At 70.5% G+C, this 57,671-nt stretch carries 48 protein-coding genes (1 of these 48 only partly in view); 29 read left to right on the forward strand and 19 right to left on the reverse strand.

Annotated elements, in window-relative coordinates:
* The 3 genes from drmD to ACFYZQ_RS28180 form a co-directional block, all read right to left on the reverse strand.
* On the reverse strand, nt 1-1,676 hold the 5' portion of the coding sequence (drmD, locus tag ACFYZQ_RS28170; protein WP_389153354.1) for a DISARM system SNF2-like helicase DrmD. Its footprint begins 1,570 nt before the window's first position; the window shows 1,676 of its 3,246 coding nt (coding positions 1-1,676); it begins with the start codon at nt 1,674-1,676; its stop codon lies off the left edge, out of view.
* Between the two features lie 133 nt (nt 1,677-1,809).
* Nucleotides 1,810-3,072, reverse strand: coding sequence for a protein kinase (locus ACFYZQ_RS28175; protein ID WP_389153357.1), 1,263 nt, complete (start codon nt 3,070-3,072; stop codon nt 1,810-1,812).
* A gap of 202 nt (nt 3,073-3,274) precedes the next feature.
* Complete coding sequence (locus tag ACFYZQ_RS28180) at nt 3,275-4,216, reverse strand: serine/threonine-protein kinase (protein ID WP_389153360.1); 942 nt, start codon at nt 4,214-4,216, stop codon at nt 3,275-3,277.
* A 142-nt stretch (nt 4,217-4,358) separates the two neighbouring features.
* On the opposite strand from ACFYZQ_RS28180, the gene ACFYZQ_RS28185 reads away from it, so the two are divergent.
* The 4 genes from ACFYZQ_RS28185 (at nt 4,359) to ACFYZQ_RS28200 (ending at nt 8,719) form a co-directional block, all read left to right on the forward strand.
* Nucleotides 4,359-6,389 carry an N-6 DNA methylase gene (locus ACFYZQ_RS28185; protein WP_389153364.1) on the forward strand — a complete coding sequence of 677 codons (2,031 nt, stop codon included), beginning with the start codon at nt 4,359-4,361 and terminating at the stop codon, nt 6,387-6,389.
* A 145-nt stretch (nt 6,390-6,534) separates the two neighbouring features.
* Nucleotides 6,535-7,602: a Rieske 2Fe-2S domain-containing protein gene (locus ACFYZQ_RS28190; protein WP_389153367.1), complete on the forward strand. Its 1,068-nt coding sequence runs from the start codon at nt 6,535-6,537 to the stop codon at nt 7,600-7,602.
* Nucleotides 7,599-7,787 carry a hypothetical protein gene (locus ACFYZQ_RS28195; protein ID WP_389153370.1) on the forward strand — a complete coding sequence of 63 codons (189 nt, stop codon included), beginning with the start codon at nt 7,599-7,601 and terminating at the stop codon, nt 7,785-7,787. The genes ACFYZQ_RS28190 and ACFYZQ_RS28195 overlap by 4 nt, the downstream gene beginning before the upstream one ends.
* Nucleotides 7,784-8,719: a PDR/VanB family oxidoreductase gene (locus ACFYZQ_RS28200; RefSeq protein ID WP_389153373.1), complete on the forward strand. Its 936-nt coding sequence runs from the start codon at nt 7,784-7,786 to the stop codon at nt 8,717-8,719. Before ACFYZQ_RS28195 ends, ACFYZQ_RS28200 begins: the two co-directional genes overlap by 4 nt.
* A 15-nt stretch (nt 8,720-8,734) precedes the next feature.
* Here the strand turns inward: ACFYZQ_RS28200 and ACFYZQ_RS28205 are convergent, their stop codons facing one another.
* From ACFYZQ_RS28205 to ACFYZQ_RS28220, 4 genes are read right to left on the reverse strand one after another with little or no spacing between them, the layout of a single operon-like run.
* Nucleotides 8,735-9,550 carry an ABC transporter permease gene (locus tag ACFYZQ_RS28205; RefSeq protein WP_389153374.1) on the reverse strand — a complete coding sequence of 272 codons (816 nt, stop codon included), beginning with the start codon at nt 9,548-9,550 and terminating at the stop codon, nt 8,735-8,737.
* A gap of 16 nt (nt 9,551-9,566) precedes the next feature.
* Nucleotides 9,567-10,457, reverse strand: a complete 891-nt coding sequence (locus ACFYZQ_RS28210) for an ABC transporter permease (RefSeq protein ID WP_389153377.1) — start codon at nt 10,455-10,457, stop codon at nt 9,567-9,569.
* A 3-nt stretch (nt 10,458-10,460) separates the two neighbouring features.
* Complete coding sequence (locus tag ACFYZQ_RS28215) at nt 10,461-11,657, reverse strand: ABC transporter substrate-binding protein (protein WP_389153380.1); 1,197 nt, start codon at nt 11,655-11,657, stop codon at nt 10,461-10,463.
* Nucleotides 11,658-11,683: 26 nt separating this feature from the next.
* Entirely contained in the window at nt 11,684-12,721 is a 1,038-nt protein-coding gene (locus ACFYZQ_RS28220) for an ABC transporter ATP-binding protein (RefSeq protein WP_389153383.1), read from the reverse strand.
* 102 nt (nt 12,722-12,823) lie between these two features.
* On the opposite strand from ACFYZQ_RS28220, the gene ACFYZQ_RS28225 reads away from it, so the two are divergent.
* The gene (locus ACFYZQ_RS28225; protein ID WP_389153386.1) at nt 12,824-13,570 is read left to right on the forward strand and encodes a FadR/GntR family transcriptional regulator; all 747 of its coding nucleotides are present in this window, start codon (nt 12,824-12,826) and stop codon (nt 13,568-13,570) included.
* Nucleotides 13,571-13,604: 34 nt separating this feature from the next.
* The gene (locus ACFYZQ_RS28230) at nt 13,605-14,387 is read left to right on the forward strand and encodes a cache domain-containing protein (protein WP_389153389.1); all 783 of its coding nucleotides are present in this window, start codon (nt 13,605-13,607) and stop codon (nt 14,385-14,387) included.
* 57 nt (nt 14,388-14,444) lie between these two features.
* Here the strand turns inward: ACFYZQ_RS28230 and ACFYZQ_RS28235 are convergent, their stop codons facing one another.
* The gene (locus tag ACFYZQ_RS28235) at nt 14,445-15,107 is read right to left on the reverse strand and encodes a hypothetical protein (protein WP_389153392.1); all 663 of its coding nucleotides are present in this window, start codon (nt 15,105-15,107) and stop codon (nt 14,445-14,447) included.
* Between the two features lie 235 nt (nt 15,108-15,342).
* On the opposite strand from ACFYZQ_RS28235, the gene ACFYZQ_RS28240 reads away from it, so the two are divergent.
* The 3 genes from ACFYZQ_RS28240 (at nt 15,343) to ACFYZQ_RS28250 (ending at nt 16,938) form a co-directional block, all read left to right on the forward strand.
* Nucleotides 15,343-15,999 (forward strand): helix-turn-helix domain-containing protein, encoded by a 657-nt coding sequence (locus ACFYZQ_RS28240; RefSeq protein WP_389153395.1) that lies wholly within the window; start codon nt 15,343-15,345, stop codon nt 15,997-15,999.
* Between the two features lie 32 nt (nt 16,000-16,031).
* Nucleotides 16,032-16,571 (forward strand): toxin-antitoxin system, toxin component, encoded by a 540-nt coding sequence (locus ACFYZQ_RS28245; RefSeq protein ID WP_389153883.1) that lies wholly within the window; start codon nt 16,032-16,034, stop codon nt 16,569-16,571.
* A 139-nt stretch (nt 16,572-16,710) separates the two neighbouring features.
* Nucleotides 16,711-16,938, forward strand: coding sequence for a hypothetical protein (locus tag ACFYZQ_RS28250; protein WP_389153398.1), 228 nt, complete (start codon nt 16,711-16,713; stop codon nt 16,936-16,938).
* A 65-nt stretch (nt 16,939-17,003) separates the two neighbouring features.
* Here ACFYZQ_RS28250 and ACFYZQ_RS28255 read toward each other — a convergent pair whose 3' ends face one another.
* A complete protein-coding gene (locus ACFYZQ_RS28255; protein ID WP_389153401.1) occupies nt 17,004-17,684 on the reverse strand; it encodes a 4'-phosphopantetheinyl transferase in 681 nt (226 codons plus the stop codon).
* On the reverse strand, nt 17,632-18,540 hold the full coding sequence (locus ACFYZQ_RS28260; RefSeq protein ID WP_389153404.1) for a metallophosphoesterase family protein: 909 nt from the start codon (nt 18,538-18,540) through the stop codon (nt 17,632-17,634). The genes ACFYZQ_RS28255 and ACFYZQ_RS28260 overlap by 53 nt, the downstream gene beginning before the upstream one ends.
* A gap of 302 nt (nt 18,541-18,842) precedes the next feature.
* Between ACFYZQ_RS28260 and ACFYZQ_RS28265 the strand changes: the two genes are divergently transcribed.
* Together ACFYZQ_RS28265 and ACFYZQ_RS28270 are read left to right on the forward strand one after the other, a co-directional pair.
* Nucleotides 18,843-19,988, forward strand: coding sequence for an ATP-grasp domain-containing protein (locus ACFYZQ_RS28265; protein WP_389153407.1), 1,146 nt, complete (start codon nt 18,843-18,845; stop codon nt 19,986-19,988).
* 175 nt (nt 19,989-20,163) lie between these two features.
* Nucleotides 20,164-21,852 (forward strand): carbohydrate binding domain-containing protein, encoded by a 1,689-nt coding sequence (locus ACFYZQ_RS28270; protein ID WP_389153410.1) that lies wholly within the window; start codon nt 20,164-20,166, stop codon nt 21,850-21,852.
* A 49-nt stretch (nt 21,853-21,901) separates the two neighbouring features.
* Here the strand turns inward: ACFYZQ_RS28270 and ACFYZQ_RS28275 are convergent, their stop codons facing one another.
* Genes ACFYZQ_RS28275 through ACFYZQ_RS28290 form a run of 4 tightly spaced genes read right to left on the reverse strand, consistent with a single transcriptional unit; the run spans nt 21,902 to nt 28,361 of the window.
* Nucleotides 21,902-23,152 carry an alpha-L-fucosidase gene (locus tag ACFYZQ_RS28275; RefSeq protein ID WP_389153413.1) on the reverse strand — a complete coding sequence of 417 codons (1,251 nt, stop codon included), beginning with the start codon at nt 23,150-23,152 and terminating at the stop codon, nt 21,902-21,904.
* Nucleotides 23,153-23,160: 8 nt separating this feature from the next.
* Nucleotides 23,161-26,208 carry an alpha-mannosidase gene (locus ACFYZQ_RS28280; protein WP_389153416.1) on the reverse strand — a complete coding sequence of 1,016 codons (3,048 nt, stop codon included), beginning with the start codon at nt 26,206-26,208 and terminating at the stop codon, nt 23,161-23,163.
* A 54-nt stretch (nt 26,209-26,262) separates the two neighbouring features.
* Nucleotides 26,263-27,600: a 6-phospho-beta-glucosidase gene (locus ACFYZQ_RS28285; protein WP_389153419.1), complete on the reverse strand. Its 1,338-nt coding sequence runs from the start codon at nt 27,598-27,600 to the stop codon at nt 26,263-26,265.
* The gene (locus tag ACFYZQ_RS28290) at nt 27,597-28,361 is read right to left on the reverse strand and encodes a DeoR/GlpR family DNA-binding transcription regulator (protein WP_389153422.1); all 765 of its coding nucleotides are present in this window, start codon (nt 28,359-28,361) and stop codon (nt 27,597-27,599) included. The genes ACFYZQ_RS28285 and ACFYZQ_RS28290 overlap by 4 nt, the downstream gene beginning before the upstream one ends.
* Nucleotides 28,362-28,489: 128 nt before the next feature.
* Here ACFYZQ_RS28290 and ACFYZQ_RS28295 point away from each other — a divergent pair, with 128 nt between their 5' ends.
* The 7 genes from ACFYZQ_RS28295 to ACFYZQ_RS28325 are packed head-to-tail and all read left to right on the forward strand — an operon-like array spanning nt 28,490 to nt 39,203.
* Nucleotides 28,490-29,509, forward strand: a complete 1,020-nt coding sequence (locus ACFYZQ_RS28295; RefSeq protein WP_389153424.1) for a carbohydrate kinase family protein — start codon at nt 28,490-28,492, stop codon at nt 29,507-29,509.
* A gap of 51 nt (nt 29,510-29,560) precedes the next feature.
* Nucleotides 29,561-30,847, forward strand: coding sequence for an ABC transporter substrate-binding protein (locus ACFYZQ_RS28300; protein ID WP_389153427.1), 1,287 nt, complete (start codon nt 29,561-29,563; stop codon nt 30,845-30,847).
* Nucleotides 30,847-31,809 (forward strand): carbohydrate ABC transporter permease, encoded by a 963-nt coding sequence (locus tag ACFYZQ_RS28305; protein WP_389153430.1) that lies wholly within the window; start codon nt 30,847-30,849, stop codon nt 31,807-31,809. Before ACFYZQ_RS28300 ends, ACFYZQ_RS28305 begins: the two co-directional genes overlap by 1 nt.
* A gap of 13 nt (nt 31,810-31,822) precedes the next feature.
* Nucleotides 31,823-32,686, forward strand: a complete 864-nt coding sequence (locus tag ACFYZQ_RS28310) for a carbohydrate ABC transporter permease (RefSeq protein ID WP_389153433.1) — start codon at nt 31,823-31,825, stop codon at nt 32,684-32,686.
* Nucleotides 32,683-35,622 carry a glycoside hydrolase family 2 TIM barrel-domain containing protein gene (locus ACFYZQ_RS28315; RefSeq protein WP_389153436.1) on the forward strand — a complete coding sequence of 980 codons (2,940 nt, stop codon included), beginning with the start codon at nt 32,683-32,685 and terminating at the stop codon, nt 35,620-35,622. The genes ACFYZQ_RS28310 and ACFYZQ_RS28315 overlap by 4 nt, the downstream gene beginning before the upstream one ends.
* A 33-nt stretch (nt 35,623-35,655) precedes the next feature.
* Complete coding sequence (locus ACFYZQ_RS28320; RefSeq protein ID WP_389153439.1) at nt 35,656-37,506, forward strand: LamG-like jellyroll fold domain-containing protein; 1,851 nt, start codon at nt 35,656-35,658, stop codon at nt 37,504-37,506.
* A gap of 29 nt (nt 37,507-37,535) precedes the next feature.
* Nucleotides 37,536-39,203 (forward strand): PHP domain-containing protein, encoded by a 1,668-nt coding sequence (locus tag ACFYZQ_RS28325; RefSeq protein WP_389153442.1) that lies wholly within the window; start codon nt 37,536-37,538, stop codon nt 39,201-39,203.
* Nucleotides 39,204-39,314: 111 nt separating this feature from the next.
* Here the strand turns inward: ACFYZQ_RS28325 and ACFYZQ_RS28330 are convergent, their stop codons facing one another.
* Genes ACFYZQ_RS28330 through ACFYZQ_RS28345 form a run of 4 tightly spaced genes read right to left on the reverse strand, consistent with a single transcriptional unit; the run spans nt 39,315 to nt 43,110 of the window.
* Nucleotides 39,315-39,770, reverse strand: a complete 456-nt coding sequence (locus ACFYZQ_RS28330; protein WP_389153445.1) for a MaoC family dehydratase — start codon at nt 39,768-39,770, stop codon at nt 39,315-39,317.
* A gap of 14 nt (nt 39,771-39,784) precedes the next feature.
* Nucleotides 39,785-41,293 carry a long-chain fatty acid--CoA ligase gene (locus ACFYZQ_RS28335; protein ID WP_389153448.1) on the reverse strand — a complete coding sequence of 503 codons (1,509 nt, stop codon included), beginning with the start codon at nt 41,291-41,293 and terminating at the stop codon, nt 39,785-39,787.
* Nucleotides 41,294-41,305: 12 nt separating this feature from the next.
* Entirely contained in the window at nt 41,306-42,181 is an 876-nt protein-coding gene (locus ACFYZQ_RS28340; RefSeq protein WP_389153886.1) for an amidohydrolase family protein, read from the reverse strand.
* Nucleotides 42,182-42,192: 11 nt separating this feature from the next.
* Nucleotides 42,193-43,110, reverse strand: coding sequence for an SDR family NAD(P)-dependent oxidoreductase (locus ACFYZQ_RS28345; protein ID WP_389153451.1), 918 nt, complete (start codon nt 43,108-43,110; stop codon nt 42,193-42,195).
* A 267-nt stretch (nt 43,111-43,377) separates the two neighbouring features.
* Between ACFYZQ_RS28345 and ACFYZQ_RS28350 the strand changes: the two genes are divergently transcribed.
* From ACFYZQ_RS28350 to ACFYZQ_RS28365, 4 genes are all read left to right on the forward strand, one after another.
* Nucleotides 43,378-43,803: a MarR family winged helix-turn-helix transcriptional regulator gene (locus ACFYZQ_RS28350; RefSeq protein ID WP_389153455.1), complete on the forward strand. Its 426-nt coding sequence runs from the start codon at nt 43,378-43,380 to the stop codon at nt 43,801-43,803.
* Nucleotides 43,804-43,831: 28 nt separating this feature from the next.
* Nucleotides 43,832-44,587 (forward strand): IclR family transcriptional regulator, encoded by a 756-nt coding sequence (locus tag ACFYZQ_RS28355; RefSeq protein ID WP_389153458.1) that lies wholly within the window; start codon nt 43,832-43,834, stop codon nt 44,585-44,587.
* 137 nt (nt 44,588-44,724) lie between these two features.
* On the forward strand, nt 44,725-45,987 hold the full coding sequence (locus ACFYZQ_RS28360; RefSeq protein ID WP_389153461.1) for an Ig-like domain-containing protein: 1,263 nt from the start codon (nt 44,725-44,727) through the stop codon (nt 45,985-45,987).
* Nucleotides 45,988-46,158: 171 nt separating this feature from the next.
* Nucleotides 46,159-47,562, forward strand: coding sequence for a glycoside hydrolase family 16 protein (locus ACFYZQ_RS28365; protein ID WP_389153463.1), 1,404 nt, complete (start codon nt 46,159-46,161; stop codon nt 47,560-47,562).
* Nucleotides 47,563-47,634: 72 nt separating this feature from the next.
* On the opposite strand, the gene ACFYZQ_RS28370 is transcribed toward ACFYZQ_RS28365, so the two are convergent.
* Entirely contained in the window at nt 47,635-48,555 is a 921-nt protein-coding gene (locus ACFYZQ_RS28370) for an AraC family transcriptional regulator (protein WP_389153466.1), read from the reverse strand.
* Between the two features lie 157 nt (nt 48,556-48,712).
* Between ACFYZQ_RS28370 and tkt the strand changes: the two genes are divergently transcribed.
* The 7 genes from tkt to ACFYZQ_RS28405 are packed head-to-tail and all read left to right on the forward strand — an operon-like array spanning nt 48,713 to nt 57,613.
* Nucleotides 48,713-50,788, forward strand: coding sequence for a transketolase (gene tkt, locus ACFYZQ_RS28375; protein ID WP_389153469.1), 2,076 nt, complete (start codon nt 48,713-48,715; stop codon nt 50,786-50,788).
* 19 nt (nt 50,789-50,807) lie between these two features.
* Nucleotides 50,808-51,950, forward strand: coding sequence for a transaldolase (tal, locus tag ACFYZQ_RS28380; protein ID WP_389153472.1), 1,143 nt, complete (start codon nt 50,808-50,810; stop codon nt 51,948-51,950).
* Entirely contained in the window at nt 51,950-53,536 is a 1,587-nt protein-coding gene (gene zwf, locus ACFYZQ_RS28385; RefSeq protein ID WP_389153475.1) for a glucose-6-phosphate dehydrogenase, read from the forward strand. Before tal ends, zwf begins: the two co-directional genes overlap by 1 nt.
* Nucleotides 53,533-54,462: a glucose-6-phosphate dehydrogenase assembly protein OpcA gene (gene opcA / locus ACFYZQ_RS28390; protein WP_389153478.1), complete on the forward strand. Its 930-nt coding sequence runs from the start codon at nt 53,533-53,535 to the stop codon at nt 54,460-54,462. Before zwf ends, opcA begins: the two co-directional genes overlap by 4 nt.
* Nucleotides 54,455-56,113 carry a glucose-6-phosphate isomerase gene (gene pgi / locus ACFYZQ_RS28395; protein ID WP_389153481.1) on the forward strand — a complete coding sequence of 553 codons (1,659 nt, stop codon included), beginning with the start codon at nt 54,455-54,457 and terminating at the stop codon, nt 56,111-56,113. Before opcA ends, pgi begins: the two co-directional genes overlap by 8 nt.
* A gap of 18 nt (nt 56,114-56,131) precedes the next feature.
* Nucleotides 56,132-57,013, forward strand: coding sequence for a phosphogluconate dehydrogenase (NAD(+)-dependent, decarboxylating) (gnd, locus tag ACFYZQ_RS28400; protein WP_389153484.1), 882 nt, complete (start codon nt 56,132-56,134; stop codon nt 57,011-57,013).
* A 6-nt stretch (nt 57,014-57,019) separates the two neighbouring features.
* Entirely contained in the window at nt 57,020-57,613 is a 594-nt protein-coding gene (locus ACFYZQ_RS28405) for a histidine phosphatase family protein (RefSeq protein ID WP_389153487.1), read from the forward strand.
* The last annotated feature ends 58 nt before the right edge of the window (nt 57,614-57,671 follow it).

Raw genomic sequence — 57,671 nt, forward strand, 5'->3', positions numbered from 1 at the left:
AGGAGGTCGTACAGCCACTCCTGGGTGTCGCGGTACTCGGTGAACACCACGACCCGTTCGTTGGTCCACCTCTTGCCGTCGGGGCAGCAGACGGCCTTGAGTTCGCGGATCAGCGTCTCCGCCTTGGAGTCCGGTGCCGCCTCGTGCGTGAGGGCCCAGCGCTCCATCTCCTGGAGCAGGTCCAGTTCCCGGCCGTCCTCCGCCGGCGTCAGCGACGTGGAGCGGGTCAGCGCGTCGTCCTCGGCGTCGACCAGGCCGGTGTCGTCGAGATCGGCGACCAGGTCGGCGAACTCCTCGAGCCACTCGGGGACCTCGGCGGCTGCCGTACGGCCCCGCACAGGGGCGGTGTCCTCCAGGTGGGACAGGTAGACCTGCACCGTGTGCAGGAACGCCGCCGGCGAGGAGAACAGGCGCTTCTTGAGCAGGAGGGTCACCAGGTCGGCGGCGCGGCGTCCGCCGCGGGCCGTGGGGGTGAGTTTCTTGCGGCGCAGTTCGGCGAACTCCCCGAGGAGGCCGTGGATCTCGCGCTCCTGCGAGGTGTAGTCGACGGGGAGTTCGAGGGTCTTGCGGGTGCGGAAGCGGAGTGTCACACCGTCGCGCTCGGTGATGGTCGACTTCAGGCGTCGTACGACGGTGTCCTTGAGCGCTTCCTTGTCGGGATCGACACCGCGCGCGAAACGCTGGTCATCGATGAGTTCCAGCAGCGCCGTGTAGGACTCGGGGTAGCCGTTGTGCGGGGTGGCGGAAAGGAAGAGGCGGTGCTCGAAGTGGGGGACGAGGCGCCGGATCAGTTTGGTCTGCTGGGAGTCGACGGCGTACACCTGCTTGGGCGCGGCGGGCGCCACGTGGTGTGCTTCGTCGAGGACGAGCAGGTCGAAGAAGCGCTTGTGCTCGCCGTCGGGGCTCTCCTCGGGGGCGCCGATGACCTCGTCGAGGAGGCGCTGGGCCTTCTGGCCGCGCAGCCAGGGCAGGGAGAGGATGGTGAGCGGGTGGACGCGGAAGGGGTTCGCCGCCGTGCCGTGGGTACGGCGCAGGCGGGCGCAGTGTTCGGAGTCGACGATGGTGAACTCCAGGCCGAACTTCTCGGCCATCTCGTCGCGCCACTTGAGGGTGAGGCCGGCCGGGCAGACCACCATGGTGCGGCGGGCCCGGCCGCGCAGCAGGAGTTCCTGCACGACGAGGCCTGCCTCGATGGTCTTGCCGAGGCCGACGTCGTCGGCGAGGAGCAGGTTGACGCGGGGTGCGCCGACGGCGCGGGAGACCGGCTCCAGCTGGTACGGCTCCACGGCGACGCCGGAGCGGAAGGGGGCCTGGAGGGTCTTCGCGTCGGCGGAGGCGACGGCCGACCAGCGCACGGCGTCGAGGAAGGCGGCGAGGCGGTTCGGGGAGTCGTAGGTGCCGGTGGAGGCGTCGGGGAGGGAGCCGGCGGGCAGCACACGGCGGCCGGGCTCGACCTCCCAGATGACCGAGAGGGTGTCGCCGAAGCGGCCGTCGGCGACGGACTGGAGGTGGACCAGGGTGGCCGGGCGGCGGTTCTCGACGCCGTCGGGGGTGGCCGGAGACGGCTCGACGCGGGCGACCACCCAGGACTGGCCACGCACCTCGACCAGGTTGCCCTCTTCGGGGAGCGCCTCCGCCCCCGTCCGCTCGGTCTCGCGCTGAGCTGCTGGTGTCATGGGCGCTGTTCCCCTCGGTGTCTCCTGCCGCCGTCCGTAGACAGTGTCCTGTCTCCCCTCCGGACGGTGCGACGGCAGGCTAACACGAGGCATTATCTGTGAACAGAGATTACAAAACTTTGGGGGCGGGGTCTCAGCTCATCCGGCGCAGCCGCTCCAGCAGTGCCCGGCTGCGTCCGCGTCCGGCTCCGGAAGCGGGCAGGACGGTGTCCTCCTCGTCGGCCAGGCGGCGCAGCAGCTCTTCGGCGGCATGGCGTTCTCCGGTGCGGACCAGCAGTACGGCGATCTCGTAGCGGGTGTCGAGCACGGCGGGGTGGCCGGGGCCGAGCAGGCTGCGCTGTTCGGCGAGGACCGACTTCAGCTCGTCAAGGGCCTGGCGGGTGCGCCCGAGAGCGCCCACGCACAGCGCGGCTCCCGCGCGTGCGGCGAGGATGCCCGCGCGGTCCAGGCCGGGGGCGGCCAGCAGGTCCTGGTACTCCTCGAGGGCACGGGCGGGGTGGCCGGCACGGCGCAGGGCCTCGATCTCGGCCAGGCGCGGGTGGGCGGGCGCGGCCTCCGTGACGGGGGCCGGCCGGGGTGCCCACGCGGAGAGCAGGGCGGCCACCTCCGCGGCGGAGGCGGGCCGGTCCTCGGGCTTCTTCTCCAGCAGCCGCTCGACCAGCGTCCGCAGGCCGTCCGGTACGTCGGGGCGGCGGTCGGCGAGCGGTGGGACGGGCTCGTTGGCGTGCCGGTGGTACAGCATGAACGGACTGCCGTCGGTGAAGGGCGGTGTTCCGGCGAGCAGTTCGTACAGGACGCAGCCCAGCGAGTAGAGGTCGCCGGCGGGCACGGTCCGGCCGACGGCTTGTTCGGGTGCCATGTAGACGACCGTGCCGGGGGTGGCGTTGGAGGCGGTGAAGCGGGTCTCGCCGGGCTCGGGCTCCAGGGCCGCGGCGACCCCGAAGTCCAGGACCCTGATCTCCCCGTCGGGGGTGATCATCAGGTTGGACGGTTTGAGGTCGCGGTGCACGACGCCCTGGCCGTGGGCGTAGGACAGCACCTCTGCCGTGCGGCGGGCGATGTCCGCCGCCTGCTCGACACCGAGCGGACCGTCGTTCTTGAGGACGGCGTCCAGCGCGCGGCCCGGGACGAGGTCCATGACCAGGTACAGCTCGCCCTCGTGGCTGCCGTGGTCGTGGACGGCCGGGACGCCGGGGTGACGCAGGCGGCTGGTCAGGCGGGTCTCGCGGAGGAAACGGCGTTCCAGGGTGCTGAGTTCGGCGCCGCGACCGCGGGTCGCGAGCACCTTGACGGCCACTTCCCGGTGGTGGTCGCGGTCGTGGGCCGCCCAGACGACCCCCATGCCGCCCCGGCCCAGTTCGTGCGTGAGCTCGTACCGTCCAAGGCTTCGCCGCATCGCGCCCCGTCCCCAGTCCCGGCGCCTGCAGCGCCCGCCGCCTCCCGGCGGCCGGGAACGTCACGGCACCCGGCCGACGAGGCCATTGTGTCACTGGTCACGGCACTCCTGTGCCCCGTGAGGCGAGAAAGGTGGTCCCTGCAACCGTGGGCCCGGCCGCGGCAGGGACGCGCCGAGGGGCCCGCGGTGGCACCGGCGCGACTCACAGGGGCAGCGGGCCCTGCGGGACCAGGAACGGGCGGCGGGGGTCCTCGGGCACGGTCCGCCTGGCGGCCAGCTCGGGTCGCGGATCCGGCAGGTGGGGCGCGAGGGCCGCGTAGACCTCGGCGGCGGAGGAGGGGCGGTCGTCCGGGTGTTTGGCGAGCAGGGCCGTGAGCAGGGCCTGGAGGTCGCCGGGCACGTCCACTCCGCGGTCGGCGACGAGGGGCGGGGGTGAGGTGAGATGGCGGGAGGCCAGCAGCGCCGGCTGGTGGGTGGGAAAAGGTGCCTCACCCGTCAGCATGTGGTGCAGCAGGCAGCCCACGGCGTACAGGTCGCTGCGGCCGTCGAGCCGGTCCTGCCCCGACAGCAGTTCGGGAGAGGCGCACAGCAGGTTGCCGACGCCCTCACCGGTCGTCGTCAGCCGCGGGTCGGTGTCACCGAGCAGCTTGACCAGTCCGAAGTCGAGGATCTTCACGATGCCGTCCCGCCGGATCATGATGTTCTGCGTCTTGAGGTCACGGTGGACGAGGTCGGCCGCATGCACGGCGGACAGTCCCGAGCACAGCTGAGCGGCGACGGCGACCGCCGAGGGGACGTCGAACCGTCCGTCTTCCTGCTGGTCGAAGAGGTACTCGAGAGTGGTCCCCTCGATCAGTTCCATCACCAGGCAGCAGGTGTCGTCCGTGAGCGATGCGTCGAAGACGGTTGCGACGTTCGCGTGGTCCAGACGCGCGGCCGCGCGTGTCTCCCTGCCGAACCGCGCCAGGGCCGCATCTCGGCTGCTCGCCACGGCCAGCAGCTCCGTGGCGACGGTCTTGACCGCGACGGGCCGGTCGAGGGGCAGGTCGCGCCCCTGCCACACCTGCCCCATCACGCCCTGCCCCAGGACCGACTCCAGCCGATAGCGGTCACCGAGCACCGAACCCGGCACGAGACCCGGCATATTGCTTGACCTCCACATTCCCCACACATCAAGGTGGAACGCGAACTCTGTGAACAAAGTCAATGAGGGTAGTAGCCTTCCCAGCAATACGGCCGCTGGGACGCCGACCAGCCCAGCCGCCAAGCAACTCGGAGACTGATCGATGAGTACCCCCGACGCCGTACCCGTCAGCCTGGCCGAGATCGCCCGGATCGCAGGGGTCGGGCGAGCCGCGGTGAGCAACTGGCGCCGCCGCCACGACTCATTCCCCACGCGGATCGGCGGCACCGACGTCAGCCCGCAGTTCTCGCTGGCCGAGGTCGAACAGTGGCTGCGGGACAACGGGAAGCTGAAGGACATCGGCGGCCGGGAGCTCCTCTGGCCGCGTTTCGAGGCGCTGGGCAGCAGGAACGAGTCGGGACTGGCCGTCGCCGAGGCGGCTCGCCGGATGCGTTCCGCCAAGGCGCGGATCGCCCGTCCCGAGCTCTCCGCGCAGGCCCGGGACCTGGTGTCCGAGGCGGCGAAACTGGGGCGTGCGGAGGGACCGCGCGAGACCTTCGAGTTCCTGCTGCAACGGTGGCTGGAGACCCATGTCCGGCAGCTCAGCACCACACCACCCCAACTGGCCGCGCTGATGGTCCGGATCGCCCTCGCCGTCCGGCTCGTCCCGGGCGAAGGCGTTTCGGGGAAGGGGGTCCCGGGAGAAGGTGGCCTGGGAGAAGACGGGCTGACCGTCCTCGACCCGGCGTGCGGCACGGGGCATCTGGCCGCCGCGGCCGCGCAGGAGTACGGCCGTCCGGGCCTGGAGCTGCTCGCCTGCGAACTGGACCCCGCGCTGGCCGCGCTGGCGTCCGCCCGGCTCGAATTCGTCACGGAGGACCGTGCCGTCCGCACCCGTGTCTCCACGGCCGACGCACTGCGGGATGACCCCTTCGCCGGCGAGAAGGCCGACATCGCGCTCTGCAACCCCCCGTTCAACGAACGCGACTGGGGCTATGAGGAACTCGCCACCGACCAGCGCTGGACCCATGGTCTGCCCCCACGGACCGAACCCGAACTGGCCTGGGTACAGCACCTGCTCTCCCATCTGAAACCCGGTGGGGCCGCCGTGGTCGTCCTTCCGCCGGCGGTCGCGTCACGCAAGGCGGGTCGCCGCGTCCGCGGTTCACTGCTGCGCACCGGAGCGCTCCGGGCGGTGGTGTCCCTGCCTCCCGGCAGCGCCCAACCGCACAGCGTTTCCTTGCAGTTGTGGGTCCTGCAGGCAGCGGTGAACGGCTCTGCCGCCGCTCCCCCGAGCCAGGACGCCCTCCTGGTGGACGCGACTCGTTTCGCACGGCCCGGATCGCGGGAGCCGAGCCCGGACTGGGCCGCTCTCGGGTCGTTCGTCCTCGCCGCGATGGCGACGCTCGACCACCCGGACCAGGATCCGCCGGAGGGCGCGGTCCGAGTCCCGCTCCTGGACCTGCTGGACGACGAGGTGGACGTCACCCCGGGTCGCTACACCGCATCGGTGACGGAACCTTCCCGCAAAGAACTCCTCGCGAAGTGGGAGGAGTTCGGCTCGCTGCTCACCGGCCTGGCCGATCATGCGCAGCAGCTCTCCCTACTCGACTTCGAGGCCGGTGCCCCGCAGACCACCGCGACCGTGGGAGACCTGGTCAAAGCCGGCGCCCTGACACTGCGCGCCGGACAACAACCGCCGGAGACGGTGACACCGACTCGCGGGGCCACCGTGCCATTCCTCACCGTCGCCGACCTGCTGCACGACGGCGCTCCCGGCGGACTGCTGGCCACCGACTCGGCGCACGCCGTCGCCGAGGAGGGCGACGTCGTGGTCGCCGGAGTGATCCGGGCCTTCAAGGCGTGGGTCCACGAAGGACCACCGGTGGCCCTGGGCCCTCAGCTCTACGCCTTGCGGGTGGACCCGGAGAAGCTGGACGCCCACTTCCTCGCCGGCTGTCTGCGCGCACCGGCCAACGGCCGTCAGGCGGGCACCCACGCCTCCAGTTCGTCCCGGGTCGACATCCGGCGTCTCCAGGTACTGCAGCTCCCCTTGGAGAGGCAGACGGTGTACGCCGAGACGTTCCGTCGCCTCAGGGCCTTCGAAGCACTCGTCACCAAGGCCGAGGGTTTCGGTAAGGGCTTGGTGAGCGATATGAGTGATCGCCTTGCGGCGGGTGGGCTGACCACCTGACCGTCACCGGCTGTGCCTGGCGATCACGCCGTAACGTGTGAGCAGGCTTTCACGCCAGTCCTTCCGTGACGTGGAAGCCCCGTTGCGCCCCCGCGGGGGTCCTCCCGACGATGTCGTCACCACACGAGATACGGGAGCCGCTGCCATGCCCCACATGACCGCCTTCGCCAGGAACCAGTGGTACGTCGCCGCCTACAGCCATGAGGTCGGGCGGGAGGAGCTGCTGGGACGGACCATCCTCGGCGAGCCGCTCGTCTTCTACCGCACCGAGGAGGAGGGCACGCCGGTCGCCCTGCACGACCGGTGCGTGCACCGCCGCTTCCCGCTGTCCGAGAGCCGGCTGGACGGCGACCGGATCGTGTGCGGCTACCACGGCTTCACCTACGACACCACCGGTACGTGCGTGTACGTGCCGGGGCAGAAGCGCGTCCCGCGCACCGCCCGCGTCGCCTCCTACCCGGTCGTCGAGCAGGACTCGCTGGTGTGGGTGTGGATCGGTGACCCGGCGCTCGCGGACCCGCTGACCATCCCGCGCGCCCGGCACCTCGACGCACCGGGCTGGGTCACCATTCGCGGCATGGAGCCGATCGACGCCGACTACGGCCTGCTCGTCGACAACCTCCTCGACCTCTCCCACGAGACGTATCTGCACGGCGGCTACATCGGCACCCCGGAGGTCGCGGAAACACCGATCACGACCGAGGTCGACGAGGGCGCGGGCATCGTCCGGGTCAGCCGGCACATGGACGACGCCGCCTGTCCGCCGTTCTACGCCCGTTCCACCGGCATCGAGGGCCGCATCACCCGCTGGCAGGACATCGAGTACCACGCGCCGTGCCTGTACCTGCTGCACAGCCGCATCGCCCCGGTCGGTGTGCTGCCGGAGGAGGACGGCAGCGACCCGAACGGCTTCCACACCGAGATCACCTACGCGATCACCCCGTCCGCCGACGGCCACGTGTACGACTTCTGGATGGTCTCCCGGGACTGGGCGGTCGACGACGAGGAGGTCACCGAGTTCCTGCGGGGCAACAACCACACCGTCGTCATGCAGGACGTGGACGCGCTCAACCTGCTGCAGAAGACCCTCGGCACCGAGCGGACCGGCTACCAGGAGCTGAGCATCAACATCGACACCGGCGGCCTGGCCGCCCGCCGCATCCTCGCCCGACTGGTCGAGGAGGGCGACAAGCCCGTGGAGAAGGTCCAGTGACGACGCCTGCCCACCCGGCCGCCACCGGCGAGGTCTACCGCATCGACTGGCTGCCGGGCACCGACATCCTGCATGGCACCTGCCACTGCGGCGCCGAGCACACCGCCCAGGACCCGGTCGCGATGTGGGAGTGGATGCTCGGCCACCCCGAAGGCCACCAACCGCCGCAAGGAGCCGGCTCATGAACGTGTACGAGGCCGAACTCGTGGTCGACCGGCTGGAGTCCGCCGCCGAGGGCGTCGTGGCCCTGACCCTGCGCCACCCGCTGGGCGATGAACTGCCCGCCTGGGAGCCGGGCGCCCACGTCGACGTGCTCCTCGGCCCGGACCTGGAGCGGCAGTACTCGCTGTGCGGCGACCCGGCCGACCGTGCCGCGTGGCGCATCGCGGTGCTGCGCGAGCCGGACGGACGGGGCGGATCGGCGTACGTGCACGAACAGTTGGGGCCGGGCGACAAAGTGCGGGTGCGCGGCCCGCGCAACAACTTCCCCCTCCAGTCCGCCGCCCGCTACCGGTTCGTCGCGGGCGGTATCGGCATCACCCCGATCCTGCCGATGCTGGCCGCGGCCGAGGCGGCGGGCGCCGAGTGGACACTGCTGTACGGCGGGCGGGAGCGCCGGTCCATGGCGTTCACCGAGGAGTTGGCCCGCTACGCGGACCGTGTGACCATCGCCCCGCAGGACGAGACTGGACTGCTCGACCTCGGTTCGGTGCTCGACGGCCTGCCCGAGGGCACCCTGGTCTACTGCTGCGGCCCCGGCCCGCTGCTCGACGCGGTCGAGGAGCGGTGCCCGGCCGGAGTGCTGCGCGTGGAGAGGTTCCAGCCGAAGGAGCAACCCGTCGGCGACGACGGCGAGTTCGAGGTGGAGCTGGCCAGGAGCGGTCGTACCCTCACGGTGCCCGCGGGTGTCTCGGTGCTCGACACCGTGCGCGCCGCGGGCGTGGAGGTGCTCTACTCCTGCACCGAGGGCACCTGCGGCACCTGCGAGACGGACGTGCTCGAGGGCACTCCCGAGCACCGCGACTCGGTGCTCAGCGACGAGGAGCGGGCGGCCGGGGACACGATGATGATCTGCGTGTCCCGCTGCCGGGGCGGGAGGCTCGTCCTCGACCTCTGAACCGGTCGGCCGGGCTCACACCCGGCTTCCGGTCGCCGTGTCCGCCGACAGCCGCTGGGCGACGTAGATCGGGACGACCGACAGCAGCACGAGGACCGCCGCCACCACGTTCACCACGGGAGCCTGCTGCGGCCGGGTCATGTTGGCGAAGATCCAGATGGGCAGGGTCTCGATGCCCGGCCCGGCGGTGAAGGTGGTGACCACGATCTCGTCGAAGGACAGTGCGAAGGCGAGCAGCCCGCCCGCGAGCAGTGCCGAGCGCACCAGCGGGAAGGTGACGTCGGCGAAGGCGCGGAAGGTGTGCGCGCCGAGGTCCATGGCCGCCTCCTCGTACGAGCGGGCGGTGCGGCGCAGCCTGGCGACGACGTTGTTGAAGACGACCACGATGCAGAAGGTGGCGTGGCCGACGATCACGGTGAACAGGCCGAGCCCGATCCCGAGCGGCGCGAGGACCGTACCGAAGGCGGAGTTGAGGGCGATGCCCGTGACGATGCCGGGCAGCGCGATCGGCAGGACGACGACGAAGGAGACGGTGCCCCGGCCGAAGAAGCGGTACCGGGCCACGGCGAACGCGATCAGCGTGCCGAGGACCAGCGCGACGGCGGTGGCGCCGAGGCCGGCCTTCACCGACACCCACAGCGCCTCGCGCGCGCCCGTGTTCCGCCAGGCGACCGACCACCAGTGGGCGGTCAGCCCGGGCGGCGGCCAGCTCGCGCTGCGGTCCGGGTTCAGGGAGTTGACGAGGACCAGCAGCAACGGCACGTAGATCACGGCGAAGCCGAATCCGGCGGCGACGCGCAGCGCGATGCGCGCGGAACGCGAGAGCTGCATGACGGTGGGGACCTCTCTAGAGGCTGCTGAGGGCGCCCGTGCGGCGCATCGCCAGCAGGTACAGCACGATCACGACCACCGGGACCGTGCCGAGCGCGGCGGCCATGGGCAGGTTGAGTTCGATGTCGGAGTAGACGAGGTTGCCGATCAGCTGGGTCTTGCCGCCGACGATCTGCACGGTGATGTAGTCGCCGAGGCTGAGCGAGAAGGTGAAGACCGACCCGGCGGCCACCGACGGCAGCACCATCGGCAGGACGACCGACCGGAAGGTACGTCCGGGACGCGCCCCGAGGTCGGCCGAGGCGTCCAGCAGACTGGCGGGGAGCCGCTCGAGCGCCGTGTGGATGGGCAGGACCATGTACGGCAGCCAGAGGTAGGTGAGCGTCAGCACGGTCGCCGGCAGCCCGAAGCCGGGGCCGCTCAGGCCGAACGGCCGCAGCGTCCAGTCGGCGAGTCCGCCCTCGGACAGGATCAGCCGCCAGGCGTACACCTTGACCAGGTAACTGGCCCACAACGGGGTCAGGATGGCGACGACGAGCAGGGGGCGCCACTTCGGTCGCGCGACCCGGGCGGTGTAGAAGGCCAGCGGGAAGGCGATCACCGCGCACGTGACGGTGACCGCGAGGGCCACGCCCACGCTGCGCAGGATCACCTGCCGGTAGACGGGCGTGGTGAACAGCGCGTGGAAGTTGTCGGTGGAGAAGACTTTCACCACCTGGGAGGTGAAGGAGTTCGTCGTCCAGAACGCGGAGACGAACAGGACGGTCAGCGAGCCGAGGTAGAGCACGGCCAGCCACAGCAGCGGGGCGGTCAGCAGCAGGGCCAGCCGGAGCCGGGGGCGGCGGTGCAGCGTCCCGGCGAGCCGCCGGACGGTCCTGCGCCCGGCGGCGTTCGCCTGTGTGGTCATCGCTCAGCCCTTGATCTCGGTCCAGGCCTGCACCCACTTGGCGTACGGCACGCACTTGACGTCGGTGCGGCCGTCGAGGCATTGCTCGATCGGCGTGTTCCAGAAGGCGATGTTCTTCCAGTACTTCTCGTCACCCGCGTGGTAGGTGGTGCAGAAGTTCTTGTCGCTGGTCTCCTCACATGCCTTCGCGTTGGCCGGGGCCTCGCCGAAGTACTCGGCGACCTGGGCGTTGACCTTCGGGGAGACGATCCAGTCCAGCCACTTGTATGCACAGTTCGGGTGCTTGGCTTTCGCATACACCATCCAGGTGTCGGACCACCCGGTCGAGCCCTCCTTCGGTACGAACGCCTTGACCTTGGCCCCTTCGCCGGCGGCGAGGCTGGCGATGACCTGCCAGGTGGTGCCGACGACCGAGTCCCCGCTCTTGAAGGCGGAGACCTCCTTGAGGTAGTCGCTCCAGTACTCGCCGACGCTGGCGTTCTGCTTCTTCAGCAGGGCCACGGCCGCGTCGAACTGTTTCTGGTCGAGCGCGTACGGGTTCTTGATCTTCAGCTCGGGTCTGGTCGCCTTGAGGTAGAGGGCCGCGTCGGCGATGTAGATCGGCGAGTCGTAGGCGGTCACGTGACCCTTGTACTTCGCCGCGTCGTCGAAGACGGCCGACCAGGAGGTGGGCGCCGGGTCGACCTTCTGGGTGTTGTACATCAGCAGGTTGGCGCCGCGGCCGTGCGGGATGCCGTACATCCGGCCGTCGACGGAGTTCCAGGCGCCGTTCTTCAGGCCGCTGAAGATGTCCTTGTAGTTGGGCACGAGGGAGGTGTTGACGGGGGCCGCGTCGCCGGAGGCGATGAGACGCAGGGATGCGTCGCCGGAGGCGGAGACGGCGTCGTACTCGCCGGTCTTCATCAACTTGACCATCTCGTCGGAGCTGGCGGCGACCTTGGAGCGGACCTGACAGCCGGTCTGCTTCTCGAAGTCGCTGACCCAGTCGACCTTGGGGTCGTTGGACCCGTCCTCGACGTAACCGGCCCAGGCGATCAGATTGACCTGGCCCTCGGCCTTGCCGATGCTGGACTGCGCCTTGAGGTCGGGCGGGTTGAGGCCGGTGGCCGGGGAACCGCCCCCGCCGGAGGAGCCGCAGGCGGTGGCGGCCACGAGCAGCGCGGCGGCTGCCGCCACCTGGAGGGTTCGGGTGAGGCGCACGACGTACTCCCTGTGGTGAAGAGCGATCAGTGGGCGTCGGGGACCTGGATCGTGTGACGGCGGTGCCATTGGAGACGGACGCGGACGCCGCGGTAGGCGGCGACGTCCTCGGCGGAGGTCTCCAGGTTCTGCTGGAGCGCGGTGAGGCGGCCGCCGGCGTCGAGGTCGACGAGGAAGCGGGTGCTGTCGCCCAGGTAGACGACCTCGGCGACGGTGCCGGTGGCGGTGGCGTGGTCGGGTTCGTCCACGTCGGCGGACTCCTTCAGCACCCGGATCTTCTCGGGACGGACGCTGTAGGTGCCCGGAGCGCCGGTGATGCGCTGGGCGGACTCGCCGACGAGCAGGTTGGAGGTGCCCACGAAGGAGGCGACGAAGGGCGTGGCGGGGCGCTCGTAGATCTCCGCCGGGGTGCCGACCTGCTGGATGCGGCCTTCGTGGAAGACGGCGATGCGGTCGCTCATCGTCAGGGCCTCCTCCTGGTCGTGGGTGACGAAGACGAACGTGATGCCGACCTCCCGCTGGAGCGCCTTCAGCTCGACCTGCATCTGCTCGCGCAGCTTGAGGTCGAGGGCGCCGAGCGGTTCGTCGAGCAGCAGCACCCGGGGGCGGCCCACCAGGGCCCGGGCGAGGGCGACGCGCTGGCGCTGGCCTCCGGAGAGCCGGTCCGGGCGCCGTTTGCCGTAACCGTCGAGGCGGACCTCGGCGAGGGCCTTGCGAGCGCGGACCAGACGTTCGGCCTTGGGCACCTTGCGGACCTTGAGGGCGTAGGCGACGTTCTGCTCGACTGTCATGTGCGGGAAGAGGGCGTAGTCCTGGAAGACGGTGTGGACGTCGCGCTCGAAGGGGGCGAGCCGGGTGACCTCCTGTCCGGCGAGTTCGATCCGGCCCTCGGTGGGGGCCTCGAAGCCGGCGATCAGCCGCAGGACGGTCGTCTTGCCCGAACCGGAGGGGCCGAGCATGGAGAAGAACTCCCCGTCCCGGACCTCCAGGTCGACCCCGGCCACGGCGGTGGTCTCCCCGAACGACTTCGTCAGGCCCTGCAACAGGATCGCGCTTCCCCCCATGGACGGGAACCTTTCTGGCGGGCGGTACGTTTCAGTAAAACTATGAAGTCATAGTTCAGATCTCAAGGCCCCCTTAAGGTAAAGCTTGAGTCAACATGCAAGGTGGTGGCCGTGAAGCGAACGACTGACGGCGGGGCTCGCAGAGCCGTCTTCGCGCCGGTCGACAACCTGGCGCGCGTCGAGGCGGTCGTCCACCGGCTGGGCGACGCCATAGAGCTCGGGCTGCTCGCCGACGGCGAGCAGCTGCCCGGCGAGAGCGAGCTGGCCGGGCGGCTCGGCGTGTCCACGGTGACCCTGCGGGAGGCGCTCATGGCGCTGCGGCAGCAGGGCCTGGTCACCACCCGCCGGGGCCGCGGCGGCGGCAGCTTCGTCTCGCTGCCCGACGTCCCCGGCGAGGAACGTCTGAAGGCCAGGCTGCGCGGCTGGAGCACCGAGGAGCTGCGCGACCTCGGCGACCACTGGGCCGCCCTGTCGGGTACCGCTGCCCGGCTCGCGACCGACCGCACGGAACCCGACGACCTCGCCCAACTGCGCCGAACCGCCGCGGAGTTGGACAGTGCCGAGGACGCGGCGGCACGCAGCCGGGTGTACGGCCGGTTCCATGTGGAGCTGGCGGCGGCCGCGCAGTCCGCCCGGCTCACTCGGGAACAGGTGGCGCTGCAGACCGAGATCGGGGCGCTGCTGTGCCTCGTGCTCGGCGACGACGAATATCGTGAAGAAGTGGCGGACCGTCAGCGGTCCGTGATCTCGGCCGTGCAGGATGGCAACCCCGAAACCGCCCGCACGCTGGCCGAACGGTGCGTCCAGGAGTCGGCGGCGCGGCTCATCGCGCTACGCCTGACCCTGTAGCACGGCCGGTCGGTCCCGTCCGCTGGAGTGCGCCATGAGCCAGAGTCCAGGTCTCGTCGGCGCGGCGGCCAGCACGTCGGCCTGCGGCGCCGAGGAACACGTCTTGGCCCAGGTGGCCCGCTGGCTGGAAGCGGTCTTCGACTCCGTCGCCGAGACCTGCGCCGACACGGCGGCACTGCTGGGCCGGGTGGCCGCGGAAGGCCACAGGCCCGCGACCGCCGACCTCGCCGCACTGCGCCCGGGACTGCACCTGCGACTGACCCGGGACGAGTTGGTCTCCGGGGTCGGTTTCATCGCCGCGCCCGGACTGCTCACGGACGTGCCGGCGTGGCTGGAGTGGTGGCAGACCTCCGCCGAGGGCGACCTGCGGCCGCTGCTGCCCGACCTCGACCCGGACCGGTCGGCGTACTCGGACTACACGCACTGGGACTGGTTCGCCCTGCCCCGCGACACCGGGCGGCGGGCCGTTTCCGGGCCGTACGTCGACTACCTCTGCTCCGACGAGTACAGCCTGACGCTGTCCGCGCCCGTCCGGGTGGCGGGCCGGTTCGCGGGCGTCGCCGCGGCCGATGTCTATCTGCGGCACTTCGAGGCGGCCGTACTGCCCCTGCTGCGCCGGCTGCCCGGGCCCTCCCATCTGGTCAACGCCCGCGGCCGGGTCGCGGCCTCCGCGGACCCCGCCCATCTCGCCGGGTCCCTCACCCGGGGACCGGACTTCACCGCGGTGCTGGAGCGGGGGCGGGCGCAGACGTACGGTGCGACCCGACTGGTGCCCTGCCGGGGTGTGCCGCTGGTGCTGGTGGTGGCGACGCGGTGAGGTCCGTGCGGCAGTCGGCCCGGCGCCGTCGGCGACCTGAACGCCGGCGGTGCCGGGTCAGGCCTCCGGCGCCGGAACGACGGTCAGATGGCTCGCCGCGGCGCGGGCGCGGCGCGGGGCCGCGGCGGCGCGGCGGGAGTCACGCAGGACCAGGGTCAGACGGGCGTACCCGAAGGCCTGAAGGGCCCCCGGGGTCTCGACGACGATCCGGCACTCGGTGGCGCCCCAGCGCGGGTCCGGGTGGAGCAGCGGACGGACGGCCCCGTCGGGCTCGCCGGCGTTCTCACCGACGGCGCGGATCCAGTGCGGCAGGCCCTGCCGGAAGGCGGCCTCCATGAGCGGGTCCTGGGCGATGTCCCGGCGGATCGCCTGCAGCCCGTGGTCATGGACGCTGCGCTCCCAGGCGGCCTTGAAGTGCGCCAGCATCGGCAGGCACCAGCTCGGCTCGTGCTCCCCGAGGACGGTGGCCGCGTCGGGATGGAACAGGACGAACCTCAGGAAGTTGTCCCCCGGCATGGCCGTCGGATGCGGGCCGACACCCCGGAAAAGTGTCCGATACGCGCTGTTGGCCAGGACGACGTCCCAGCTGTGGTCCACGACGAAGGACGGAAAGGAGACAGCCTCCAGGAGCGTGGCGTAGTCCTGGAGATACGCCTGGGCCTCGAGACCCTCGGGGACGGGCCGCGGCGCCGGCCGCTGCCCACCTGCCTGATGTGCCATCGGGAGGTCACCCCTCTTGCCTATGCGGCCTTCACGCGGCGCCCTGATCCTGCTGCTCCGACAAGAGTCATGTCAACTATCGTGGCATTTCATGCCTGTTGACGGCTGAAATTGGCCACAGTTGTGGCGAGACCTGGATGTGAGTTCGAAGCACCCGCTACTCTCCGGGAAGTTCACGGCAACTGTTTGTGATGAGCCTCGTGTAGAGCCTCTGAGAGACGTAGGAGATCTGTCGGTGACGGATGGCTACGAGGATCCGGGCGCCACGGCGACCGCCCAGCTGCCGGCCGTCGTCGCCCGCGTCACCGCGCTCGCCGACCGGCTCGGTGTGCCGCACGCCGAGGTCTTCGACGTCAGGCGGCTGTCCGTCGCCTGCGGCGTCCCCGAATCCGTGGTCAGGGCCCTGCTCGGCGGCCGGGCCGCGGGCGAGCCCGATGTGCAGGCGAGGTTCCTGCAGCGCCTGGACCTGCTGCGCCGCACCCGGCTGAAGCCCAACGGGCGCAGGTACACCCAGCAGGAGATCGCCGACGGCGCGGGCATGTCCCGGCAGCAGGCGGGCGCGCTCATCAACGGCGACCGGCGTCCCACGATGGAGCACTGCGACGCGCTGCAGCGTTTCTTCCGCGTGCACGCCGGTTTCCTCACCGCGGAGGACCCCGAAGCCCTCGCGGGTGCCCTGCAGCGCACCGAGCAGGAACTGCTGCAGAAGCTGGCCGACCGCGAACGCGCGGCGGCCCGACTCGCCGAGGATCCTCTGGAGCGGCTGCTGCAGGACCACGGCGTCCGCGGGATCGCCTGGCGGGCCGCACAGCTGCCCACCGACCAGCACCGCGACAAGGTCGCCGAGTGGCTGGACATGCTCTTGGAGAGCGTCAAGCGGCCCGAGTCGTGAAACTGCGCGGAAAAGTGGGCACCGCCCGGCGGATGCGCCGCCTGTGCGGCGAGTTGGTCGCCGAACTGACCCTTCCCGCCCCGGCGCGGCCGAACGACCTGTACACGGCGCTGTGCGATGCGATGAGCCGCCGCCGCGGCCGGCCCGTGCTGTTCCGTGCGGCCGCCTTCCCGCCCGGCACCGCCAGCGGGCTGTGGCTCGACATGGCCGACCGGGACCTGATCGTCGTGGAGGAGCGCACCGCGCCCGACCACCAGCTCGTCATCCTCGGACACGAGTTGTGGCACATGCAGGCCGACCACAGCGGCCACCGCCTCGAGGGCGTACGCGTGGCGTCGCGGCTGCTCGGCGACGACCGGGACCAGGAGGCCCTGGAGGCCGCCGTGCACAAGGTGGCCGCCCGTACCCGCTTCGACCTGGCCGAGGAGCGGCAGGCCGAGGCCTTCGGCCTGCTGCTGGCCAGCAAGTGCCGTACGCGGCTGGCGGGTTCGTCACTGCGCGGCCCGGTGCCGCGGGACGACGTGGCGGGCCGTATCGAGGCGTCGCTGGGGTATCTGCGCCGACAGGGCTGAGGCGTCCCGGACCGTGGCCGGGGTGCGGCGGGGCGGCGTTGTCAGTGGCGGACGGCAAGCTGGAGGTGCGCCGCCGCCGTGTGCGGCGTACGCGCTGCGAAGCGCGTGGACCACGACACTCGACGGGGAGAACCGACCGATGCCCACCGCCGTACCGACCGACCGAGAGCGCGCCGCCGTCCAGGCATATCTGCGGCTGCTGCACACCGTACGCGCCGCCCTGGACGGGCCGCCGGACAAACCCCGGCCGGTCGCCGTCCCACCCGCCGTGCTGGCCGAAGCGGACCGGGCGCTGGCCGACGCCGGACTCGCGGGCAACGAGGGAGAGTTCTTCCGGCTGCTGCACGGCAGGCGCCCGCGATCCTGAGCCGGCCGGGCCCGGGGGACGCGGCGTTCGACCCCACGGCCGGTGTTCCCGGGCCCGGGGCGCGCTCAGGAATGCGGCACCACGACCACCGTCATGACCACGCCGCGCCGGACGCCCCAGCGGCCCTCGAACCGGCCGACGCGGCGACCACCCACCCAGGGCCCCGGCACGAGGAGTTCGGCGTGCAGACGGCCCCCCGGGGCCGGGCCGGGCTCGGGGACGATGTCGATGTCGGCCTCGGCGAAGTCCAGCCACTGGCCGGTGAGCGGGAACCAGGCCTTGTAGACGGACTCCTTGGCGCTGAACAGGATCCGTTTCCAGTGCACGTCGGGCCGTTCCTCGGCGAGCCGGCCCAGCCGCTCGGCCTCGGCGGGCAGGAACACGTAGGAGGCGACCTCCTCCGGGAGCACCTCGTGCGGTTCGGCGTCGATGCCGAGGGAGGCCAGATCGGTGGCGCGGGCCAGGGCGGCGGCGCAGTAGCCGTCGCTGTGGGTCATGCTGCCGACCAGGCCGTCCGGCCAGCTAGGCGCGCCGCTCTCGCCGGTCAGCACGGGCTGCGGAGGCACGCCGAGCTTCTCCATGGCGATCCGGGCGCAGGCGCGCACGGCGGAGAACTCGCGGCGGCGCTTGGCCACCGCCCGGGTCATGAGTGCCGCTTCCCCGGGGTACAGCGGGGCGTCCCGCAGCTCGTCGTCACCGTGCAGTTCCACGGCCACGACCGAGTGCGGAAGCAGCTCCTCGATCACCGGATTCGACCTCCATCGGCAGGATACGACGCGGATCTCCCGGCGCCTGCGGACGCCCCCGCCATTCGCGGGGATACCCGAGGGACACCTCTTCGAAGCGGACGCCGTCGTGCCAGGTGGTCCGCGGGATGTGGAGATGACCGTAGACCATGGTGGCGACGCGGAATCTGCGGTGCCAGTCCGCGGTGAGCCGGGTGCCGCACCACATGGCGAACTCGGGGTGCCACAGCACGTCCATCGGGTGCCGGTCCAGCGGATAGTGGTTGATCAGGACGGTGGGCAGGTCCTCGGGCAGCTCGGCCAGCCTGCGCTCCGTCCCGGCCACCCGGGCGTGGCACCAGGCCTCGCGGCTGGGATAGGGGTCCGGGTGCAGCAGGTGCTCGTCGTTGCAGACGATGCCGGTGCCGTGCGCGTAGGCGAGGCCCTCGTCCTTGGTGGCGCATCCGTCGGGCAGGAAGGAGTAGTCGTACAGCAGGAAGAGCGGTGCGACGACCGCCGGGCCGCCGGGGCCGTGCCACACGGGGTACGGGTCCTCGGGGCTCGTCACGCCCAGCTCACGGCACAGCTCGACCAGGTGCTCGTAGCGGGGGACGCCGCGCAGGGTGACGGTGTCACGGGGGTGGGCCCACAGCTCGTGGTTGCCGGGGGACCACAGGACCTTGCGGAAGCGGCCGGCGAGGGTTTCGAGGGCCCAGCGGATGTCGGCGACCGTCTCGGCCACGTCGCCGGCCACGATCAGCCAGTCGTCGTCCGAGCCGGGGCGCATCCGCTCGACGAGTGCACGGTTCTCGGCGTATCCGACGTGCAGGTCGCTGATGGCCAGCAACTGCCCGGCCCCGCCGGCCGTGGATTCCACCCTGGCCCCTTCCGATCATGTCAGTGACACCACGAGAACACATCCACAGCCGCCGGACAAGGACAATCCACGCCAGTGCGGGGCGGGCCGTGGAGCCGCTGTTCCGGCACCGCCCGAGCACCTGGGCGGGACCGGTGCATCCGTAACACGCGCGTTGCACGCAGGGGCCGTTGAAAGCCGTATGATCGCCCCAACACCACCGCCAGGAACGCCCTTCACGCAGGGCGGTTTGGTGTCCCTCCATCCCCCCTGCCCGGGCACGGGCCGCTGCGCCCTGCCCGAAACCCCGAAAGGCGGCCTGCATGCCCTCTCGCGTACGCGTCTGGCTCAACCGCACGTACGCGGAGAACGTGTTCTTCATGGATCAGCTGCGGAGAAATCCCAGCGACCGCGCGGTGGAGATCCATGCCACGCACGGTGACCCGGACTCCCCCGTACTGGCCGCCGCCGACACCGCCGAGCTGGAGCCGGAGGGTCTGTCCCCGGCCGGGTACGTCGAGTACGCCCTGGACCAGTGCGCGCGGCGCGGCATCGACGTGTTCGTGCCGCGCCTGCACCAGGCGGCGATCGTGGCGCAGCGCGCCGAGTTCGAGGCGGCCGGTACGGCGCTGCTGGCGCCGACCCCCGAGGGGGTCGCCGTGTTCGAGGACAAGGCGACCGCGTACGAGGCGGTCGCCTCGGTCGGCGTGCCGGTGCCGCCGTGGTGGCGGGTGCGTACGGCGGACGAACTCCTCGCTGCCGTCGAGGAGTTGGAGGCGGCCGGACACAAGGCGTGCTTCAAGCCGGCCGCCGGCGCGGGCGGCGTGGGCTTCCGGGTGATCACGCGCGCGCCGTTCTCCCTGGCGCAGCTGAACGGTTTCCCGGGGCCGTACGTGCCGCTGGAGCTGGTGGTGGCGGCGGTGCGGGAGGCCGAGGAGCCGGTGGACTGGCTGGTGATGCCGCGCCTGGCGGAGCCGGAGGTGTCGGTGGACTGTCTGACGGGCCCGGACAACCGTGTCCGACTGGCCGTTGGCCGCACCAAGAACGGGCGGCGCCGCGGTTTCACGCTCGACGAGCAGTGGCTGGCGCCGGCGCGGCTGATCGCGGAGGGGTTCGGGCTGCACTACCTGTCCAACATCCAGTTCCGGGTGTTCGGGGAGCGGCCGGTGCTGCTCGACGTCAACACCCGCCCGGCCGGCGGCCTGCACCAGCTGTCGCTGTGCGGGGTCAACGCGCCATGGGCGGCAGTGCAGTTGGCGCTGGGTGAGGAAACCGGCGAGATCGTGCCACCGTTCCTGGGCCAGGACTACGCCGTGGTGTCCGGGCCTCGTCCGGTACGGCCGGTGTCGTTCCCGCGGCAGCGCACGGAGGAGGCCGGGCCGCTGCTGCCGACGATGCCCTCGCCCGCGGCGGCGCCCGCCACCGAGGTCGCGGCACAGACGGGTGCCGCCGCGGCGGCACCGGCCTGAGCCGCGGCGGCCCGCATCGCACCGGCCTGAAGCACACCGTCCACCGGTCTGGACCAATCATGGCGCAGCCCCTTGACACCATGATTGGTCCATACCAACTTGGTTGCGCACCGCTTTCCGCACTCCCCGCACACCTCGTGCACTCCCGAAACCCCCATCACTTCAGGGAGATCGCGTGCGCAACACACTCCGGCGTTCCAGACGCCGTATCCTCGCCCTGCTCGGCTCCGCGGCACTGGCGTTCGCCGGGGCCATCGCCCTCCCCGTGAGCGCCCACGCGGCCGACATCCTCACCAACTCCGGCTTCGAATCGGGCGGCCTCTCCCCCTGGACCTGCAGCGGGAACCTCGGCTCGGTCGTCTCCTCCCCCGTGCACGGCGGCTCCAAGGCCCTTGCTGGAGCGGTCACTTCGAGCGACAACGCCCAGTGCAGCCAGACGGTCTCCGTCCAGCCGAACACCACGTACAGCCTCAGCGGCTGGGTGCGCGGCAGTTACGTCTATCTGGGCGTGAGCGGCGGCGCCTCCACCTGGACGACATCGCCTTCCGCATACAGTCGACTGTCGGTGTCCTTCACCACCGGCGCCACGCAGACCAGCGCCACCGTCTACGTCCACGGCTGGTACGCCCAGGGCACCTACTACGCCGATGACTTCAGCCTGGACGGACCCGGCGGCGGGGGTGGCGGCTCGGACACCCAGGCGCCGACCGCGCCCACCGGCCTGACGTCCACCGGGAAGAGCTCCTCGAGCGTGTCGCTGAAATGGAACGCGTCGACGGACAACGTGGGCGTGAGTGCGTACGACGTCTACAGCGGCGGCAACCAGGTACTCAGCGTCTCCGGTACGACCGCGACGGTCGGCGGACTGTCGCCGAACACCGCGTACACCTTCACGGTGAAGGCACGTGACGCGGCCGGGAACGTGTCGGCGGCCTCCAACTCCGTGACGGTCACCACGGACGCGGGCAGCAGTGGCGGCAGCGGCTTCAAACAGGCCGCGCCCTACCTGTACGAGGGCTGGGGCGATCCGCCGAGCCCTAGCACGGTGATGAGCGCGACCGGCGTCAAGTGGTTCACCATGGCATTCGTGCTGGACTCCGGCGGCTGCACGCCCGCCTGGGACGGGAGCCGGCCGCTGACCGGCGGCGCCGACCAGAGCGCCGTCAACGCGATACGCTCGGCCGGCGGCGACATCGTCCCATCGTTCGGCGGCTGGCAGGGCAGCAAGCTCGGCGCCAACTGCTCCTCCGCGAGCGCGCTCGCCGGGGCCCTGCAGAAGGTGATCGACGCCTATTCCCTGAAGGCGATCGACATGGACATCGAGAACTCGGACGAGTTCGAGAACGAGGCCGTGCAGGCGAAGATCCTCACCGCGCTGAAGACCGTCAAGGCGGCCAACCCCGGTCTGCGGACGATCGTCACCTTCGGCACGTCGACCACCGGCCCGACCTACTACGGCAACCGCCTCATCGAGCAGGCGCAGGCGCTGAACGCGAACATCGACGTCTTCACGATCATGCCGTTCGACTTCGGCGGCGGCTCGGACATGTACGGCAGTACGGTCAACGCCGCCGAGGGCCTGAAGGCCAAACTGAAGTCGACCTTCGGGTGGGACGACGCGACCGCCTACTCCCACATCGGCATCTCCGGCATGAACGGCCTGTCGGACCAGCAGGAGAACACCACCCCCGCGATCTGGACCCAGATCCGGGACTGGGCGAACTCCCACCACATAGCCAGGCTCGCCTTCTGGTCGGTCAACCGTGACCGGCCGTGCGCGGGCGGCGGCGTGGTGAGCAACTGCTCCGGCATCAGCCAGAGCAACTGGCAGTTCACCTCGATCACGGCCGGCTTCACCGGCTGAGAGCCCCGCTTCGGCGGCCGGCCCCACGAGGGCCGGCCGCCTCGGCACGTCAGAACCGGCCCGAACCCCGGTACAGCTCCAGTTCGCCGTCCAGTTCGACGCCGAGCACGGTCGCGTACGGGTCGAGGTCGGACTCGGCGGGCGGGTCGATCCACAGCACGCCGACCGCCTCGTGCAGACCTCCGACGACCCGGTGGCCCAGTTCGGCACCGGTGCCGAGCACCGTGACCCTGCGGACCTTCGAGGCCAGGCCCCGGACACCGATCTCGGCGCGCGGCGCGTCGAACACGGTCAGGTAGAGGGTGCGGCGGTCGGCGGACAGGGTGCTGGGCCCGTAGTGGTGCCCGGCCGGCAGGCCGCGCACCGTCCCGTACACCGCCTCGGAGTGCTTGCGGATCCACTCCCCCATGACTTCGAGACGCTCCACCTGCGGCTGCGGGATGGTGCCGTCCTCCATCGGGCCGACGCTGAGCAGCAGGTTGCCGCCCCCGCCGATGGTCTCGGTGAAGTACCGGATGAGCTGCGCCGGCGACTTGTGGTTGTGGTCGTGGTGCTGGTGACCCCACGAGTCGTTGATCGTCAGGCACAGCTCCCAGGGGCCCTCCGGCGGCACTATGGGGGCGCCCTGTTCGGGGGTGGCGTAGTCGCCCTCGCTGAGCATGCGGGCGTTGAAGACGACGTCGGGGATGTAGGAGCGGATGAGCGCGGCGAGTTCCTTGATGCGCCACTGCTCCTCGCTGCGGTCCCACTCGCCGTCGAACCACATCAGGTCGGGCCGGTAGCGGGAGGCCAGTTCACGGACCTGGCCGTCGCGGTAGGCGATGTACCGCTCCCAGGCCTGGAGGTCCTCGTCCTCGGCCGAGCACTCGGAGTACCGGTTGTCCTCCAGCTCGGGAGGGCGGCCCGGCTTGCGGGTGGTGGCGTAGTCGGGGTGGCTCCAGTCGGAGTGCGAGTAGTAGAGGCCGACCTTCAGGCCCTTCTCGCGCAGGGCGTCGGCGTAACCGGAGATGTAGTCGCGGCCCAGGTTCAGGTCGCCGTACGCGGTGTCCCACAGGGCGACGCCGTCGTGGTGCCGGCTGGTGAGGACGGCGTACTTCGCGCCCGCTCGGGCGAAGAGGTCCGCCCAGGCCCGTGGGTCGTAGTGGGCGCCGGTGAACCGTTCGAGCTGGGACATGTACCGGTCGTAGGGCACGATGTCGTCGTAGAAGGACCAGGATTCCTGGACGCCGTCGACGGCGTAGATGCCCCAGTGGACGAAGATCCCGAACTTGGCGTCGGTGAACCACGGTTGCATGGACACGGACCGGCTCACCTGCCGACGCCGAGACGCAGCGTCAGGATCTGGAAGGGCCGCAGGGTCACGGTCACCGCGCCGTCGGCGTCGGTCTCCGCGTCCTCGAGCGGCCGCTCCAGCAGGTCGGTCACCTGGGCGCCCGCGAGCGGGAAGCCGGTGCGCAGTACGCCCTGGGCACGGCCGCCCAGGGACTCGTACAGGCGGACCACGACATCACCGGAGGCGTCGTCCGCGAGCTTGACCGCCTCGACGGTGACGCCCTCGCCCTCCACCGAGACGACGGGCTGCGGCTCGCCCGCCGATTCCGCCACCCGCAGGGGGAGGTTGAGGGCGTAGCCCTCGGCGACCGCGTCCGCGATGCTCGCGCCGGGCAGGAGGGAGTAGGTGAAGCGGTGGCGGCCCTGGTCGGCCCCCGGGTCCGGGACGCGCGGGGCGCGCACCAGGCTCAGGCGGACCGTGGTCGTCGTACCGCCGTCCTCGCGGACCGTGCGGGAGACGTCGTGGCCGTACGTCGAGTCGTTGATGACCGCGACGCCGTAGCCGGGCTCGCCGATGTGCACCCAGCGGTGGCCGGAGACCTCGAAACGGGCCGCCTCCCAGCTGGTGTTGGTGTGCGTGGGCCGCTGGATGTGGCCGAACTGGATCTCCGCGCTGGAGTGTGGGGCGCGGACGTCCACGGGGAAGCCCGCCTTGAGGATCTTCTCGGCCTCGTGCCAGTCGATGTCGGTCTCGAAGTCGACGCGGGGGCTGCCCGCGCGCAGGGTGATCGTCTGGGTGATCTTCGAGCCCTTGCCGAAGCCGCGCTCCACGCGGATGGCGCCGAGCAGCGGGTCCTCCTCGACCACCGTCACGGAGTCCGGCTCCAGCAAATCCGTGTAGCGGTTCTGGTAGTGCTTGTCGATGTCCCAGGCGTCCCAGTAGTTGGGGAGGTCGGTGTGCAGGCGCAGGAGGTTGCCGCGGTCGGCGAGGACTTCACGCTGCGCACGCAGGTCGTACACGGACGACAGTGTGCCGTCCTCCGCGACCTCCACGCGGACCAGCCCGTTGTCGAGGACCCGGCCGCTCACCGTCACCGGCTGCGGCGGCTCGGCGGCCGCGAGGGGGGCGCTGCCGCTCGCCGGCACCTCGACGTACGCCGGTGCGCCGGCGGTCGTACGGACGACCTCGGCACGGTCGAACGGTGCGGTGTTGAACACGCGGGTCCCGCCGCCGCCCAGCGCGGTGACGGCCTGCGCCGTCAGCTCCTCCAGTTCCCCGGCGACCCGCGCGTACTCGGCCTCCGCCTCGCGGTGCACCCAGGCGATGGACGACCCCGGCAGGATGTCGTGGAACTGGTGCAGCAGCACCGTCTTCCACAGCCGGTCCAGCTTCTCGTACGGGTAGGCGTAGCCCGGGGCGTGCAGCGCGGCCGTGGTCGCCCACAACTCCGCCTCGCGCAGGCGGTGTTCACTGCGCCTGTTGCCCTGCTTGGTACGGGCCTGCGAGGTGTACGTGGCCCGGTGCAGCTCCAGGTACAGCTCGCCGACCCACACCGGGGCGTCCGGGTACTCCTCGCGGGCCTTGGCGAAGAACGCGTCGGGGTGCTCGACCTCGACCCTCGGGGAGCCCTCCAGGTTCTTCAGCCGTCGGGCCCGCTCCATGATCTCGCGGGTCGGGCCGCCGCCGCCGTCGCCCCACCCGAAGGGGGCCAGGGACCGGGTGGCGCCGCCCTTCTCGCTGTAGTTGCGGACCGCACGGGACATCTCCTCGCCGCTGAAGCGCGCGTTGTAGGTGTCGATCGGCGGGAAGTGGGTGAAGATGCGGGTGCCGTCGATCCCCTCCCACCAGAAGGTGTGGTGGGGGAACTTGTTGGTCTGGTTCCAGGAGATCTTCTGGGTCAGGAACCACTCGTTGCCGGCGAGCCTGGCGAGCTGCGGGTAGGCGGCGGTGTAGCCGAACGAGTCCGGCAGCCAGACGCCCTTGGTCTCGACGCCGAAGTGCTCGATGAAGAACCGCTTGCCGTGGACGAGCTGGCGGGCGAGGGCCTCACCGCCGGGAAGGTTGCCGTCGGCCTCCACCCACATGCCGCCGACCGGCGCCCACTGGCCCTTCTTCACGGACTCCTGGATACGGGCCCACACGTGCGGGTAGTTGTCGCGCACCCACTCGTACTGCTGGGCCTGCGAGCAGGCGAAGACGAACTCCTCGTACTCGTCGGCGAGGGAGGTGACGTTGGAGAAGGTCCGGGAGGTCTTGCGCTTGGTCTCGCGGATCGGCCACAGCCACGCCGAGTCGATGTGCGCGTGCCCGACACCGGAGATCACGTGCGCGCTGGCGTGGGCGGGCTTGGCGAGCACCGGCCGGAGTACCGCGCGCACATCCGCCGCCGAGCCGGCGATGTCGTCCAGGTCCAGCAGGTCGAGGGAGCGGTCCAGCGCGTGCATGATCTCGTGCCGGCGCGGGTCGTGCTCTCCCAGCTCCAGCATCAGCTCGCGCAGCACCTGCATGTCGAGGTCGAGGTGCCAGACCTCCTCGTCCAGCACGGCGATGTCGGCGCGGCGGAATGTATACAGTGGACGGTCGCCTGCCGTCAGTACATCGCCCAGCGGTGTCGGCGCCGCGAAGTCGTTCGCCAGGATGTCGGGGTTGGATGCCGCCTCGACCAGGTAGTCGACGCTCTCCCCGCCCGCCGCCGGATTGGCGATCGCCACGTACTGGTTGAGCGGGTTGACCGCCTTCAGCGGCGTCCCGTCGGTGAGGTGGACCAGGGCCTCGGCCTGGTTGCCCGGCCAGTCGCCCACGAAGCCCAGGTCGATGACCGCCTCGACACGCCGACCGGCCCACTCGGCGGGAACCTGCCCGCGCATCCGGAACCAGGTGGTCCCCCAGGGCGGACCCCACGGGGTGCCCATCTCGAAGGACTCGTACGAAGCGGCCGCGGCCTCCTCGAACGGGACCGGCTCCCCCGGTGCCTGCCAGGCCTCGACGGCGAGGGGGACGGTGGCCGCGTAGATCGCGGGCTTGATGCGCTGGTCGTGGAGGCGTGTCACGCGCTCCTCGATCCTGCGGCGTTCGTCGTGCATGAGGGTCTCCAGGGAGGGGGAGCAAGCGGGTGGAAAGCGCTTTCCAGCGGGGGTCTACCTAAGGTACGCCAGGCCCGGATGGACCTCCGAGTAGCCCTTGACGAGCCTGCGGGCCACGTTCACGGAGTCCACCAGCGGGTGCAGCGCGAAGGCCTTCACGGCTGTCGCACGAGAGCCGGACTCGGCGGCGGCGAGCACCTCGCGCTCGACGGCCTTCACCGCGCAGACCAGCCCGGTGGCGTGGCCGGGCAGCGGGTCGACGGCGACCGGGTGCGCGCCGTTGGCGTCCACCAGGCACGGGACCTCGATGACGGCCTCGGAGTCCAGCACCGACAGGGTGCCGCGGTTGCGGACGTTGAGGATCAGGGTGGCCCGCTCGTCCCGGGCGATGGCCCGCATCAGGGCGAGCGCCACCTTCTCGTAGCCGCCGGAGAGGTCGTCGGCGTCACGCTCGCCGGCGCCCGCGGTCTCCCGGTTCTCGGCCATGTAGGTCGCCTCGCGTTCGGCGCGGGTGCTGTCCCACGTCTTCAGGGCCGCGGCGTCCGGGTTCGCCATCTCCTCGTAGAAGCGGCCCTGCTGGTCGCGGAGGAAGGCGCCGCGGGTCTGAGCGGCGGCTTTGTAGGCGCCTACGGCCTCACGGTTGAAGTAGTAGTAGTGCAGGTACTCGTTGGGGACGGCGCCGAGCGACTGCAGCCAGTCGACACCGAAGAGCTTGCCCTCCTCGAACGAGCCGAGCAGGTCGGGATCGGCGAGCAGGCGGGGCAGTTCGTCGCGGCCGGCGACGCGCAGACCCCGGACCCAGCCGAGGTGGTTGAGGCCCACGTAGTCGATCCACGCCTCCTTCGGGTCCGCGCCGAGCACGCGGGCGATGCGGCGGCCGAGGCCGACCGGGGAGTCGCAGATGCCGATCACCCGGTCACCGAGGTGGCGGGACATGGCCTCGGTGACCAGGCCGGCCGGGTTGGTGAAGTTGATGACCCAGGCGTCCGGGGCGAGACGGGCGACGCGCCGCGCGATGTCGACGACTGTAGGCACTGTTCGCAGACCATATGCGATCCCGCCCGCGCCGACCGTCTCCTGGCCGAGCACCCCCTCCGCGAGCGCCACCCGCTCGTCGTTCGCGCGCCCCTCCAGGCCTCCGACCCGGATCGCGGAGAACACGAAGTCGGCGCCGCGCAGGGCCTCGTCCAGGTCGGTCGTCGCCGTCACCCGGGGCGCGTCGGGCACCCCCGCCGCCTGCTCGGCCAGCACCCGGGTCACGGCCGACAGCCGCCCGGCGTCCAGGTCGTGCAGCACCACCTGCGTGACGCGGCCCTCGGCGCGGTCCGACAGCAGCGCACCGTACACGAGCGGCACCCGGAACCCGCCGCCGCCCAGAATCGTCAGCCTCACCCTTGCACCTTTCCTGCCACGACCACCTCGACGTCCGACTCCTCCAGCGAGGAGCGGGTCGCCGGGTCGACCGGCGCGTTCGTCACCAGCACATCCAGGTCCTCGGGACCGCAGACCTTCGCCATTCCCGTACCCGGGAACTTGGCGGAGTCCGCGAGCAGGACGACCTTGTCGCCGGCCTTGATCATGGCCCGCTTCACCGGTACCTCGACGACCGTCGTGTCCATCACCTGACCGCCCGGGCGCACTCCGCTGGTGCCGAGGAAGAGCCAGTCGGCGTGCAGCTGGCGCAGGTTGTCCTCGGTGAGGAAGCCGACCAGGGAGCGGTACTCGCGGCGCACCATGCCTCCGAGCAGCACCAGCTCTATCCCGTCGTCATCGGCGAGTTCCTCGTAGACCACCAGGTTGCTGGTGATCACCGTCAGGCGCCGCCCGTGCAGTTGGCGGGCCAGGCGGTAGGCGGTCGTGCCGATGTCGAGCAGCACCGACTGACCGTCCCGCACCATCGCCGCGGCGCACTCCGCTATCGCGTCCTTCTCCTGCACCCGCACCTCGGCGACCTCGGCGAAGGGCTGGTCGCCGTCCTCGACGACGGCGCCGCCGTGGACGCGCGTGAGCAGGCCGTCCTCCTCGAGCTTGACCAGGTCGCGCCTGACCGTGGCCGGGCTCACACCGAGCTGCTCGGAGAGATCGGTCACGGCCGCGGGCCCGCCGGAGCGCAGGGCCCGCAGGATGAGTTGGTGTCGTCGTTCTGCCAGCACGCCATGAACAGTACTCGTCATCTTCAATCATTTCCATGCTCGGTTCTGCTCGGGTATTGACCAAACTCGCGGAGCAGCGCACGATTCCGGGCATTGAATTTGCAGAGCTCTGACGAGAGGACGGTGCCGTGGGCGACGACCGGCCCGATGTGCTGCTGACCGGGCTGCTCTTCTACGACCTTGTCCTCACCGGCCTGGGCGGACCGCCGACGCCCGGCGGGGAGATCTGGACCGCGGGGATGGGCTGCGGTCCCGGCGGCATAGCCAACCTGGCGGTGGCCGCGTCCCGGTTCGGACTGCGTACCTCGCTGGCCACCGTCTTCGGGGACGACTTCTACGGCGTTCACTGCCACGAGGTCCTCGCCGGTCAGGAAGGCGTCGACCTGACCCTGTCCCGTACCGCGGCGGGCTGGCCCACCCCCGTGACCGTGGCCCTCGCCTACGACCACGACCGGGCCCTGGTGACCCACGGCCAGGAGCCCCCGTACTCGCAGGACGCTCTGGTGGGCGACCCGCCCGAGGCGCGTACGGCCCTGGTGCACATCGAGGCCGAACCGCACGAGTGGCTCGCCAAGGCCGCCGCGAACGGCACCAAGATCTACGCCGACGTCGGCTGGGACCCCACCCGGCAGTGGTCCGCCGACCTCCTGGACCAGCTCGCCCTGTGCCACGCGTTCCTCCCCAACGAGGCCGAGGCGATGGCGTACACCCGCACCGACAGCGCGGTCGCCGCGCTCGGCACCCTCGCCGAGCTGGTGCCGGTGGCCGTGGTCACGCGGGGCGGCGACGGGGCGGTGGCCGTCGACCAGACCACCGGCGAGTTCGCGGAGGTTCCGGCCCTCGGCGTCGACGTGCTCGACGCGACGGGCGCCGGCGACGTGTTCGGCGCGAGCTTCGTCGCGGCCTCGCTCGGCGGCTGGCCGCTCGAGGAACGGCTGCGGTTCGCCGTGCTGGCCGCCGGGCTGTCCGTGCAGCACCACGGCGGCGCGCTGGCGGCCCCAGGCTGGTACGGCGTCGACCAGTGGTGGCGCTCGCTGACCGACCCCGGGCTGCGGCGGACGTACGGCTTCCTCGCGGACCGGCTGCCGGCCGACCCCGGCGCTCCCGTCACCTACGCCCCCGTCACCCCTCCCGCACGTCCGCACTGACCCCCGTACATCTGCGAAGTCGCGCAACGATTCCGAAAGGCGGTGGGAGCTTTGCGGCTCTCACGAAGGGGCCTGCTGCGCGCGGGCCTGGCCGGTACGGCCGCCACCGCGCTCGGCGGCCTGGCGTCCGGCTGTGCCGTTCCCACTGGTTCGACGGGCCGGAACATGGTCCTGTGGTACTGGGACGGCGGCCTCGGCGACACGGTCGTCAAGAGAGCCAAGGCCCGCTACGGCAACACGGTCGACCTGCAGGCCATCAAGATCGGCGGTTACTACCGCTCCAAGCTGATCACCACCATGGCCGGCCGGGCCCACGTCCCCGACATCGCGGGCCTCAAGGGCGAGGACATGGCGTCCTACCTGCCCAACGCCGACCAGTTCGTGGACCTCCGCACCCTCGGGGCGGACAAGTACAAGAGCCAGTACCTGCCCTGGAAGTGGGAGCAGGGCATCGCCGACGACGGCTCGATGATCGGCTTTCCGATCGACTGCGGCCCCGTCGCGCACCTCTACCAGTACGAGGTCTTCCGCAAGGCCGGGCTGCCGTACGAGCCCGCGGACGTGTCGAAGGAACTGGACACCTGGGAGAAGTTCTTCGCCGCGGGCGAGCGGCTGCGCAAGCACATACCGGGCGCCTCCCTGCTCACCGATGTCAACAGCGTCTTCGACAACGCGGTGAACCAGGGCAGCAAGCGGTACGTCGACAAGGATCGCCACTTCATCGGCGACCAGGAACATGTGCGGCACGCCTGGGCGCTCGCCGTGGAGGCCAAGCGGCGGGGTCTCGTCTCGAACCTGGTGACCGGGACCCCGGACCAGCTCTCGGCCGTCGAGGACGGCAAACTGCCCAGCCAACTGGGCGCCTCCTGGGCGACCTACGACCTCAAGAACGGCGTGCCGAAGACCAAGGGCAAGTGGCGGGTCGCCGACATGCCCGTGCGGCCCGCGAACAACGGCGGCTCCTTCCTGTCGATCACCAAGGCGTGCCGGGAACCCGAGCGGGCCTTCGAGATCATCGCCTGGACGCTCGACGCGGCCAACCAGGCACAGGGTTATGTCGACGCGGGTCTGTTCCCCTCCACCCCCGCCTCGTACGGCCTGAAGCAGTTGCGCGAGCCGGACCCCTTCTTCGGCGGCCAGATCACGACGGACGTCTTCGGACCCGCCGCGCAGAAGATCGCCATCGCCTACAACAGCCCGTACGACATCGCGCTCGGGCAGCCCATCAAGGACGAGATCAAGAACGTGGGCGTCCTCGGCAAGGATCCCCAAAAGGCCTGGAAGGACGCCATGAGCAAGTGCCGGCGCATCGCTCAGCACCTGGGGGTGAGCTACTGATGGCAGCCCTCCCCGCGCTGAAGGAACCTCCGGTGGTGACGGCGCAGACGGCTCCCCCGCGACCTCGCGGCGGCCTGCGCAAGTACTGGCATCTCTACGCCGCGATCTCGCCCTTCTACCTGCTCTTCCTCGCCTTCGGGCTGATACCCGTCGGCTTCTCGCTCTACCTGTCCTTCCACCGCTGGGACGGGCTCGGCTCGATGGAGTGGGCGGGCCTGGCGCAGTACAAGTACCTGCTGAGCGACGGCGACTTCTGGCAGTCGATCGGGACCACGATCATCATCTGGGCGCTGTCCACCTTCCCCATGATCGCCCTGGCGATGGTGACGGCCGTCATGCTGAACTCGGCGGTCCGCTTCAAGAACGCGTACCGCGTCGCCTACTTCCTGCCGAACGTCACCTCGGTGGTCGCGATCGCCATCATCTTCGGCTCGGTCTTCTCCACCAACTTCGGCCTGATCAACGCCCTCTTGCAGGCGGTCGGCCTGGACCAGGTGGCCTGGCTGAACACACCGTGGGGCATCAAGGTAGCCATCGCGACCCTGATGACCTGGCAGTGGACCGGCTACAACGCGATCATCTTCCTCGCCGGCCTGCAGACGATCCCCGGTGACCTGTACGAGGCGGCGCGCATCGACGGAGCGGGGCCCGTGCAGACGTTCCTCCGGGTGACGTTGCCGCTGCTGCGGCCGACGCTGCTGTTCGTGCTGGTCGTCTCGACCGTGACCGGTCTGCAGAGCTTCTCCGAACCGCAGGTCCTGCTGCAGAACACCTCGAACGACTCGACGTTCGCGGGCGGTCCGGGTCACGCGGGCCGGACGATGGTCCTCTACTTCTTCCAGCAGACCTTCGACAACAACGACTTCGGCTACGGCGCCGCCGTGGCCTGGGGCATCTTCCTCGTCGTCATCATCTTCTCGATCATCAACTGGCGCCTGGTGCAGCGCCGGGGCGAAGACTAGGGAGGCCGTCACCATGGCATCCATCCAAGGCACGCGTCGGCCCAGGCCGGTCAAGGGGACCCGGAGCCGGGGCGTCGCGCTGCACACGGTGCTGATCGTCGGCGTGCTGCTGTCGGCCTTCCCGTTCTACTGGGCCGTGATCATGTCGACGCACACGTCGTCGGAGATCTTCTCCTATCCGCCGAAGCTGCTGCCGGGCTCGCACTTCCTTCAGAACATCCGCCATCTCTTCGACAGCATCGACTTCCTGGGCTCGATGTTCAACTCGCTGCTGGTGGCGGGCTCGGTGACCTTCCTGGTCCTGTTCTTCGACTCGCTGGCCGCGTTCGTCTTCGCCAAGTTCGAGTTCCCGGGCCGCAACGTGCTGTTCGCGCTGCTGATGGCGATCTTCATGGTGCCGACGCAGCTCCAGGTCATCCCGCAGTTCGTGATCATGGCGAAAATCGGCTGGATCGGCTCGATGACGGCGCTGATCGTGCCCGCGGCGGCCAACGCGTTCGGCATCTTCTGGATGCGCCAGTACATGAAGAGCGCCATCCACGACGAACTGCTCGACGCGTCGAAGCTCGACGGGGCGAACTTCATGCGCCAGTACTGGCACGTCGCGCTCCCCGTCGTCCGCCCGGGTCTCGCCTTCCTCGGCATCTTCACCTTCATGGGCCAGTGGAACGACTACGCCTGGCCCCTGATCGCCCTCACCAATCCGGACAACGTGACACTCCAGGTGGCCCTGTCCCAGCTCAACGGCGTGCACGGCACCACCGACTACGGAATGGTCATGTCCGGCGCGCTGCTCGCGCTGATCCCTCTGCTGATCGTGTTCGCGATCGGCGCCCGGCAGATGATCGGGGACCTCGCCAAGGGAGCGATCAAATGACGGATTCACTGCTCGCCCTGCGGCCCTGGGCGGCCCCCGAGGTGACCTCCTGGGGGCGGCTGCCGATGAACGCCGTGGACCGGCGTCCGGGTGCGGTGTCCCTGGACGGGGAATGGCGCTTCCAACTGCTGCCCGCACCGGACGCGCCGCTCGCCGGTGTCTGGTCGTCGGTATACGTTCCCGGCGCCTGGACCCTGCAGGACACGGACGACCTGCCGCAGTACACCAACGTCCGTATGCCGTATACCGAATACCCTCCGCTGTCGCCCGCCGCCAACCCGACGGGTGTCCACGAACGTGAGATCGACGTCCCCGCCGAGTGGGCCGGCCGCCGGGTGGTCCTGCAGGTCGGCGCCGCAGAGAGCGTGCTGCTCGTGCATGTGGACGGACAGCCCGTCGGCATGTCCAAGGACTCCCACCTCGCGGCCGAGTTCGACCTGACGGCCGTGGTACGTCCCGGCTCGGCGGCGGTGCTGCGGCTGACGGTCGTGAAGTGGTCGGACGCCTCGCACATCGAGGACCAGGACCACTGGTGGCACGGCGGGATCACCCGGTCGGTGCTGCTGTACGCGACGGACCCGCTGCACCTGGCCGACGTCACCGTGCGGGCACGGCAGGACGGTGAGCTCACCGTGGACTGTCAGGTGCGGGACGCGGGCGGCGGGGCGCTGCCCGAGGGGTGGTACGTCAGCGGGGATCTCGATGGGCAGCCCATCGCCCAGGACGCCGAGTTCGACCGGGTCAACGCCGAGGAGGAGCGGGTCTCCGGCTTCCTCGGCGAGGCTCGGATGAGGGCCACCGTGCCCGAGGTGCGCACCTGGAGCGCCGAGCTGCCGGAGCTGTACGGCCTGACCGTCCGGCTGCACCGCGCGGACGGCACGGTCGCCGACACCTTCCGCCACCGGATCGGTTTCCGCGACGTGGCCGTCGTCGGCCGGGACCTGCTGGTCAACGGCGAGCGGGTGTTCATCCGGGGAGTCAACCGGCACGACTTCCATCCGCTGACCGGCCGCACCGTGTCGTACGACGACATGCGCGCGGACCTCGCCCTGCTGAAGCGTTTCGGCTTCAACGCGATCCGAACCTCCCACTACCCGAACGATCCCTCCCTGTACGACCTCGCCGACGAACTGGGCTTCTACGTCGTCGACGAGGCGGACATCGAGTCGCACGACCACGCCCATGAGATCGCCGACGACCCGCGCTACCTGAACGCCTTCGTCGACCGTGTCTCCCGGATGGTGCTCCGGGACAAGAACCACCCGTCGGTGATCATCTGGTCGCTGGGCAACGAGTCCGACTACGGCGCGAACCACGACGCGGCGGCCGCCTGGGTGCGGCGGCACGACCCCACCCGGCCCCTGCAGTACGAGGGCGCCGCCAAGCGCGGCTGGGCGGACCCTGACGTGGCCTCCGACATCGCCTGTCCGATGTATGCGCCGATCGAGGACTGTATTGCGCATGCGCTGTCCGGCGAGCAGACGAAACCGCTGATCCAGTGCGAGTACTCGCACGCCATGGGCAACAGCAACGGCACCCTCGCCGACCACTGGGCGGCCATCGAGTCCACCCCGGGTCTTCAGGGCGGCTTCATCTGGGAGTTCTGGGACCACGGAATCCTGCAGCGCGTGAGCGATGGAAGACCGGCCGGACGCGCGGGCGCCGGGCTGTATGCGAACGGTGTCGCCGCGCCCGGCCACCGCTGGGCGTACGGCGGTGACTTCGGCGAGAGCATCCACGACGGCGCGTTCGTCGCGGACGGGGTCGTCTTCCCGGACCGCACCCCGAAGCCCGCCCTCCACGAGCACAGGGAGATCGCGGCTCCGGTCCGTATCCGGTGCTTCCGGCACGAGGGGCTGGTGCTCGCCAACCACCAGCACTTCCGCGGCCTGGACTGGCTGGCCGCCGAGTGGGAGCTTTCCCTGGCCGACGGCCGGACCCTGACCGCGCCGGCCGAACTGCCCGATCTGCGGCCGGGCGAGACGGCGGCGGTGCCGCTGCCCCTGGAACTGCCGGAGGACGGCGGCGAGGCATGGCTGACGCTGCGGGTGACGACGGCCCGGGACGAGGCGTGGGCGCCGCGCGGTACGGAGGTGTGCGCACCCCAGGTGCGGCTGCGGGCGGCTGAAGATCCACCGGCGGCCGGGGCGGCCGCCCCGGCCGCGGCGCGGCGGCCCGTCGAGGTCGACACCGAAGGCCTCCTGGTGCATCCGCTGCTGACCGCGGCGCCCGCCCTGTCCCTGTGGCGGGCGCCCACCGACAACGACGAGCTGGGCGGCATGGCGCGGCGCTGGCGGGCGTGGGGGCTCGACGCCCTGGTCCGCAAGCTGGTCTCCGTGGACCGTGCGGACGGCCGGGTGACCGTGCTCGCCGAGTACGCCGGCACCGTCGGCGTCATCCGGCACCGGCAGCAGTTCACGTCCGTCGAGGGCGGCATCCTGGTGGCGGAGTGGGCCGAACTGCCGGACGGTTTCGACGACGTGGCCCGGGTGGGGTCGGTCTTCGAGACGGTGGCAGGCCTGGACCTGCTGGAGTGGTTCGGGCAGGGCCCCTGGGAGTCGTACCCGGACCGCAGCACCGGTGCGCCCGTCGCCCACCACTCGGCTCCCGTCGACGCGTTGTTCACCCCGTACCTGCGGCCGCAGGAGAGCGGCGGCCGGCACGGCGTACGGCGCTTCACGCTGTCGGCGCCCGACGCCACTGGGCTCGCGGTCGAGCTGGACGAGCCGCGTCAAGTGTCCGTCACCCGCTACCGCGCCGAGGACCTGACCGCCGCCGCCCACCACGACGAACTGGTGCCGCGCCCCGGGTGCGTGGTGCACATCGACGCGGCGCACCGCGGCCTGGGCACGGCGTCCTGCGGGCCCGACACCGCGCCCTCCTACCTGATTCCCGCGGGCGTCCACCACTGGAGCTGGACGCTGCGCGTTCTCTGAGTTCCCCGGCTTCACCATCCTCAGGGAGCACACATGTGCAAGACGCATGACCACACCCAGGGCGAGGCCGCGCAGGCGGGCGCCGGCAGACGCAGTTTCCTCAGAGCCACCGCGCTGCTCGGTGCCGCCGCCACGGCAGGGGTCGCGCTGCCGGCCGCCGACGCCGAGGCGGCCACGGCATCGGCGGGCGGCCGGCGTCCGGACCCCGACAGCCGGCGCTTCACCCTCGCCGTGATGCCCGACACCCAGTACCTCTTCGACGGGCCCAGCATCGACAAGGCGCCGGTGGAGGCGTCTTTGCGCTATCTCCTCGAACACGGCAGGGACGACAACATCGTCTTCCTGTCCCACCTCGGTGACCTCACCCAGAACGGTGCGAAGGACGAGTTCGCCGCGATCGGCGCTGCCTTCGGGATCCTCGACCGGCGGGGCGTCGGCTACAGCGTCCTGGCCGGCAACCACGACGTGAACTCGTCGACGGACGACCAGCGCGGCTCGACACCGTACCTGGACGCTTTCGGGCCGCAGCGCTTCAAGGGCAAGCCGACGTTCGGGGGCGCCTCCTCGGACGGCTACAACACCTACCACCTGTTCAAGGCCGCCGGGCGCGAGTGGATGGTGCTCGCACTGGACTGGCGGCTGTCGGCGAAGGGGTACGCCTGGGCGAAGGACGTCCTCGCCCGGCACCCGAAGACGCCCGTCGTCCTCACCACGCATGAACTGGTCGTCGAGGACGACTCCCTGTCGGCCTACGGGCAGCAGCTGTGGGACCAGTTGGTCGAGGACCACGACCAGATCTTCCTCACCCTGAACGGCCACTACTGGCCCGCGGGCAGGGCGACCCGCAAGAACGCGGCGGGCAACGACGTCCACCTGCACCTGACGAACTACCAGAACCGCTACTTCGGCGGCGCGGCGATGATCCGCCTCTACCACTTCGACCTGGACCGGAACATCATCGACGTGGAGACGGTCTCCCCGTGGATCCTGGGCCGGGCCGCCAAGGGTCTCAACGAGCTGGAGCGGCAGGAGATCGAGCTGAGCGGCGACGCCGACCGCTTCTCGGTGGAGATCGACTTCGAGAAACGTTTCGCCGGGTTCGCGCCCGTCCCGGCCCGCCCGGCCCGCCCCGCGTCCCGCATGCTGATCCCCGGCACGGTCGCCTACTGGCGCTTCGACGGACACGACGAGGGTACGGCGGTCAGCGGTACCGTCCGCGACTTGTCCGGGCGCGGCAACGACCTCACCCTCGTCACCGTGGCCGGTGGGGCACTGAACTGGTCCGCCGACCACCACCCCGACCAGCCGGGCCACGGCAGCCTGGAGTTCCAGGGCTACAAGTCCCCGCTCAAGGGCGCGTATCTGAGGACGGTCGACGGCGCTCCGCTCAACAAGGCCACCTTCGCGGACGGTTACACCATCGAGGCGTTCTACCGGTTGCCCGCCGACTGGGACCCCGACCACAACGCCTGGTCCGGCATCGTCAGCCGCACGGGCACGGGCGGCGCCGCGGGCAAGACCGCCGATGACCCCGACGAGCCGCTGGCCACCCTGTCGCTGTCGAACGACCGGGAGCCGCAGTGGGCGATGCGCCCGCTGAACCAGGAGGGCATCGCCACCAACTGGGGACAGGAGACGCCGCTGGAGACCTGGTGGCACCTCGCGGTCGTCAACGACGGCACCCACACCACTCTGTACGTCGAGGGCTGCCCGGTCGTCCGCAACCCGAAGGCCTCCGCGGTCGGCATCACCTCCGTCGGGCTGCCCTGGCTGCTCGGCGGCTACGAGTACGCCGGGAAGATCGACCAGATCCTGCACGGCCGTCTCGGTGACGTCCGGATCGTCGCACGGGCGCTGCCCGTCACCTCGTTCATGAACCACTGACAGCACCAACTCGCACCAGAGGATCAATCATGGCCGAACAACAGCTGCCCCCCTGGGCCGATCCGTCGGTCGCATCCACCGACCTCGACGCCCAGGGCGTCTCGCGTCGTCAACTCCTGCGCCGTGCCGGTCTGTTCGGGGCCGCGTTCGCCCTCGGCTCAGCGGCGATGCCCGAGGCCGCCGCCGCGGACCGCTTCGGCGGCAACGACCCCAACCTCGCCTATGTCGTCGGTGACCACCACGTCCACAGCGTCTACAGCCACGACGCGAAGTACACCTTCTCCCAGTTGGCCACCGCGGCCGCCAAGTACGGCCTCGACTGGATGGTGTTCAACGAGCACTCCAACTTCGGGCACGCCTGGTACGGCGCCGCCATGGAGCACAAGGAGATCCTCAAGGCCCGCGCCGAGAACCCGCGTCAGCTGATCTTCCAGGGCCTGGAGTGGTACATCCCGGCCGCCGAGCACTGCACGATCTTCGCCGCGCCCGGCCCCCACGAGGTCGACGTGCTGACGCAGTTCGAGCTGGCCTACGACGGCAAGCTGCTCGGCTACACGGACGGCGCCCCGGACAATCCGAACACGGCACGCAACGAGGCACACGCGGTCAAGGCCATCCAGTGGCTCGCCGAGCAGCGCAGGACCGGATTCGTCGACGACGTCCTCGTCCTGGCGAACCACCCGATGCGGCTGGGCATCGACTCCCCGCACGAGATGCGCAACTGGCGGGACGCGGCCCCCGAGATCATGATCGGTATGGAGGGCGCCCCCGGAGCGCAGGGTGGAGGCATACCCGGCTGGGAGGGCCCCACCTCGCAGCGCGGCGAGTACACCAACAAGCCGTCCGTGAACTCCTGGGCGGGCTACCCGGAGAACGCGTACGTGCTGTACGGCGGTTTCGACTGGATGACGGCGACGGTCGGCGGCATGTGGGACGCGATGCTCGCCGAGGGCAAGCTGTTCACGATCACCACCAACTCCGATGTGCACCGGGTCGTCTTCGACACGTGGAAGAACGGAGACTGGCCGCCCGGCGAGAACTTCGACAACACCGGCAGGATCCCCGACCCGGTGAACACGGACTCCCCGCAGCCCGGTGGCGACTTCTGGCCCGGTCAGTTCAGCCGTACTCATGTGGGCGTGACCCGCTACGGCTACCGCGCGGTGATGGCGGGCCTGCGCGCGGGCCGGGTCTGGCTCGACCACGGGCATCTGCTCGACGGGCTCGACGTCCGCCTGAAGCGCGACTGCGACCTCGGCCCGGGCGTCACGATGGGCGGCCGACTGCACGTCCGCAAGGGCGAGAAGCTCACGCTGTCCGTGACAGTGACGACCGCCTCCCGCCCCAACACCCAGGGCATCCTGCCCCAGTTGGCGCACGTGGACCTGATCCGGGGCGCGGTGCGCGGTCCGGTGGCCGACCGCGACACATGGCAGGCGCCGGACACCAAGGTCGTGAAGACGCAGGACGTCAGCGGCCGGAAAGGAACATACACACTGCGCATTCCGGTCGTCGCCGGTGACGAGTCCTTCTACGTGAGGCTGCGCGGCAGCGACGGCAACCGCCTTGGCGCGGGCTATCTAGGCCCCTCGATCGACCCCAGTGGCCCGATCCCCCACGAGCCCGGGAACGGTGACCCGTGGGCCGACACCTGGTTCTACACGAACCCGGTCTTCGTGGATGTGGCAGGCGGCTGAGCGCCCTCGCCAGGGGGGCGGGAACTGCGCGCCCGGCCACCACGGGCCCGCCGTTCGCCGAGACGCTTTCCGCCGCAGCGCCTCCTGCCCGCAGCGCCTCCTGCGAAGCGCTCACGCGTAGAAACGCGACAGGCTCTGCAGCACTGCCGCCGGCTTCGCTCCGCCCTCGATCTCGATCGTGCCGTCGACCGTGATCTGCACCCCGCCCGGCACCTCCTCCACGTCCGCCAGCTTCCCCACGAGCCGGATCCGCGACCCCACCTTCACGGGTGAGGGGAAGCGCACCTTGTTCAGCCCGTAGTTCACCTTCGTCGTGACTCCCTGGACGTCCAGCAGCTCGGTGAACAGCGGGATGAACAGGGACAGCGTCAGGTAGCCATGGGCGATGGGCGCCCCGAACGGCCCCTCGGCGGCCCGCTGGGGGTCGACGTGGATCCACTGGTGGTCGCCGGTGGCGTCGGCGAAGGTGTCGATCCGCTCCTGGGTGACCTCGATCCACTCACTGGTGCCGAGGTCGCTGCCGGCCAGCTTCTTCAGTTCGTCCAGGCCGTTGACGGTGACGCTCATGAATACCCTGTTCCTTACGGGAGTTGGTTGCCGTAGCGCTGACGCACCCGGGCCTTGAGGAGCTTTCCGGAGGCGGTGCGCGGGAGTTCCTCCGCGACCACCACGGACTTGGGGATCTTGTACTTGGCGAGACGGCCGGCCAGGGAGGCGAGGACCTCGTCGGGGTCGAGGGCGACGCCCTCCCGGGGCACGACGACCGCGCGGGGCACCTCGCCCCACTTGTCGTCCGCCACGCCGATGACCGCGCACTCCACGATGTCGGGGTGGGCCAGCAGCCGGTCCTCGATCTCGGCGGGGTAGACGTTCTCCCCACCGGAGATGATCATGTCCTTCATACGGTCGACGATGTACACATAGCCGTCCTCGTCGACCCGTGCCGCGTCCCCGCTGCGGAACCAGCCGTCCGCGAAGGAGGCGGCGGTCTCCTCGGGGAGCCCCCAGTAGCCGGGCATGACGTGCGGTCCGCGCACCACGACCTCACCGGTCTCGCCGACGCCGACCGGGGCGAGGTCCGGCCCGACCACCCGTACGTCGCTGAAGAAGTGCGGCACGCCCGCCGAGCCCGCCTTGCTCACGGCGTGTTCGGCGTCCAGGAAGAGGGTGCCGGGCGAGGCCTCGGTCATGCCGTAGCCCTGCAGGAAGGTCAGGCCGCGCTCCTGGTAGGTGTCGATCAGCGGGGTGGGGACGGGTGAGCCGCCGCAGGTGAGGATCCTGAGGGAGGACAGGTCCGCGCTCGCCCAGCGGGGGTGCCGGGCCACCTGGTCGAACATGGTGGGCACACCGAACATGAAGGTGATGCGGTGCCGTTGCACCAGGTCGAAGGTCGCCTCGGCGTCGAAGGACTCGACCAGGACGCAGGTGCCGCCCTTGAGCAGTACCGGCAGGGTGAGCATGTTGAGGCCGGCCGTGTGGAACAGCGGGGCGGAGACCAGGGCGCGTTCGTCCGCGATCAGGTCGTGGTCGACGAGGACGTTGAAGGCGTTCCAGGTGATGTTGCCGTGGGTGAGCATCGCACCCTTGGGCCGGCCGGTCGTCCCCGAGGTGTACATGATGAGGCAGGTGTCGTCGGCGGTGACCGGCTCGTCGATGGGCTCCTGCCGGGCGGCGGCCACCGCCTCCTCGTACTCGGCGCCCACCTCCAGGTACGTCCGTACGTCGGTGCCTCCGGGCAGTCCCGCGACGAGTCCGGCGTGGGAGGGCCCGTAGACGAGGGCCTTGGCGCCGGAGTCGGCGAGCTGGTAGGCGATCTCGGGGCCGGCGAGGCGGGTGTTGAGGGGGACGAAGACCGCGCCCAGGGTGCCCGCGGCGAACAGTGTCTCCAGGTAGGCCGGGTGGTTGGGGCCGAGGTAGGCGATGCGGTCGCCGCGGCGGACGCCCCGGGCGCGCAGGGCGTGGGCCAGGCGCGTGGTGCGTGCATACAGTGTGCGGTAGTCGGTGGACTGGCCACCGTGCACCAGGGCGGTGCGGTGCGGGGTCTTGCGGGCCCGGCGGGCGGGCCACGACCCCAGTCCCTCATTGCGCATCTGACGCCCCTCTCACGGTTTCGTCAGTCCGAGCAGACGGGCGGCGTTCTCCTTGAGGATCTTCGGCCGGACCTCGTCCTTGATCGACAGCTTCTCGAAGTCGGCGAGCCAGCGGTCGGGGGTGAGGACGGGGAAGTCGGAGCCGAAGAGGACCTTGTCCTTCAGCAGCGTGTTGGCGTACTGCACCAGTTGCGGCGGGAAGTACTTCGGCGACCAGCCGGAGAGGTCGATGTGCACGCCCGGCTTGTGCGTGGCGACGGCGAGAGCCTCGTCCTGCCAGGGGAAGGACGGGTGCGCCAGGATGATCTTCAGATGCGGGAAGTCGGCGGCGACGTCGTCCACGTGCAGCGGGTTGGAGTACTTCAGCCTGATCCCGCCTCCGCCGGGGACCCCGGCGCCGATGCCCGTCTGGCCGGTGTGGAACAGGGCGATGGTGCCCGTCTCCTCGATGACCTCGTACAGGTCGTAGGCCACCGAGCGGTCGTTGGGGAAGAAGCCCTGGATGCTGGGGTGGAACTTGAAGCCCCTCACCCCGTACTCCTCGACCAGCCGCCGCGCCTGCTTCACGCCCGCCTTCCCCCGGAAGGGGTCGATGGAGGCGAAGGGGATCAGCACGTCCGCGTTGGCGGCCGCCGCCTCGGCGACCTCTTCGTTGGGGACCGGGGGGGTGCCGGTGGCGGACTCGGCGTCCACCGTGAAGATCACGGCGGCCATCCTCCGCTCGCGGTAGTAGGCCGCGGTCTCCGCGAGGGTGGGCTTGCGCTTGCCCTCGACCTTGAAGTAGGCGGAGGAGGCGTCGTGCAGGTCGTCGTCCAGGGAGGAGTGGCCCTTGGCGGACACCTCCGCATGGGTGTGGACGTCGATCGCGACGAGTTCCTCGACGTTCATGGCGGGGTCCATCACGCCTCCGGGAACTTGGGCGCCGGGATACCGACGGTCTGCGGCTCGGCGCCGACCGAGGTCGCCCACGCGTCGGCCAGGGAGTCGGGGGTCCAGCCGCCGTCGGCGTAGGCCGCCCGGACCTCCTGCGGATGCGACCAGAGTGCCACCTTGTCGCCGCCGATGCCGATGGCCTGGCCGGTGATGCCCCGCGCGGCCTCGGAGGCGAGGAACGGGACGAGGGCCGCGCAGTCCTCCGGGGTGCCGAAGCCCTCGCCCTTGCGCAGGAAGTCCGGCAGCGGCTCCCCGTTCTTCATGGCCTCGATGTACGGGGCGAAGGCCGGGATGGTCTCGGTCATGGCGGTCGCGGCCACCGGCACGATCGCGTTGACGGTGATGTTCGCCCGGCCCAGCTCCATCGACCAGGTACGGGCCATGGCGGCGATGCCGGCCTTCGCGGCGGCGTAGTTCGTCTGGCCGAAGTTGCCGCGCTGCCCGGCCGGGGAGCCGACCAGGATCAGGGTGCCGCCCTCGCCCTGCTCGCGCATCCGTACGGCCGCGGCGCGGGCGCAGGTGAAGGTGCCCTTCAGATGGGTGGTGATCACCGCGTCGAAGTCCTCGTCGGTCATCTTCCACAGCACCTTGTCGCGCAGGATGCCCGCGTTGGTGACCAGGATGTCCAGCCGCCCGAACTCCTCGACCGCACGTCCGACGAGCCGGTCGGCGGCCTCGGTGGTGCCGACGGGGACGACCTCGGCGACGGCCGTTCCGCCGGCCTCGGCGATGGACTTCACCGCCTGCTCGGCCACTGTCTCGTCGATGTCGTTGACGACCACGGACGCCCCGTGGGCGGCGAGGGCGTGGGCATATGCGAGGCCGAGGCCCCGGCCGCTGCCGGTGACGACGGCGGCCTTGCCGGTGAGATCGATGCTGGACACGCGGAGTCCCTTCACAAGGCTATGCGGGTGCTGCGGGCGATGCGGGTGCCGCCGGCGATGCCAGTGCTGCGGCTGCGGCTGCGGCTGCGGCTGCGAGATCGAAGCTAAGAGCAATAATTGTTGACGTCAATAGTTGTCCCGAACCTGCGCGTGGGGCATCCTGGCCTCCCAGGAACCGGGAAGGGGTCCCGGCCGACCGAGACGAGGGAGAGAGCCATCACCCGCCAGCACGCCACGGAACCCGGCCTCGACGAGCACGAACCGTGGATGCGCGGGCTGCACGCCGACACCGGCTATCTGCTCTACCGGCTGGGCCTGCGCTCCGGGCAGTTGTTCAACGCCTTCCTGGAGAAGTCCGGCCTGCGCCTGCGCCACTACGCGGTACTGCGCTTCCTCGCCACCTCCGAGGGCGCCCTGCAGCGTGAGCTGAGCACCCGGCTCGGCTATGACCCGAGTGCGATCGTCGGCCTGGTCGACGACCTGGAGAAGCTGGGTTTCGCCGAACGCCGCCCCGCCCCCGACGACCGCCGCAGCCGCATCGTGGTCCTCACCGGCGAGGGCCGTGCCTTCCTGCGTGACACCGACGAGGCGGGCCTGCGCGTCACCGAGGAACTGCTGGGCCCCCTGGACGCGGTCGAACGGGACATACTGCACGCCCTGCTGCTGCGCGTCGCCGAGGACGGGCTCTCCTAGGGCCCCACCGCTGGAAGAGGGCTACGCGATGACCGTCCGCTCCGCTCCCGACCGGCTGCTGTCGGTGCTCGCCGCGTTCGACCACGAGCATCCGGCGCTGTGCCTGACGGACATCAGCCGCCGCGCGGGGCTCACCCTCACCACCGCGCACCGGCTGGTCGCCGCGCTCACCGACTGGGGCGCCCTGGAACGGGACCCCGACGGCGTCTACCACGTGGGCCTCAGGCTGTGGGAGGTCGCGGCCCTGGCGCCGCGCGGCCTGGCGCTGCGCCAGATCGCGCTGCCGTATCTGGAGGACCTGTACGAGGCGACGCACGAGAACGTGCAGCTCGCGGTGCGGGACGGATCCGAGGTGGTCTACATCGAGTGGATCTCGGGGCGTTCGGCGGTCGGCGTGCACATCCGGGTCGGCGCGCGCTGGCCCCTGCACGCCACCGGGGTCGGGCTCGCGCTGCTGGCGCACGCCGACATCGCCTTCCAGGAGGAGTACTGCGCCGGTCCGCTCGCCTCCTTCACCCCGTACACGATCACCGATCCGGCACGGCTGCGCCGGGTGCTGGCCGAGGTTCGGCGGTCCGGCGTGGCGGTGAGCGACCGTCAGGTGACGGACGACGCGCTGTCGGTGGCGGCCGACGTGCGCGGGCCGGGCGGAGCCGTGGTCGCCGCCGTGTCCGTCGTCGTACCCCAGCAGGCCGCGCAGGTGCCGGTGCTGGCCCCGGCGGTGCGGCTGGCGGCGCGCGGGATATCCCGGGCTCTGGGGTGGCAGCCGGAACGGACGCCCTGAGAGCTCCCCGCCGGACGACCAGTGCCCTCCCGTCCTCACCGGAATCTCAGGGAGCACCCCTCGGATTCAAAGAGCGGACCCAGACAACCGGCGCAGGATGCCCACACAGCAGACGGACAACTCCGGAAAGGCGCGTCGTGGGCGTCTCGCACATATCGAACCGAGCAGGACAGCGGGCGCGGAAGTGGTCCCGGCGCGGGATCCTCGGCGTCCTCGGCGCCGTGCCCGCCGCCGCCCTCCTCACCGGCTGCGGATACTCGTCGGACGCCTCTGACGCGACCGGTACCGCGGGAGCCGCGGACGGCGGGGGCGCGTCGGCACGGCGGTCGACGGCGAAGAAGGCGACGATCACGATCACTCCCGCGGCCGGCACCAAGAAGGCCGACTTCACCAGCCGCGTGGAAGTCACCGCCACCGGCGGCGCGCTGGCCTCCGTCAGGGTCACCGGCAACGACGGCTCCACGCTGCCGGGCTCCTACAACGACGACCGCACGAAATGGACGTCGACGAAGAACCCGTACTCGGGCACGAAGTACACGGTGAGGGCCAAGGCCGAGGGGGACACGGAGGAGACGGTGGCCGCCTTCACCACCAAGTCGCCCGGCGAGACGTTCGTCGGCTACTTCACACCCGAGGCGGGCTCCACCTCCGGCGTCGGCATGCCGGTGTCGATCAACTTCACGCACGCGGTCACGGACCGGGCCGCCGTGCAGAAGGCCATCACCGTCACCGCCGAACCCGCCGTGGAGGTGGTCGGGCACTGGTTCAGCGACACCCGGCTGGACTTCCGGCCCGAGACGTACTGGGCGGCGGGCACGAGGATCACGCTCAGCCTGCGCCTGAAGGACGTCGAGGGTTCTGACGGTGTCTACGGTATGCAGTCGAAGGACGTCATCTTCCACATCGGCCGCGAGCAGATCAGCACGGTCGACCTGGTCACCAAGCAGATGGTCGTCGAACGGGACGGCCTGACCTCCGCGACCTACCCCGTCACCGGCGGCGACTCCGGTCACACCACCTGGTCGGGGATCATGGTGATCAGTAAGCGGTTCAAGCAGACGCGGATGGAGTCCTCGACGGTCGGGCTCGGTGACGAGTACGACATCCCCGACGTGCCGCACGCCCAGCGCCTGACCACCTCCGGCACCTTCGTGCACGGCAACTACTGGGCGTCGACGGCGGTGTTCGGCCACCAGAACACCAGCCACGGCTGCGTCGGCCTGCACGACGCGAAGGGCGCGAACGACAGTTCGGTGGCGGGCTACGAGTTCTACGAGAGCTCGATGCTCGGTGACGTCGTGATCGTCAGGAACTCGGGCGAGAGGACCGTCGACCCTGCCAACGGCCTCAACGGCTGGAACCTGTCCTGGGCGGAGTGGAAGGCGGGGAGCGCGCTCTAGTCGACCCAGGCCTTCATGGACTGAACCCATCAGCGGCGGAAGGACTTTCTTCGCTACAACTCTTGACGGCCTCGGTGACGGGGAGCACATTGGGCCCACTTTGAGAGCGCTCTCAAGGCGCGCGCTCGCGAAGGCATCCCCGCGCACATCCCCGTACCCGAGAGGCTCCCCATGAGTGACACCTCCGGCATGCACCGCAGACCGCGCCCCTTGCGGCGGGCGTTCCTCGCCGTCATCGGCACGCTGGGCCTCGCGGCGGCCGCCACCACGGTCGCCTCACCGTCCGCGAACGCCTCCGCCCCCACGCCCCCGTCGGGCTGGACTCAGGTCTTCCTCGACGACTTCAACGGCGCCGCGGGCTCCGGCGTCGACACCCGCAACTGGCAGTACGACACCGGTACTTCGTATCCGGGTGGCCCCGGGAACTGGGGCACCGGCGAGGTCGAGAGGATGACCAGCAGCGCGAGCAACGTCTCACTCGACGGCAAGGGCAACCTGCGCATCACCCCGGTGCGCGACGCGTCCGGCAACTGGACCTCGGGCCGCATCGAGACCAACCGCACCGACTTCCAGCCGCCGTCCGGCGGCAAGCTGCGCGTCGAAGCCCGTATCCAGATGCCCGACGTCACGGGCATCGCGGCCGAGGGCTACTGGCCCGCGTTCTGGATGCTGGGCGCCCCCTACCGCGGCAACTACCAGAACTGGCCGGGCGTCGGCGAGCTGGACGTCATGGAGAACGTCCAGGGACTGAACAAGGTCTGGGCGACGATGCACTGCGGCACCAACCCGGGCGGCCCCTGCAACGAGACGACGGGCATCGGCAGTTCCACCGCCTGCCCGAACACGACCTGTCAGTCGGGCTTTCACACCTACGCGCTGGAGTGGGACCGCTCGGTCAGCCCCGAGGCGATCCGCTTCTACGTCGACGGGGTCAACTACCACACGGTCACGGCGAACCAGATGGACGCCACCACCTGGGCCAACGCCACCGGCCACGGGTTCTTCGTCATCCTGAACGTGGCGATGGGCGGCGCCTTCCCGGACGCCTTCGGCGGTGGACTCGACGGTGACACACGGTCCGGCGTCCCGATGGTCGTCGACTACGTGCAGGTGTCGCAGTCGACGGGTGGTGGGAGCGGTAGCACTCCCCCACCGTCCGGCAATCGGGACGCCTACGGCACCATTCAGGCGGAGTCCTACGACAGCCAGTCGGGCACGGCCACCGAGACCACCACGGACACCGGCGGCGGCCAGGACATCGGCTCACTCGCCAATGGCGACTGGGCGCTGTACAAGGGCGTCGACTTCGGCTCCACGGCGGCCCGGCAGTTCTACGGCCGCGTGGCGAGCGGCGCGGCGGGCGGCGTGAGCGGACTGGTCGAGGTACGCCTGGACAGCCGGAACAACTCCCCCGTCGGCAGCTTCGCGGTGGCCGATACCGGCGGCTGGCAGAGCTGGCGGACGGTCCCGGCGAACATCGCCTCGGTGACCGGCACCCATGACGTCTATCTGACGTTCACCAGCGGCCAGGCGTCGGACTTCGTCAATGTGAACTGGTTCGGCTTCGGTCACTGACAGCGACCTTGCGCAAGGGGGCTCCACGCACGCGTGGAGCCCCCTTTTCCGCGCGAGTTCCTTGCTGGAGGCTCAGCGCAGCTCCGCTCGGAACGCTGCCGGCGTCATGTCCGTGTGCTGTTGGAAGAACTTGGAGAAGTTGGCCGCGTCGGGGAAGCCGACCGCCGCGCCCACCCGGCCGATGGGCAGGTCGGTGTGGGCCAGCAGGCGTTTGGCCTCCAGGATCACGCGCCTGTCGATGAAGCCCTTGGGGGTCTGGCCGGTGGCGGCGCGGACCGCGCGGACGAGGGTGCGGCGGGAGTAACCGAGGGCGTCGGCGTAGGCGCTGACGCTGTGGTTCGCGGTGAAGCCCTTCTCGACCGCCTCGCGGAAGAGGGTGAACGTCGTGTCGGCCTGCTGCCGGGCCGCCTGGGCCGAGCCGGCCGCGAGGTGCGCCAGGCGCAGCAGGAACGCCGTGAGGGAGTGGCGCAGCACCTCGGTGTGCAGGCTGAGGGGCAGCGTGGTGGTGTCCTGGTACTCGCGCCCCAGCTGCACGAGGGCCGCCTCGAGCCCCGCGAGCTGGGCCTCGTCGGGGCGCAGCAGCGGCGGGAGGTCGTAGCGGTACAGGCCGGTGGCCTCGACGGTGGCGCGGGGCAGGAAGCCGGGCTGCATGGTCAGGACGGTTCCGCGGTACTCGCTGCTGCGCGAGAAGCGGTGGACCTGCCCCGGGCGGATCCACAGCAGGTCGCCGGCCGTCGCCTCGTACTCGGCGAAGTCGATCATGTGCCGTACGGGGCCGTCGGTGAAGAGCATCACGACGTGGAAGTCGATGCGGTGCACGCGCTCCAGCGGCGCCTCGGCGTGCCAGGTGCGGCCGGTCCCCATGGGGCCGATCTGCATACCGACACCGCATGCGCTGAGTTCGACCGGGAAGGGGAAGGTTCTGATCCCGTCCACGCCGCCGTCGCCGTCCACGCCGCCGCCGTCTCCACCTTGGGTGGTTCTGTCTGCCATGTCCTACTCGTGCCGCCTAAGGTCGCGCGTCGCAGCGCGCTGGGGTGTCCCACTTTCACCACAGGCTGACACACGGCGACCTTCCCCCGTAAAAGTCTGACTTTTAAGTTCGAACGCGTCAGAGCAATCCATCGCTCGGATAGAGGATTTCTTGAAGATGACCACGCAGACACCGGACAGCTTCGAATGGACCGAACTCGACCGGCGTGCCGTCGACACGGCCCGTCTGCTGGCGGCGGACGCCGTACAGAAGGTCGGCAACGGCCATCCCGGCACCGCGATGAGTCTGGCGCCGGCGGCGTACACCCTTTTTCAGAAGGTGATGCGCCATGACCCGGCCGACCCGGAGTGGACGGGCCGCGACCGCTTCGTGCTCTCCCCCGGCCACACCTCGTTGACCCTCTACACCCAGCTCCACCTCGCCGGGTACGAGCTGGAGCTGGACGACCTGAAGTCGTTCCGCACCTATGGCTCCAAGACGCCCGGCCACCCCGAGTACGGGCACACCGCGGGCGTGGAGACCACGACCGGCCCGCTCGGCCAGGGAGTCGCCAACGCCGTGGGCATGGCGATGGCGGCCCGCTACGAGCGCGGCCTGTTCGACCCGGACGCCCCGGCGGGCACCTCCCCCTTCGACCACACGATCTGGGCGATCGTCTCCGACGGCGACCTGCAGGAGGGCGTCTCCGCGGAGGCCTCCTCGCTGGCCGGCCACCAGAAGCTCGACAACCTCGTCTTCCTCTACGACGACAACCACATCTCCATCGAGGGCGACACCTCGACCGCCTTCTCCGAGGACGTGCTGAAGCGGTACGAGGCGTACGGCTGGCACACCCAGCGGATCGAGCCCACTGACGACGGCGACATCGACGTGCCCGCGCTGTACGCGGCGTTGAAGGCCGCCCAGGCCGAGACCGGACGGCCCTCCATCATCGCGATGCGCACGATCATCGCGTGGCCCGCCCCGAACGCGCGGAACACCGGGGCCGCCCACGGTTCGGCCCTCGGCGCCGAGGAGGTGGCCGCGACCAAGCGCGTCCTCGGCTTCGACCCGGAGAAGACCTTCGAGGTCGCGGACGACGTCCGCGTCCACACCCGCCGGGCCCTGGACCGGGGGGCCGAGGAGCACGCGGCCTGGGACAAGCGGATCGCCGAGTGGCGAGAAGCCCAGCCCGAGCGCGCGGAGCTGTTCGACCGGGTCGTCGCGGGCCGGCTGCCCGAGGGATGGGCGGACTCCGTACCGGTGTTCGAGCCCGGGAAGTCCGTCGCCACCCGTGCGGCCTCCGGCAAGGTCCTGCAGGCCCTCGGACCGGTCGTCCCCGAGCTGTGGGGCGGCTCCGCCGACCTGGCCGGCTCGAACAACACCACCATCGACAAGAGCAGCTCCTTCCTGCCGGAGGGCAACCCGCTGCCGGAGGCCGACCCGTACGGCCGTACCGTCCACTTCGGCATCCGCGAGTTCTCGATGGCCGCGGAGATGAACGGCATCGCCCTGCACGGCAACACCCGTGTGTACGGCGGCACCTTCCTCACGTTCTCCGACTACATGCGCAACGCCGTGCGGATGTCCGCGCTGATGCAGCTGCCGGTGACGTACGTGTGGACGCACGACTCCATCGGCCTCGGCGAGGACGGGCCCACCCACCAGCCCGTCGAGCACCTGGCCTCGCTGCGCGCCATCCCGGGTCTGAACGTGGTCCGCCCGGCCGACGCCAACGAGACCGCCCTCGCCTGGACGGAGATCCTGCGCCGGCACTCCACCCACCCGGCCCCGCACGGCCTGGCGCTGAGCCGGCAGGGACTGCCGACCTACGCGCCCAACCCGGACACGGCGCGCGGCGGCTACGTCCTCGAGGAATCCTCCACCGGGACACCGGACGTCGTCCTGATCGCCACCGGCTCGGAGGTGCATCTCGCGGTGGCCGCCCGTGAGCTGCTGGAAGCCGAAGGCGTCGGTACACGGGTGGTTTCGATGCCGTCCGTGGAGTGGTTCGAGGAGCAGCCGCGCGAGTACCGCGACCGGGTGCTGCCGCCGGAGGTACGGGCGCGGGTCGCCGTGGAGGCCGGTATCGGTCTGACCTGGCACCGCTTCGTGGGCGACGCCGGACGCATCGTCTCCCTGGAGCACTTCGGCGCCTCCGCCGACGCGAAGACCCTGTTCGCCGAGTTCGGCTTCACCCCCGAGAACGTCGCCGCCGTGGCGCGCGAATCCCTTGCCGTCGCCCGCGGTTGATCCGAACGCACGAAGGAAGATGATCACAGTGACCGAAGCGACCGCGATCGCGGGAGCACTTGAGCGCCTCGCCGAGGAGGGGGTGTCCGTCTGGCTGGACGACCTCTCCCGCGGGCGGATCGAGTCCGGCGGCCTCGCCGAGCTCGTCGAGGCCGGGAAGGTCGTCGGCGTCACCACCAACCCGTCGATCTTCCAGGCCGCCATCGGCTCCGGCGCGGGCTACGAGGAGCAGCTCTCCGACCTTGCCGTGCGCGGGGTGACGGTCGACGAGGCGGTGCGGATGCTGACGACCGCGGACGTACGGTCCGCCGCCGACATCCTGCATCCTGTATACGAGAAGACGGGCGGTCGGGACGGCCGCGTATCGATCGAGGTCGACCCGCGTCTGGCCCACGACACGAAGGCCACCGTCGCCGAGGCCCGGCAGCTGGCCTGGCTCGTCGACCGCCCGAACGTCATGATCAAGATCCCGGCGACCCCTGCGGGTCTGCCCGCCATCACCGAGGTCGTCGGCCAGGGCATCAGCGTCAACGTCACGCTGATCTTCTCCCTGGAGCGCTACCGCGAGGTGATGGACGCCTACCTCGCCGGTCTGGAGAAGGCACGCGCCAGGGGCCTGGACCTGTCCGCCATCCACTCCGTGGCCTCCTTCTTCGTCTCCCGCGTCGACACCGAGATCGACAAGCGGCTGACGGTCCTGGGCACCCAGGAGGCCCTCGCACTCAAGGGCCGGGCCGCGCTGGCCAACGCGCGACTGGCCTACGAGGCGTACGAGGACGTCTTCTCCGGCGCACGCTGGCTCGCCCTGGCCGGGGACCGGCCGAACAGGCAGCGTCCGCTGTGGGCGTCCACCGGTGTGAAGGATCCGGCATACAAGGACACGCTGTACGTGGACGATCTGGTCGCGCCCGGCACGGTCAACACCATGCCCGAGGCCACCCTGAACGCGGTCGCCGACCATGGCACCGTCACCGGCGACACGGTCACCGGCGGCTACGCGCAGGCCCGCGCCGACCTCGCGGCCGTCGAACGGCTCGGAATCTCCTACGAGGAGGTTGTCCGGCAGCTCGAGGACGAGGGTGTCGCCAAGTTCGAGGCGGCCTGGCATGACCTGCTGGACGCGGTCACGAAGTCCCTGAACAGCAAGGGAGTTGACGCGTAATGACCACCAACGAAGAGCAGGGCGCGGCACCGGAGCAGGTGCTGGTGCCCGTCGAACCGGCGGCCGACTGGGACAATCCCCTGCGCGATCCGCGCGACCGCCGCCTGCCCCGCATCGCGGGCCCGTCGGGGCTGGTCATCTTCGGGGTGACCGGTGACCTGTCCCGCAAGAAGCTGATGCCGGCCGTCTACGACCTCGCCAACCGCGGGCTGCTTCCGCCGGGCTTCTCCCTGGTGGGTTTCGCCCGCCGCGACTGGGAGGACCAGGACTTCGCCCAGGTGGTGCACGACGCCGTCCGCGAGCACGCGCGCACCCCGTTCCGTGAGGAGGTCTGGCAGCAGCTCGCCGAGGGCATGCGGTTCATCCCCGGCGACTTCGACGACGACACCGCGTTCAAGCAGCTGCGCGAGGCCGTCGAGGAGCTGGACGCCTCCCGGGGCACGGGCGGCAACTTCGCCTTCTACCTCTCCGTACCGCCGAAGTTCTTCCCGAAGGTCGTGCGGCAGCTGAAGAAGCACGGCCTGGCGAGTCCCCCGGAGGGCGCCTGGCGCCGGGCGGTCATCGAAAAGCCGTTCGGGCACGATCTGGCGAGCGCCCGGGAGCTGAACGCGATCGTGCACGACGTGTTCGACCCGGACCAGGTCTTCCGCATCGACCACTACCTCGGCAAGGAGACCGTCCAGAACATCCTGGCCCTCCGCTTCGCCAACCAGATGTACGAGCCGATCTGGAACCGGTCCTTCGTCGACCATGTGCAGATCACCATGGCCGAGGACATCGGCATCGGCGGCCGGGCCGGCTACTACGACGGCATCGGCGCCGCCCGTGACGTCATCCAGAACCACCTGCTGCAGCTCATGGCCCTCACCGCGATGGAGGAACCCATCGCCTTCGACGCGGAGGCGCTGCTCACCGAGAAGCTGAAGGTGCTGAAGTCGGTGCGGCTGCCGGAGCACCTGGGCCTGAGCACCGTCCGCGGGCAGTACGCCGAGGGCTGGCAGGGGGGCGAGCAGGTGCCCGGGTACCTCCAGGAGGAGGGCATCGACCCGCGGTCGAAGACCGACACCTACGCTGCGGTGAAGCTGGAGGTCTGCAACCGCCGCTGGGCGGGCGTCCCGTTCTACCTGCGTGCCGGCAAGCGGCTGGGCCGCCGGGTCACCGAGATCGCGGTGGTCTTCCAGCGGGCCCCGCACTCCCCCTTCGACCGCACGGCCACCGAGGAACTCGGGCAGAACGCCATCGTCATACGCGTCCAGCCCGACGAGGGCATGACCGTCCGGTTCGGCTCCAAGGTGCCGGGCACCTCGATGGAGATCCGGGACGTGTCGATGGACTTCGCCTACGGCGAGTCGTTCACCGAGTCGAGCCCGGAGGCGTACGAACGGCTCATCCTGGACGTGCTGCTGGGCGACGCCAACCTGTTCCCCCGTCACCAGGAAGTGGAAGAGTCCTGGAAGATCCTCGACCCGATCGAGGAGTACTGGGCGGGACACGGCAGGCCGGCGCAGTACGCGTCGGGCAGCTGGGGACCCGAGGAAGCCGACGAGATGCTCGCACGAGACGGACGGAGCTGGCGCAGGCCATGAAGATCGACCTGACCGACACCACGGCAAGCAAGATCAACAAGGCGTTGGTGCAGGGCCGCCGCGCCATCGGGACCCCTGCCGTGGGCATGGTCCTGACGATGGTCATCGTCACGGACGAGGAGAACGCCTACGACGCGATCAAGGCCGCCGAGGAAGCCTCGCACGAGCATCCCTCGCGGACCCTGGTCGTCATCAAGCGGCAGGCCCGCAACCCGCGTGAACGCACGCGGTCCCGGCTGGACGCGGAGGTCCGGGTCGGGTCCGAGGCCGGCACCGGGGAGACGGTCGTGCTGCGCACCTACGGCGACGTGTCCGACCACGCCGACTCGGTGGTCCTGCCGCTGCTGCTGCCGGACGCTCCGGTGGTCGTGTGGTGGCCGGTGGAGGCGCCGGAGAACCCCGCCAAGGATCCGCTGGGCGCGCTGGCACAGCGCAGGATCACCGACCTGTACGCCGTCGAGAACCCGCTGGAGGTCCTTCAGCGCCGGGTCCGCTCCTACGCACCCGGTGACACCGACCTCGCCTGGACCCGGCTCACCCCGTGGCGCTCGATGCTGGCCGCCGCCCTGGACCAGGCCCGTACGACGGTGACCTCGGCCGCGGTCGAGGCCGAGGCCGACAACCCCGCCGCCGAGCTGCTCGCCCGCTGGCTGGAGGCACGGCTCGGGGTGAACGTCGACCGCGTCGTCACCGCGGGCCCGGTCGTCACGGCCGTCCGCCTGGGCACCGCCAACGGCGAGATCGTCATCGACCGTCCCGAGGGCCCGCTGGCCACGCTGACCCTCCCGGGGCAGCCGCCGCGCACCCTGGCGCTCAAGGTCCGGTCCATGTCCGAGCTCATCGCCGAGGAACTGCGCCGCCTCGACGCCGACGAGATGTACGCCATCGCCCTGCGCGGCAAGGAGGAGATCCCCGCCCATGTCTGACGCCCCGAAGCCCACGCGGCGGCCGGAGTGGGCCGCCCTGGAGGACCACCGCGCGGACACGATGCCGCACCCGAGCCTCAGGGAGCTGTTCGCGGCGGATCCCGGCCGCGCCGAGCGGTACGTCGTCACCGTCGGCGACCTGCGCATCGACTACTCCAAGCACCTGATCACCGACGAGACCCTCGCCCTGCTCCAGGAACTGGCCGCCGCCACCGGCGTGTCCGGACTGCGCGACGCGATGTTCCGCGGCGAGCGGATCAACGTCACCGAGAACCGTGCCGTGCTGCACACCGCGCTGCGCGCCCCGCGGGAGGCGGTGGTCGAGGTCGACGGGGAGAACGTCGTCCCCGAGGTCCACGCGGTCCTGGACAAGATGGCCGGCTTCGCCGAGCGGGTCCGCTCCGGTGAGTGGACCGGCCACACGGGCCGGCGGATCCGCAACGTCGTCAACATCGGCATCGGCGGCTCCGACCTGGGCCCGGCGATGGCCTACGAGGCGCTTCGGCCCTTCACGGCACGGGAGTTGACGTTCCGGTTCGTGTCGAACGTGGACGGCGCCGATCTGCACGAGGCGACCCGCGACCTGGATCCGGCGGAGACCCTGTTCATCGTCGCGTCGAAGACCTTCACCACCATCGAGACGATCACGAACGCCACCTCGGCCCGCTCCTGGCTGCTGGATGCCTTCGAAGGGGACGAGAAGGCGGTGGCCAGGCACTTCGTCGCACTGTCGACGAACGCCGGGAAGGTCACCGAGTTCGGCATCGACCCGGACAACATGTTCGCCTTCTGGGACTGGGTCGGCGGCCGGTACTCGTACGACTCGGCGATCGGCCTGTCCCTGATGATCGCCATCGGCCCGGACCGCTTCCGGGAGATGCTGGACGGCTTCCGGATCGTCGACGAGCACTTCCGCACCGCGTCCCCGGAGTCCAACGCACCGTTGATCCTCGGCCTGCTGGGCATCTGGTACAACAACTTCTTCGACGCCCAGTCGCACGCGGTGCTGCCGTACAGCCACTACCTGTCGAAGTTCACCGCCTACCTGCAGCAGCTGGACATGGAGTCCAACGGCAAGTCGGTGGACCGTCAGGGCCGCCCGGTCGAGTGGCAGACGGGTCCGGTGGTGTGGGGCACGCCCGGCACCAACGGGCAGCACGCGTACTACCAGCTGATCCACCAGGGTACGAAGCTCATCCCGGCCGACTTCATCGGCTTCGCGCGGCCGGTGGCCGAGCTCAGCGACGAACTGAAGGCACAGCACGACCTGTTGATGGCGAACTTCTTCGCCCAGACCCAGGCCCTCGCCTTCGGCAAGACCGCCGACGAGGTGCGCGCCGAGGGCGTGCCCGAGGAGCAGGTGCCGCACCGCACCTTCCGCGGCAACCACCCCACCACGACGATCCTCGCCGGTGAACTGACCCCGTCGGTCCTCGGTCAGCTCGTCGCCCTCTACGAGCACAAGGTGTTCGTGCAGGGCGCGGTGTGGGACATCGACTCCTTCGACCAGTGGGGCGTGGAGCTCGGCAAGGTCCTCGCAAAGCGCGTCGAACCGGCTCTGACCGAAGGCGCCGACGTGCCCGGTCTCGATCCGTCCACCTCCGCCCTCGTGGCCGCCTACCGCTCGCTGAAGAACGTCCCGAACGCTTAAGGAAGAAGTGAACTGACCATGCAGCTTGGACTCATCGGCCTCGGCAAGATGGGCGGCAACATGCGCGAGCGGATCCGCCGCGCCGGCCACACCGTCATCGGCTACGACCGCAACCCCGAACTCTCCGACGTCAAGAACCTCGCCGAACTGGTCGAGAAGCTCGACGCCCCGCGCACGGTGTGGGTGATGGTCCCGGCCGGCCACGCCACCCAGTCCGTCATCGACGAACTGAAGCAGCTGCTGTCCGAGGGCGACACGGTCGTCGACGGCGGCAACTCACGCTGGACGGACGACGAGAAGCACGCGGCGGAACTCGGCGTCAAGGGCATCGGCTTCGTCGACGCGGGCGTCTCCGGCGGGGTCTGGGGCCTGCAGAACGGCTACGCCCTGATGGTCGGCGGCGACAAGGCCCATGTGGAGCGGCTGGAGCCGATCTTCGACGCGCTCAAGCCCGAGGGTCCGTACGGCTACGTCCACGCGGGCAGGGTCGGTGCCGGCCACTTCTCGAAGATGGTCCACAACGGCATCGAGTACGCCATGATGCAGGCCTACGCCGAGGGCTGGGAACTCCTGGAGAAGGTCCGTTCGGTGGACAACGTCCGGGAGGTGTTCCGTTCCTGGCAGGAGGGCACGGTCATCCGCTCCTGGCTGCTCGACCTCGCGGTCAACGCCCTCGACGACGACGAGCACCTGGAGAAGCTGCGCGGCTACGCCGAGGATTCCGGCGAGGGCCGCTGGACCGTCGAGGCGGCCATCGACCACGCGGTGCCGCTCCCGGCGATCACCGCCTCCCTGTTCTCCCGGTTCGCCTCCCGGCAGGACGACTCCCCGCAGATGAAGATGGTCGCGGCGCTGCGCAACCAGTTCGGCGGCCACTCCGTCGAGTCGGTGAAGGAGTAGCCGGTCATGGGGGACCTTCTGCTGGTCCGCCATGGCGAGACGGAGTGGAGCGTTTCGGGACAGCACACCAGCTTCACCGACCTGCCCCTCACCCAGCACGGCGAGGAACAGGCCAAGTCCCTGGCTCCGCTCCTCACCGGCCGGACCTACGCCCTGACACTCACCAGCCCGCTCCGACGCGCGACACGCACCGCCGAACTCATCGGCCTGACGGGGGCCGTCCCGGACCCCGACCTGCACGAATGGGACTACGGCGGCTACGAGGGCATCACCACCGTCGACATCCACCGCACCCGCCCCGACTGGGACCTGTGGACGGACGGCGTGCCGCCCGGCTCCGGGGGGACACCTGGTGAGTCACCCGCCAACGTGGGCCGGCGCGCCGACCGGGTGCTGTCACGCCTGGACCCGGTACTCGCCCGCGACGACGGCGACGTACTGCTCGTCGCCCACGGCCACTTCCTCCGTGTCCTGACCGCCCGCCGGCTGGGCCTGCCGCCGGCCGAAGGCCGCCTGTTCCAGCTGGCCACCGGCACGGTCAGCCGGCTCTCGACCGAACACGGCCGGCCGGTGATCGCGGAGTGGAACAGCAGACCCTGACCGCCCGGCGCGGCACGCGTCAGCGCTGCGCGTGCCGCGCCGCCAGGCGCACCGACGC

It is taken from the genome of Streptomyces sp. NPDC001843 (genome assembly GCF_042891955.1).
Taxonomy (GTDB): Bacteria; Actinomycetota; Actinomycetes; order Streptomycetales; family Streptomycetaceae; genus Streptomyces.

Coding starts and splice junctions, on each gene's coding strand:
- ACFYZQ_RS28175 (WP_389153357.1), bottom strand. CDS start 3,072: ATGCGGCGAAGCCTTGGACGGTACGAGCTCACGCACGAACTGGGCCGG.
- ACFYZQ_RS28180 (WP_389153360.1), bottom strand. CDS start 4,216: ATGCCGGGTCTCGTGCCGGGTTCGGTGCTCGGTGACCGCTATCGGCTG.
- ACFYZQ_RS28185 (WP_389153364.1), top strand. CDS start 4,359: ATGAGTACCCCCGACGCCGTACCCGTCAGCCTGGCCGAGATCGCCCGG.
- ACFYZQ_RS28190 (WP_389153367.1), top strand. CDS start 6,535: ATGCCCCACATGACCGCCTTCGCCAGGAACCAGTGGTACGTCGCCGCC.
- ACFYZQ_RS28200 (WP_389153373.1), top strand. CDS start 7,784: ATGAACGTGTACGAGGCCGAACTCGTGGTCGACCGGCTGGAGTCCGCC.
- ACFYZQ_RS28205 (WP_389153374.1), bottom strand. CDS start 9,550: ATGCAGCTCTCGCGTTCCGCGCGCATCGCGCTGCGCGTCGCCGCCGGA.
- ACFYZQ_RS28210 (WP_389153377.1), bottom strand. CDS start 10,457: ATGACCACACAGGCGAACGCCGCCGGGCGCAGGACCGTCCGGCGGCTC.
- ACFYZQ_RS28220 (WP_389153383.1), bottom strand. CDS start 12,721: ATGGGGGGAAGCGCGATCCTGTTGCAGGGCCTGACGAAGTCGTTCGGG.
- ACFYZQ_RS28230 (WP_389153389.1), top strand. CDS start 13,605: ATGAGCCAGAGTCCAGGTCTCGTCGGCGCGGCGGCCAGCACGTCGGCC.
- ACFYZQ_RS28235 (WP_389153392.1), bottom strand. CDS start 15,107: ATGGCACATCAGGCAGGTGGGCAGCGGCCGGCGCCGCGGCCCGTCCCC.
- ACFYZQ_RS28245 (WP_389153883.1), top strand. CDS start 16,032: ATGCGCCGCCTGTGCGGCGAGTTGGTCGCCGAACTGACCCTTCCCGCC.
- ACFYZQ_RS28250 (WP_389153398.1), top strand. CDS start 16,711: ATGCCCACCGCCGTACCGACCGACCGAGAGCGCGCCGCCGTCCAGGCA.
- ACFYZQ_RS28265 (WP_389153407.1), top strand. CDS start 18,843: ATGCCCTCTCGCGTACGCGTCTGGCTCAACCGCACGTACGCGGAGAAC.
- ACFYZQ_RS28280 (WP_389153416.1), bottom strand. CDS start 26,208: ATGCACGACGAACGCCGCAGGATCGAGGAGCGCGTGACACGCCTCCAC.
- ACFYZQ_RS28305 (WP_389153430.1), top strand. CDS start 30,847: ATGGCAGCCCTCCCCGCGCTGAAGGAACCTCCGGTGGTGACGGCGCAG.
- ACFYZQ_RS28310 (WP_389153433.1), top strand. CDS start 31,823: ATGGCATCCATCCAAGGCACGCGTCGGCCCAGGCCGGTCAAGGGGACC.
- ACFYZQ_RS28315 (WP_389153436.1), top strand. CDS start 32,683: ATGACGGATTCACTGCTCGCCCTGCGGCCCTGGGCGGCCCCCGAGGTG.
- ACFYZQ_RS28320 (WP_389153439.1), top strand. CDS start 35,656: ATGTGCAAGACGCATGACCACACCCAGGGCGAGGCCGCGCAGGCGGGC.
- ACFYZQ_RS28325 (WP_389153442.1), top strand. CDS start 37,536: ATGGCCGAACAACAGCTGCCCCCCTGGGCCGATCCGTCGGTCGCATCC.
- ACFYZQ_RS28330 (WP_389153445.1), bottom strand. CDS start 39,770: ATGAGCGTCACCGTCAACGGCCTGGACGAACTGAAGAAGCTGGCCGGC.
- ACFYZQ_RS28335 (WP_389153448.1), bottom strand. CDS start 41,293: ATGCGCAATGAGGGACTGGGGTCGTGGCCCGCCCGCCGGGCCCGCAAG.
- ACFYZQ_RS28340 (WP_389153886.1), bottom strand. CDS start 42,181: ATGAACGTCGAGGAACTCGTCGCGATCGACGTCCACACCCATGCGGAG.
- ACFYZQ_RS28350 (WP_389153455.1), top strand. CDS start 43,378: ATGCGCGGGCTGCACGCCGACACCGGCTATCTGCTCTACCGGCTGGGC.
- ACFYZQ_RS28355 (WP_389153458.1), top strand. CDS start 43,832: ATGACCGTCCGCTCCGCTCCCGACCGGCTGCTGTCGGTGCTCGCCGCG.
- ACFYZQ_RS28365 (WP_389153463.1), top strand. CDS start 46,159: ATGAGTGACACCTCCGGCATGCACCGCAGACCGCGCCCCTTGCGGCGG.
- ACFYZQ_RS28370 (WP_389153466.1), bottom strand. CDS start 48,555: ATGGCAGACAGAACCACCCAAGGTGGAGACGGCGGCGGCGTGGACGGC.
- tkt (WP_389153469.1), top strand. CDS start 48,713: ATGACCACGCAGACACCGGACAGCTTCGAATGGACCGAACTCGACCGG.
- tal (WP_389153472.1), top strand. CDS start 50,808: ATGATCACAGTGACCGAAGCGACCGCGATCGCGGGAGCACTTGAGCGC.
- zwf (WP_389153475.1), top strand. CDS start 51,950: ATGACCACCAACGAAGAGCAGGGCGCGGCACCGGAGCAGGTGCTGGTG.
- opcA (WP_389153478.1), top strand. CDS start 53,533: ATGAAGATCGACCTGACCGACACCACGGCAAGCAAGATCAACAAGGCG.
- pgi (WP_389153481.1), top strand. CDS start 54,455: ATGTCTGACGCCCCGAAGCCCACGCGGCGGCCGGAGTGGGCCGCCCTG.
- gnd (WP_389153484.1), top strand. CDS start 56,132: ATGCAGCTTGGACTCATCGGCCTCGGCAAGATGGGCGGCAACATGCGC.
- ACFYZQ_RS28405 (WP_389153487.1), top strand. CDS start 57,020: ATGGGGGACCTTCTGCTGGTCCGCCATGGCGAGACGGAGTGGAGCGTT.